The sequence below is a fragment of the Kyrpidia sp. genome, assembly GCF_023512215.1.
Taxonomy (GTDB): domain Bacteria; phylum Bacillota; class Bacilli; order Kyrpidiales; family Kyrpidiaceae; genus Kyrpidia; species Kyrpidia spormannii.
Window position 1 is genome coordinate 1 of sequence record NZ_JAILZZ010000002.1, and the last position, 57,671, is coordinate 57,671.

The following is a 57,671-nucleotide window of genomic DNA, read 5'->3' on the forward strand; positions in this document are numbered from 1 at the left end:
CAGGCTGGACAGGTTATCCACAGCCGTGTTCTTCCACCGGTGCAGCATGGTTGGATGAACCCCGTACTCCGAGGCCAGTTGTGCAATGTCTTCTCTTCCGTAAGAAGTTCCAGAACGACCTGCGCTTTGAATGAAGCCGGGAGGGAGCCGGTTGTGACATGGGATTTGTGTGTTTATAATAGCTTCATGCGAGCGCGAATTCTTTGTCACCGACTGGGCTCATTGGCGGGCGCTTTATTTGCGAGTGGAATCGGGCAGTTCAGTGTGGTCCTGGGAAGCGAGCGTCGACGAGGAATCGCTTCGCGTCTTCAAATCCTGGGCAGACTACCACCGCCCCTTTGGCGGGAGGCGGGCCCTTCCGCAGGTATCACCCGGGACGAAGGCATTCCCACCGGGCGATCGTGAAGCGATACAATCTGTGATCGGGGAGGGATGGACTGTGGCCGTGTATGATGAACTGGAAACGCCTCTTGGGACCCTTCGTGTGGTCATGGATTCGGTCGGCGTGAGCCGGGTGGCGCTGACCGAGGAGGATTGGGGAGAGATCCAGCAGGAGTTTCACGACCTCGTCCGGGATCCGGAGTCCTGTCGAGATGCCGTCCGCCAGCTCGAAGAGTATTTTTCCGGGCGCCGTCGCGCCTTTGACGTGGCCTTGTCGCTCCCCGAGGACAGTTCGTTTCGCCGGCGGGTATGGGCCGCTCTTCGTGAGATCCCCTATGGTCAGGTGCGAAGTTACGGGGAGATCGCCGCGGCCATCGGGAACCCCCGGGCGGTGCGGGCCGTGGGCCAAGCCAATCGGGCCAACCCTTTGCCGATTTTTATCCCGTGTCACCGAGTGGTGGGGAAAAAAGGGGACTTGGTGGGATATGCCGGGTCCCGGACCGATCTGAAAGCCCATTTACTGCGATTGGAAGGGGCGCTGGCGGAATGATTCTGGTCTCGGCGTGTCTGGCGGGTTGTCATTGTCGATACGACGGCTCCAGCCGGGGGTTGTCGTGGATTGAGGAGTGGGTGGCCCAGGGCCGGGCCATCCCCGTCTGCCCGGAGCAGCTCGGCGGTCTTCCCACCCCGAGGCCGCCGGCCCAGATTGTCGGTGGCGAAGGCGGGGATGTGTTGGATGGGCGGGCCAAAGTACTGACCCAAGAGGGCGAGGACGTATCCGAGTCCTTTGTGCGGGGCGCCGAAGAAGCTCTTCACTTCGCCCGTTTGGTCGGTGCATCGGCCGCCGTGTTGAAGCAGAGGAGCCCGTCCTGCGGGTGCGGCGCGATCTATGACGGCACCTTTACCGGAAATATGCGCCCCGGGCGCGGGGTGACGGCTGCTCTCTTGGAGCGCCACGGCATCCCGGTCTACTCGGAAGAAGACGAGCCCGGAGGCGTATTCGGGACGGAGGATTCGTGACCGGGTGGCATCGTATGCAGGGGCGGAATCCGGCCCGAAGGGCATCTTGCAGGCTCGAAAAGATCCGGATGTGTTCCCCGCGGAAGGTCATTGTTCATCGGCGTCGTCCCCCGGCGGATGCAGCAGGGCCACCAGAAAAGCTTGTTCTTCTTGTGTCGGGTCGTTGCCCGGCGGCGTGAAATACCCAAAGGCCATGATCCCCCGCACCCGGGTGACGGTGAATAGCCCCTCGTGATCCTCCACGCGGTATTGGCCCCCCACTCGTACCGTCCCCGCCTCCACCAGGTGGGAGCGGGCGACGTCGTATCTGCGCTTCAGGACTTCCCATTCGTTCCAGCGCCCTTCCTCACGGCACCGTTCCGCCTCTTTCTGCAACCGCTCCATCTCCGCCAACAGTTCTTCTTGGCTCATTTGCCACATCAGTTTATAAATGGCGACTCCCTCCGCACAGTGGTTTTGTATTCATGATACCACGACCCAGTGGCCGTTGGATCAGAGCGAGGGGGTACCAAGTGCGACCGGCCACAGCGTCCAATTTGACCATGGAATCTCCGTCGCGCGTCGCTCTCGCTGCTTGTATCACAAACTTGACCGGGCGGGAAGGCATGTTGTTGCGTCAAATGACTCCCCTGGGCATTTCCCGTATGGGGGCCTGGTGATTTGTCAGATGCAGGAATGCGATCCACCAACCTCCGGGTGCCCAAATGGTTGTTGCCTATGGTACCGTGAATGTGGGCGGGCGACGACCAGGAAAGGGGCGAGAGGAGATGTATCGCAATCGTATTAAAGTGATTGTTGTTGCGGTTCTTTTTGGGACAAGCCTAGTTGCAGGAGTGCCAGGGGTGCTGGCCCAGGATACGGCTCCGGTCAGCGCGCATGTGGCGCATCCGGCCCACTATGCGGATCCGCTGGTGCAAAAGGTGATCGACACGGCGGAGACGCAGATCGGCACTCCATATAAATGGGGAACCAACAAACTTCGCGGCGATTCTACCTTTGACTGCTCGAATTTTACCCAATATGTCTACCAAACGGCGGTGGGATATCGGTTTTCCTCGAGTTCAAAGAAACAGGGGGATCTGAACCAGTATCGGGATTGGGGAGTTTATTACAACATTCGCGACATCAAAGCGGGGGATCTCCTCTTTTTCTCCACTTCGGACTCGGGCGGTAAAGTGGGTCATGTGGGGATCGCGCTGCAAGATGGAACGTTGAAAATCATTCACACATACTCATCAAAGGTGCCCCTGGGTGAGTATGATTACACGAACAACAAATGGTGGACGTCACATTTTCTGTACGCGCGTCGACCATTGAACCACGTGCGGGCAGCCGAGAATCCGGGCGTGCCCTCCACCCCGTCCACGCCGGTGCAAAGCCCGCCGGCAGCTCCGGTGACCGATTCCCCGGGTTCGGCGGTGGCTTCAGCTCCTTCCGGTGCTACGGATCGGGTGACCCCTGTCCAGGGGTGGGTCTCGGTGCGCAGCGCTCCCTCGACTTTGGCGCCGCGGGTCGCCGTGCTTCATCTCGGGGAGTCGGCGGAACGACTGGCCACGGTTAACGATTGGTGGTACAAGGTACGGCTGTCAGACGGCACTGTGGGGTATCTCACGTCGTCTCCCCGCTATGTTCAGACGCAGTAGCGACAGGGGGCGAGCTCGTGGCAGACAAGGATTGGGCCACGGAAGTTGTGGGAGCGGCCGGGGATTCGTCTCCGGTCCGCTCATTTTTTTCGGCCGGGCTCGTTGAGGGTTTTAAACTCGATGGGCCGCCCCTTATCTCTCCACGCACTTCCAGCCGGGTTCGAGCCGGGTGACGTAAAGCTCCCTCCTCCACGCGAATGCGCAAAGCGAGCAGCGGGGCATTGGCCACCGATACAAGTAGGGCCGTCCAATGGGCGTGAAAAGCTAAAGGCAGGCTTACGAGCTCCACCATGACGGCCAAGTAATTGGGGTGTCTCAGCCACCGGTAGGGACCGCGCTGTACCGGTGGATGGCCCGGGATCACGAAAATCCGGGTGTTCCAATAATGGCCGAGGCTGCGCAAAGACCAGTAGCGGAGTCCCTGGCTGGCGGCAAAAAGGGCGAGGGCGGGCCACCACACGGGAAGGCCCGCCAATCCGCGAATCCGGACTTCCGCCACCATACCGGCAAAAAAGGACACGTGCAAAAGAACAATCCAGGGATAGTGTTCCCATCCGACTTCAAAACCACCCCGGGCCCGGATCCAGCGGGCGTTATGACGGGCGAGGCCCAGCTCCGCCAGGCGCTGGGCGATCACCCCACCGATCACCCAGGCGAAAAGCTGTCCTACCTCCATTGGAGCATCACCCGTTCACTGGAGAATCCCGGACCCAGGGCCAAGAGAGCCGTCCGGTCCCCGGACCGGAGAGAACGCCGCTCAGCCAGGTCCTTTAAGACGAACAAAACGGTGGGGGCGGACATGTTGCCATACTGTCTCAACGTCTCATGGGCAGACTCCAGGCTCTCCTGGTTCAAGCCAAGCACCTCTTCATAGGCGGCCAAAACCTTCGCCCCGCCCGGGTGTACCACCCAGTGGTCGATTTTTTCTTCAGCCGGGGCAAAGTGTTCCCGTTTTTGCCGACGAAGGAATTCCGGGATGTCCCGGGAGAACACGACCCGCCACCCGTCGTCCCCCACGTCCCAACCCATCATATCTTCGGTATCCGGCCAGTGGATGCTGTGGGAGCCCTTCCATTCCCATGCTCCGGACGACCTCGGACGCTCTTGGACCCTTTTGCTCCACCGCTCATAGGCCCGATCCCCCAGGATCAATGCCGCGCCCGCTCCGTCGGCAAACAACACCGTGGCGATGAGATTGCTTTTTCGCTGGTCTCTCGCCAAAAAGGTCAGGCTGCACAGTTCCACGACCACGACCAAAACGTGGGCATCGGGATCGGCGGCGGCGCTGGCCAGGCCCCGGCTCAGTCCCACGGCGCCCCCGGCGCATCCCAGCCCCCAGATCGGCGTGCGCCTGATTTTCCCGGATAAGCCAAGGCGCTGGGCGATCCGCATATCCGGACTCGGCGTGGCCAGGCCCGTAGAGGAGACCCACCACAGGTCGGTGATCGCCCGGGGGTTGACGCCGGTTTGGGTCAAGCATGTCCGGGCCGCCTCCGTCCCCAAGGCGACAGCTTCCTCCTGATACACGGCGTTGCGGGCGGAAAAAGGGCGGCCCTGGATATACCATTCCGCCGGCCGGCAAAAATGCCGCCACTCGATACCCGCGGTGTCGAAGGTGCGGAGCAGGCGGTCGATGTCCCGGAAGCTCGTCCGAAACAATTCCCTGGACATCGTCCGGACTTCCTCTTGGCTGTACCGGTGAGGGGGTGTTGTGGTGGCGATGTGGACGAGAAAGGGCACGGGCACCTCTCCTCTCTGTCTGGCGAAAACGAAACCCGTCTCCGTGAGGATCCCCCTCCGGGTATCGTTTCATGCACCGACCGCAGGGAGCTCGGTATGGCCCGGGATCAAAAAGGCTTGGTCACCATCAGGTAGGCGATGATTCCCAAAAGTCCCACCACCGACACAATGGTGCAGACATTTTCAAAACGGAGCTTGCTGACTTCCTCATAAGCGTGCAACTTCTTGGTGGCGGCGACCTTTTTCATCCCGCCCACCACCACGACTTTGATGAGGATAAAAATGATCATGTAGATCAGCATGGAGACGAGCAGCCAGAGCTGAAGCAGATAGCGCCAGGATGTGACGAGGAAAAATCCCGCCCCGGTCAGCCAGAGTACCCAGTCGGTGATCCAGTCCAGTCGGCGATAGGTGGATAGAAACGCCCGAACCTGGCCCACCTCTTTGAGGCGGGGGACATAGAGCAACACTCCCAATTTCACCGCTACCGCAGCCAGATGAAAAGCGAGAATGATATAAAAAGCCGTCATGGGCAACCCTCCGGATACTTATTCTTCCATTGTATCGGATTCTCACACCTATCGTCCCGTGGTAGAATGAAAAAGATCGCAGTTGTGCGGGATTTGTCATGGAGGGACCGATGTGGCACAAGTCGTGACATCATTTGAACGAGATTTGGCGCTCGTGGAGTCCTTGGCGCGACTGATGGAGGAGTGGGGGGATGGGGTCCGGGCGGCCCGGGTTCGGGAAGTGGCTGAAAAATACGCGCGGCGAGAGGTGATCGTCGCGTTTTGCGGACATTTTTCCGCCGGTAAATCCACGTTGATCAACAAGTGGCTCGGGGAGGACGTCCTGCCCAGCGGGCCCGTGCCCACAACGGCGGCGGGGGTTTTGATCCGCCGGGGCGCGCCGGGCCTGCGGATTTGCGATCGACACGGGGTGGTCCGGCAGCTGGAAGCGAAGAATGCGTCTGAAGAACTCTCTCGGTGGTGCACATCCGAAGAGGACGTTCGTCTGGTGGAGGTGGGGAATCCGTCGATCCCCCTTCCCGAAGGAGCGGCTTTCCTGGATACGCCGGGGGTGGATTCGACGGATCCCGCCCATCGGGAGATGACCGAGGCGGTCCTTCACCTGGCGGACGCCGTGGTTTATACGATGGATTACAACCATGTGCAGGCCGAGGCCAATCTGACTTTTTTGCGCCGGCTGACCGATGGTGGCGTTCCCGTTTTCTTGGTGATTAATCAGATCGATAAACACGCCGAGGACGAACTGCCTTTTTTGCAATTTCAATATGAAACCGCACAGATTTTCAAAGCCTTCGGAATACCCGATAAGCGGATCTACTACGTGTCCCTGCGCGATCCGCAACATCCGTATCATCAGTTTCAGGAGTTGCGGGAAGATGTGTCGGAGTTTATGGCCGAAGCACCCCGCTGGTATCGCAGGTCCGTCGGACGGGCCCTCCGGGGCATTGTCGATGATCACCTGAAAGCTTGGCGGGCCGGGCACCGGGAGGAGATCGAAGCAGCTCGGGCGCTGCTTGGCGAGGAACACGCCCGGGAGCGGGTGGAGCGCTTTGATCAACTGTCTGAGGAGGAGCGGCGTTGGCAAGATCCCGAGGGGCATCTGGAGGCGGTACACTGGCCGGAGTTGGTGCGCATGGTGGAGAATGCCCGGATCACCCCTTATGAGATCGGGGAGATGGCCAGGGCTTATCTCGACAGTCTGCGCCCGGGTTTCCGGCCCGGAGGGTGGTTTGGAGGTCGGGGACGGACGGAGAAAGAGCGGGAGGCCCGGGCGGCGGCGCTGTCGGAGGCTTTTGGACGGCGACTTGAGACGGAACTCGATCGCCATGTGCGAAGCTGGGCCCGGGATTTGGCGGCAGCCTGGGGTGTGGCGAATGGGGATTTGTTGGACCGCATAGAAGGGGCGCCCATCTTGCTGTCGACGTCAGAGGTGGCGGCGTTGGTCAAGCCCGGGGCGGTGGTCGAAGCTGGATATGTGCAGACCTATCTCCGGGATCTCGAGACGGCGGGCAAAGAACGATATCGGAAACTGGGCCGCCGTTTGCTGGAGATGATCGAACAGGCTATCCGGGAGAGGCGGGAGGCGGCCCTGGTGGCGATATCCGAGGAGAGGGGGCGTCTGGCCCCGTATGCCAATGCGAGGGATCAGTTGGAGATCCTGCGGGGGGAGGAAGAACGCCGGCGGACGGCCCTGTGGGAGCGGATCCCGTTTCTCGAGGGGGATGGTGAATCGCCGAGTTCCGCCGAGGAGCCTGCGACAGCCCTTGACGTTGCAAAGGAGATGCCCCGGACCAGGGCCGGCCATGCCGGGGATGTCCCGCCGGCTGAGGAGGTTGTAGATGTTGCAGAGATTGCATCAGAAAAAGTTGCAACAGATGATGCGAATGTCGCGGGTGTTTCGGGTTCGGTAGATGTGTCCTCGGGATGGTTGGCCGATGCCGAGGTGGAGGTGGAGGTCGCCGTGGAAGGGGAAAATGGGGTTCCGAGTGTGGGACCGGGCCCAAGGCGAACCGGTGATCCCCGGCTCCTCGCTGCGGCGGAGCAGTTGCGCCAGGCTGCCGAAATTCTGGCGATTCTGCCGGGAACCGCGAAGATGACCTCGGCCCTCCTGGAGAGGGCCGCCCGGCTTGAAGAGCGGGAGTTCACCGTGGCGCTCTTCGGGGCCTTTAGTGCGGGAAAGTCTTCCCTTGCCAACGCCCTGTTGGGATCCGCGGTTCTCCCCTCATCTCCCAATCCGACCACCGCCGCTGTACAACGGGTTCGGGCTCCGGAGGGTGGGCACCCGCATGGCACCGCCGTCCTTCATATCCGCGCCCGTTCGGAGATGGAGAAGGTGCTGGAGGAGCTGGAGTCCCGGGGCGAGGAAGAAGCGTGCACCGCCATTCGGCAGCATTGGAAGGAAATCGAACCCTATTTCGGCCAGGCCTTGCGGGCGCATTGGTCCCGGGTTCGCCAGGTAACCGCGGAAGAACGGTGGGCGGCCTATTTTTCACACTTGGATATTTTTTGGGATTGTCCGTTCACGGCAGGAGGATGGGTGCTGGTGGACACCCCCGGGGTGGATTCGGTCCACGGGCGCCATACCGACACGGCCTTTGAGTCCATTCGCCACAGCGACGCGGTGGTGTTCGTGACCTACTACAATCATGCTTTTTCCCGGGCTGACGAGGCATTCTTGACGCAGCTCGGGAAGATGCAGGAGACCTTTGATTTCGAAAAGGTATTTTTCGTCGTCAATGCCGGTGACCTGGCTGCCAATGAGCAGGAACTTCAGGGCGTCGTGCAACATGTTCGGCGCAATTTGACGAACCTCGGCATAGTGCGCCCCCGGATCTACCCCTTGTCGAGCCGGGGGGCCTTGTTGGCGCGCAAGGCGCAAACCAGTTCGTTATCCCCGGGGGAAGAGGCTTGGCTTCGCACTTGCCTCAAGGTTTCCGCGGGGCCTCTACCCTCCCTCTCCGAAGCACTGGAGGTGACTGGATTCGCGGGATTCTACCGGGATTTTTCTTCCTTACTTCGGCGGGACTGGGCGGAGATGGCTCTGGGGCGGGCCTGGGGGGACCTGAGGCGGGCCGAGGAGCGGCTGCGGCGTTGGGTGATGGAGGCCCGGGCGGAGGGGGTGAAGCGGGAGGAACGCCGCCAGGCGTGGTCCGCCGGGGCGAAGCGGGTGGAAGCTTCGCTGTCCCAGGTGGAGGACGAGCCGCTTTTGCGGGGACTGGAAGGCGAGATTGCGGAGTTGTGCGATCACATTGAGCGCCGCCTGTGGATCCGTTACCAGGATCGTTTTCGGGAGTCCTTCTCTGTGGCGGCTCTTGAGGACGGCCGCCGGGAGGCGGTGGCCGCTTGCGCCGCGGATTTGGCCGAGTGGCTGGAAGACGAATTGAGCCACGAGTGGAAAGCTGTGGCTCTGCGCGCCGAACGCTGGTTCCGGGACCGCCGGACGGAGATTTGGACGGAGAGGGTTTCGGCGGCGTCCGGAGATTTGGCCGGGTGGTCCTGGGAGCCCGAGGCGGTGGAACCGTGGGAGATTCCAGCCCAACTCATTGAAAATGGGGTAGGGGAGACCATTCGGAGTCTCGGGCCAAAGTTATTCCCGGGGATGAAACGATGGCTTGGGCCGGGGATGGATGAGATGCGGGAGGCGTTGTGGGAGGCGGTCCTACCCCAGGTTCGCGGGTTCGTGGATGGGTTGCGAAAGACCATGGGGGATTGGGCCCGGCAGTGCGGCCGGCCGGTATTGGAATCGGACCGGAGGGCGGCCAAGGAATCTGCCCGGGAGTACGCCGCCGGGATGATGGCCGCCCTGGATCACACCTTGCCGCCCGAACGCTTGGAGGAAGCTTTACGCCGCTTACCTCGGCCTTGGTCAACTGTATGAGAGAGGGGGACGTGAGATGAGTACAGGGTCTTTGAACGGTGGGCCTCTGGTGAGCGTCCAGTGGCTAAAAGAGCGGATCGGAAGCCCGGATGTGGCCGTGATAGACTGCCGGTTTACGTTGAACGAGCCGGACGCCGGGGAGGCGCGGTATCGCGAGGGGCACATTCCTGGTGCGGTGTACCTTCACCTGGAGCGCGATCTGTGCGGACCGAAAGGACAGGGTGGGCGCCACCCATTGGCGGACCCGGACCGGCTGGCCCGGGTGTTCAGCAAGGCGGGGATCGGCGCCGGGACTGTAGTTGTGGCCTACGACGACCAAACCGGTGAATTCGCAGCCCGGTTGTGGTGGACGCTTCGCTACCTTGGTCATGAGCAGGTTCGGGTGTTGGATGGCGGCTATGCGGAGTGGCAAAAGGCGGGGTATCCGGTTACCCTGGAGATTCCGACGCCATCCCCGGCGAGTTTCGTCCCCCGGGTGCGACCGGAGATGATGGTGGACGCCGAGTACGTGTCCCGGGTGGTATCTGGGCAAGCCCCTGGGGCCCTCTTGATCGACTCCCGGGCGCCCGAGCGGTACACTGGGGAACAGGAGACCATTGATCCGGTGGGCGGTCATATCCCCGGGGCTGTCAACATCTACTGGAAAGACGGCGTCGACGAGGACGGGCGGTGGAAAAGTCCCGAACAGCAGCGCCGCCGGTTCTCCGGCGTCACTGGAGAGCGGGAACTTATCGTCTATTGCGGTTCTGGGGTAACCGCCTGTGCCAACCTGTTGGCTCTGGAAATCGCCGGGATCTCCGGTGCCCGGGTGTATGTGGGCAGTTGGAGCGAGTGGTGCGCGGACCCCGGCCGCCCGGTGGCTCGGGGCCCCAAGCCTTGACAGTTTCCGCATTCATCCCCGCTCTGGCGTTACACTAGAGGTGTCGGCCGAAAAGAAAGGTTTGCAAAATCGACGGGAGGGATCCGAATGACGACAGTGCGGTCACGGGCGGAAATTCCGGTGGAGGATACGTGGAAACTGGAAGATCTGTATCCCGATGATCAGGCCTGGGAGCGGGAGTTTCAGGATGTGCAGAGCCGCTTAGGGGAAGTGGAGGCTTTTCGCGGGCGGGTCTTGGAATCGGCGGAGACCCTCCTCGCCGTCCTTCGCCTGGAAGACGATCTATCCCTCAAGTTGGAAAGGCTTTATGCCTATTCCCATATGCGCAAAGACGAGGATACCACCAACAGTACATATCTCGCCCTGGCTGACCGGGCCCAGGGGCTCGCCGCCCGCTTGGCAGGGGCCTTCTCCTTTGTCGTGCCCGAGATTCTCGCCGGGGATGCCGGGGTCGTGCAGGGCTACATCGACAGTCACTCGGATTTGGCCCTGTATCGACACAAACTGGACGATATTCTCCGGCGAAAGCCCCATGTGCTCTCAGCGGCAGAAGAGGCCATCCTCGCTCAGGTCAGCGAAATCGCCCAGGGCCCGACGACGATTTTCAGTATGGTGGACGACGCGGACCTGCGTCTGCCGACGATCCGGGACGAGCAGGGCCAGGAGGTGGAATTGACCAAAGGCCGCTACAGTCAGTTCCTGGAGAGCCAGGACCGCCGGGTGCGGCAAGACGCTTTTACCGCTTTTTATGCGGCGTACAAAGAGCGTCTGAACACCCTGTCAGCGACGTATCACGCCAGTGTCAAAAAAGATGTCTTTTACGCCCGGGTGAGGAAATACGGCTCTTCCCTGGAAGCGGCTCTGGACGACGACCGGGTGCCGGTGGAGGTGTACGACAGCTTGATCGCCGCCGTGCACGAGTTTTTGCCGGCCCTTCACCGATACCTGCGCTTGCGCAAAAAAGTGCTGGGCCTAAATGATCTACACATGTACGATCTGTATGTGCCCCTCGTGCCCGAGATCCACCGGGAGGTCTCCTTCGATGAGGCGAAAAAGACGGTGTTGGAAGGGCTTGCGCCCATGGGGGAGGAGTACCTCGGCGTGATGCGGGATGCTTTCGCCTCTCGCTGGGTCGATGTTCACGAGAACCGGGGCAAGCGAGGGGGTGCCTATTCATGGGGGGCGTACGGCACCCATCCTTACGTGCTGTTGAATTGGCAGCCGAACATCGACAACGTGTTCACCCTCGCCCACGAAATGGGCCACGCGATGCACAGCCATTATACGTATGCGCATCAACCGTACGTGTACGGCGGGTACTCCATCTTTGTCGCCGAAGTTGCATCGACCTGCAACGAATCGTTGCTGCTGCATCATCTCTTAAAAAATACTCCGGATGAGGCGATGCGGAGGTATTTGTTGAACCACCACCTCGAGCAATTCCGCACCACGGTGTTTCGCCAGGTGATGTTTGCGGAGTTCGAAAAGCTCACCCACGAGGCGGTGGAAGCGGGCCACGCCCTGACTTCAGACTGGATGTGCGACACGTATCGTCGGCTGAATGAAACCTACTACGGGGCCGAAACGGTGATCGATGAACAGATTGCCTGGGAATGGGCCCGGATTCCGCACTTTTACACAGCATTCTACGTGTACAAATACGCCACGGGCTTCTCGGCGGCCACGGCCTTGTCAAGGCGGATTCTGGAGGAAGGGGAGCCGGCCGTCCGGCGTTATCTCGATTTCCTGTCCGCCGGGAGTTCCGACTATCCCCTGGAGGTCTTGGCGAAGGCCGGGGTGGATATGAGATCCCCTGAACCGGTGCGCCAGGCGCTGCAGGTGTTTGAGGAAACGGTGGCCGAGTTGGAAAAAAGTTTTGCCGGGTCCTGAGGCCGGGAAACCGCACAGATCGCCAGGGCGGTAGAAGGGGATGATCCCGCCCGGTGCGGGACGGCGCGGAGGTGCGAGAATGGGGAATCAAAAGGTGTTCGGGGTGGTCACCCGGTATGCGGATCACGTCGGCCAGTTCCGGCCGGCTTTCTGGGAAGTCAAAGACGTCGGCGGGGCTCACCGGGAGCCGGTGGCGGGATCGATTCCTATGGTGAGTTGTTTTGCCGACAATCGGGTGGCAAAAGCGCATCCCGAGTGGGTCCAGGTGGGTCCGGGAGGACAGCGGGCGACGAGAGACCAGCCATATTTTGACTGGGACTGCCTTTGTCCGAGCCGGCCCGAAGTGGAGGCCCTGGCCCTGGAGTGGGTGAGGGACGCGGCGGCGCAGTCGGGTCCAGAGGGCTTTCGGCTGGACGATGTGACCTTTGCCCGGGAAGGTTACTGTCAGTGCGCGGCCTGCGAGGCCGGACGCCGGAAAGCCGGCCTGGACCTGGAGACCTATCGGATGGCTAGGTTAGCGGATTTTGTCGCCCGGGCGCGGTCGTCGGTGGCCGGGAAGCTGTATTTTACACTGTTTCCCGATCCTTATCCCGGGCATCTGGAGAGGCGATTCGGCATCGACGTGGACCGGATGAAGCAGTGGGTGGACGTGTTTGTGGTGCCCATCTATGATCTGGCTTACACGACGACGTACTGGCTGGAAGTCCTGGCCCAAGGATTCCAAGATCGGCTCGGGGGGCACCCCTGGTATCTGGAGCTCTATGGTCTCGGCGTTGAAGAGGCGAAACTGGTGAAGGCCGCCCGGGTGGGGGCGGCCTATGCGGACGGGGTCCTCATTGCTTATGAGAACGATTTGGACAAATTGCGGCGCATTCAGGAGGCGCTGGTCGGTTGAACGGAGAGGATCGATTGGCCCGCCCGGAAGCCGAGGAGGTGACCGCTTCCGGTACGGTGGAGCGGGTGGTCTTCCGAAATGAAGAGACGGGATTTGCCGTGTTCCGCCTGAAAACCTCCGGGGGCGTGATCAGTTGTACAGGGTATGTATATTTTTCCCAAGGCGAAGGGGAGGCCCTGGAGGTGACGGGGCACTGGACGGAGCATCCGCGCTACGGCCGGCAACTTCAGGTTACGGGATGGAGTAAACCGGTGCCCACCGACCGGGAGGTGGCCATCCAGTTGTTCCGGCGCTTGGAGGGGGTGGGCAGGCGAGTGGCCCGAAGGATCGTCGCCGCCCTCGGCCCCGGGGCGGTGGATGCCATCCTCGATCACGGGGAGGCAGCCTTGGCGGGGATTCAAGGGTTGTCGCCGGAGAAGGCGCAGTCGATCGTCCAGCAGGTCCGGGCCCATCACGGGGTCCAAAAGGTGCTCGGGCAATTGATGGCCCTGGGCATTAGCCCGGGTGCCGCCATGCGGGTATACCGAGTGTTGGGGGAAGGGTGTCTTGAGGATATCCGGCGCAATCCGTACCTCTTGGCGGGGGTGGCCGGCATCGGGTTTGGCCAGGCGGACGGGGTCGCCCGGAGGTTGGGCATCCCGGCCGACAGTCCGTTTCGCCTTCAAAGTGCGCTGTTGCATACCCTGGCGGGCTCAACCACCGAAGGCCACTGTTGGTTAGACCGGGCCTTTTGGCTGGCGAAGACGGCGGAGATGCTGGCCGGCATAGACGGGGATCCGTGGGAGGCCGATCAGTTCGAGGAAGCCGCCGGGACCTTGGCGCGGGAGGGGCAGATCCGGCAAGAAGAGGATCGGGTCTATCTGGCGTCTTTGTGGGAAGCCGAGGAACAGGTGGCCCGGTGGGCGGCGGATCGGCTCCGGGTGGCCGCTCTGCATTCAGCCGGGCTGGATGATTTGATCCAGTCTTATGAGCGGGAGTCCGGGGTGACCCTGTCGTTCACCCAGCGGGAAGCGGTTCGAACCGCCATGGCCAGTCCGCTGTTGATTCTGACCGGAGGGCCGGGAACCGGGAAGACCACGACGGTTCGGGCGATCCTCTGGTGCCGGCAACAATTGAATCCCCAGACCAAGGTGGGCATGGCGGCGCCCACGGGCCGGGCCGCCCGAAGGCTGGAAGAAGTCTCGGGATTTTCGGCTGCTACAGTGCACCGTCTCCTGGGCATGCGGGTGGAGGGAATCGCTCAGTTTGACGAGGAGAATCCCCTCCCCTATGACCTGATTATCGTCGATGAGACGTCCATGATGGATATCCTGTTGGCGGACAAATTGGTCCGGGCCGCCGGGGACGCCGGGGTGATTCTGGTCGGGGATGTGGACCAATTGCCGTCGGTGGGTCCGGGGCATGTGTTGCACGACCTGATTCAGGCCGGAGTACCGAGCGTCCGGCTCGATGTGATTTTCCGACAGGCCAGGGAGAGCAACATCGTGGTCAATGCCCACCGGGTGCTCCAAGGGGAGTTGCCCCGCCAGGGCGGGGACTTTTGGTTTGTCGAGGTATCCGGGGCCACGACGGCTGAAACGAATGCGGCCATCGCCGTTCGTCTGGAGCAGGCGGTGCAAAATCTCCTGGCTGAGGGCTACTCGCCTGCCGACATCCAGGTGCTGAGTCCCACTAAAAAGGGGGAGCTTGGCACCGAGGCGTTGAACATTCGACTGCAGCAGCTGATGAACCCCCGGCAGATGGGCAAAAAGGAAATCCCCTTCGGTCGCAAAGGCGAGCGGGCCTGGCGGGTGGGCGACAAAGTGATACAGATGCGCAACGATTATGAGAAAGAGGTGTTTAACGGCGAAATCGGCGTGATCGAAGACGTGGATCCCGAGGAAGGCGTGTTGCTGATTCGATTCGGCGACGCCCTGCACGAATACGAACGGGATGAGTGGGATCAGTTGCGCCACGCCTATGCGATTACGATTCACAAAAGCCAGGGCGGCGAATATCCCGTGGTGCTGATCCCCATGACCACGAGCCACTACATCCTCTTGTACCGAAATCTCCTCTATACGGGGATCACCCGGGCGAAGAAACTCTGTGGGTTGATCGGCATGCCCCGGGCCCTGGGCCTGGCGGTGCGCAACACTCGGCCGGTGTTGCGCAACACCCGGCTGACCGAGAAGATTCAAGTATACAGCAGGGGGCGAGGGGCAGATCCGGGGGATCCGTGACCACCGTTGAGGGTCTGGTCACATCCCCCTCTCCGCTGCTTTTAGGGGAGAAGCCCCATTCGCTTGGCGATAATCTCTTTCATGATTTCGCTCGTTCCGCCGTAGATCCGGGTTACGCGCATGTCCCGCCAAGCCCGCTGGATCGGATATTCGTTGACGTACCCATATCCGCCGTGAATCTGCAGCGCTTCATCCGCCACTTTGCAGGCCGTTTCCGTGGCGGTGAGCTTGGCCATGGAGGTTTCAGCCACTGCATCCACCCCTTGGGCGAACAGGTCCAGGGCGTGATAGGTCAACTGGCGCGCCTTTTCCACCTCCACCGCCATGTCGACCAACCGGTGGCGAATGACCTGGAACTGGGTGAGGGGACCGCCGAACTGCTGACGGGTTTTCGCGTACTCCACAGCCATATCTAAGGCCGCCTGGGCGGTCCCCAGGGTTTGCAGGGCGATCATCAGCCTTTCCCATTGAAAATTGTGCATCACCAGATAAAATCCTTTATTTTCCTCCCCGAGCTTGCGGTGTGCAGGAATTCGGCACTCATCGAAAAAGAGTTCTGCCGTATCCGAAGCGTGGTTTCCTACTTTTTCTAACTTGCGCTGCACGTGAAATCCTGCGTCATCCCGCTCGACGATAAATAAGGTCACACCCCGATGCCCTGCCTGGGGATCGGTTTTTGCCGCCACCACGTAAAAATCCGCATAGACCCCGTTGGTGATAAAAATTTTGTTTCCGGAAAGGACGTAACTGTCGCCTTCCCGCACCGCCCGGGTGCTGATGGCCGCCACGTCCGATCCCGCCCCGGGTTCGGTGATGGCCAAGGCCCCGATTTTTTCTCCTTGAACCCCGGGGACCACATAGGCTTGTTTTTGTTCTTCGGTGCCGAAGCGATAGACCGGGCGCATGGCGATGCCGATGTGGACGCCCACGGTATTGGCGAATCCCGAGGCGTTGAGCCGGCCGAGTTCTTCATGCAGCACTGCTTCCGCCAAGGGATTTTCCCCACTTCCTCCATACTCTTCCGCAATATTCAAGCCAAAATAGCCGAGTTCGCCCATCTTGCGCAGCACGGTCCGGGGCACCTGCTCCGCCCGCTCCCACTCGTCGACATGGGGGGCGATCTCTTTCTGCAGGAATTGCCGAATGGCACTGCGCAGTTCATCATGCTCGCGGGTGAATGGATGCATGGTGCCGTGTCTCCTTTCGTGTGAATGGGATTGCTCTCCGAGGCTTCGGGGACAGGTTGAGTATATCATCCAAACGGTCGTTTGAGAAGGAGGCCAGCTTGCCGGGCAAGGCGGGAGTCGTTATACTGGGGATGCGGATTCATGTATTGTGCAACGGAGACAGGCCGGGTGCCCTTCGGGGCGTAACGGGGAACCGGGTGAGAATCCCGGGCGGTCCCGCCACTGTAACCGGAGAGTGCGTTTTCAAGATGCCACTCGCCCATCGCGGGGAAGGCGAAAGCGCGCGAAGACCCGGAAGCCAGGAGACCTACCCGGTCGAACTCCCGAGGGGCCTTCGCGGAAAGGCCGGGGGGAGGCGGCGAGGGGAAGGACGTGAAGACCCTGCCGCCCGAACAGTATCGCCCCGGCGAAAGCCGGGTTTTCTTTTTGGGCTTCGGGAATCAGTCAAGAGCCCGGCCGGGCATATCCCGGCCCTGCTTCGGAGACAGCCTTTCCCCGGCCCCTCCCCCGGAGGAGAAGGCACATTCGGAGATGAGGGAGGCTCGGACATGGTCCGAATGGATGGGAAGCGAAAGTTCTGGACGGTCCTCGTTCTTTTCGCGGTGATCTTGATTCTTTCTTCCTGCGGAACTGGGGCGGCTCCTTCCGCGTCGCCCCAAGGAGGGGCGAGTCCGCCGGCAGTCACCCACTATCCGCTCACGATCAAAGATGACAGCGGGACATCGGTGACCATTGCCCGGGAACCCCGGCGGATCGTCTCTTTGATCCCCAGTCATACGGAGATCCTGTTTGCCCTGGGTCTGGATCGGAGGGTGGTGGGCGTCACGACGTGGGACAACTATCCTCCGGGGGTTCAAAAAAAGGTGGAAGCGGTCCTGGACGGATTGAACCCGCCCATCGAGCGGCTGGTGGCCCTTCACCCCGACCTGGTGGTGCTCGGTTCTCACAATGAGAGCATTGTTCAGACGGTGAGAAACGCTGGGCTGACCGCCGTGATGTACGACCCTCAAAGTCTGGAGGCGGTCTATCAGACTATCCAGGCACTGGGCGAGATCACGAACCGTACATCCCAGGCCGCGGCCTTGGTCAATCAAATGAAGGCCAAAGCTTCGGCCATTGCGGCCAAAGTGTCGCAAATCCCACCGGACAAACGGGTGAGGGTCTACGTGGAGGCCGATCCGAACCAATTATATACGGCGGGGAGCCACACGTTTATGGACGAGCTGATCCGTCTGGCCGGAGGCATCAACGTGGCGTCGGATCTAAACGGGTGGCAGCCGATGAACGCCGAAATGCTGATGCAAAAGAATCCCCAGGTGATCGTGGTGACCTACGGATATTACGTGCCGGATGCCGTGGACAAGCCGAAACAGCGGCCCGGATGGCAAGTCGTGGATGCCGTGCGCAATAACCGGGTGTATTCCGTCGACTCGGACTTGGTGAGTCGCCCGGGCCCCCGGATCGTCGACGGAGCGGAAACCCTGGCCAAGCTCTTCTATCCGCAGTTGTTCCAACCCTGAGCCGCAGCCATGAGAAAAGATCGTCGTCGGTCATGGATGTGGGTCGGGGTCTGGTTGGCCGCCGTCGCCGTGTCCCTGGCCGCCAGTGTGGCCATCGGACCGACCGCCACGGATCTGGACAGCCTCTGGCGGGCGATACTGGCGGGACCGGGTGCCAAAGCCCCGGAGGCTGCCGGGGGCTGGGTTCAGGCGGTGGTATGGGAGATCCGCTTCCCCCGGGCGGTTCTGGCCCTTTTGGTCGGGGCGGCTCTCGGGGCCGCGGGCGCGGCTTATCAAGGGGTGTTACGCAACCCCCTGGCGGACCCTTTTATCCTCGGCGTGTCTTCCGGGGCGGCCCTGGGGGCGGTGGCGGGTATTCTGTTCGGGGGACAGGTGGGCCTGTACGGCTTGTTCGCCGTCCCGGGGCTGGCTTTTGTCGGCGGCCTTGTCGGGTTGGCGGCGGTGTTTTGGCTGGGCTCGATCCGGGGGCCGGGTTCCCGGAACAATACGCTGATTCTCGCCGGGGTAGTGGTCCAATCGTTTTTTGGAGCCATCCTCACCGTGTTGATGGTGGCCGCATCAAACCGACTGCCCAATGTGATGCTATGGCTGTTGGGAAGCCTGGCCAATCGGGATCCCCGGCTGATCTGGAGTTTGGTTCCCGCCACTGTCCTGGGGTTGACGATGGTTTGGTGGGAAGCGCGGAACCTGAATGTCCTGACCCTGGGTGAAGAGGAAGCGGCACATCTCGGGGTGGACGTGGGGGCTGCCCGGCTGGTGATTTTGGGGGCGTCCTCCCTCATGACGGCGGCAGCGGTGTCCGTAGCCGGGATCATCGGGTTTGTCGGCTTGGTGGTCCCTCATGTGCTTCGCATCCTGGCTGGACCGGACCACCGTACCTTGCTGCCGCTGTCTGCCCTGGGGGGCGGCGTGTTTTTACTCTGGGCGGATAACGCCGCCCGCACCTTGGTTCCCGGGCAAGAGATCCCCATCGGGGCGATCACCGCTTTTTGCGGGGCGCCATTTTTTGCGTATCTGCTTCACCGGCAGGGGCGGTAGCGAGGGGTCGGCCGGGTCGACGAATTGGGGTGCGGAGAAGGGGGCGCGAGATGGACGGGGCGAGATTAGAAGCGATCGGGCTTTGTAAATCATACGGAGACCGGGAGGTTCTCCGGGATGTTTCGTTTTCCGTGACCCCGGGGACGGTCCTGGCGATAATCGGGCCGAATGGGGCGGGCAAGAGCACCTTGGTCCGCCTGGTGACGGGGATAGAGCCCCCGGATCGCGGCCGGGTGAGTCTGGACGGAGTGCCGGTATCGTCGTATTCCAGAAGGCAGTTGGCCCGGCGGATGGCGGTATTGCCCCAGACCCCCCTGGTGGCCGGCGGGTTTTCGGTGTACGATACGGTCATGATGGGGCGCCATCCGCACTTGAGGCCGTGGCGCGGCGAAACAAACCACGACCGGCAGGTGGTTGAACGAATTTTGTGGGAAACCGGGCTGAATGATCTCGCCGGGGTGACCGTGAACCATCTGAGTGGCGGCCAACGGCAGATCGTGGCTCTGGCGATGGTGTTGGCCCAGGAGCCCGACGTGCTCATCTTGGACGAGCCCACCACTTTCCTCGACATTGGCCACCAAATGCAGATTCTGAACCTCGTATGCGGGGGCACGGCGGGGCGGGGAAGGGAAGGCAGGAGGCCGGCGGTGATTCTCGTGCTTCACGATCTCAATCTCGCTGCACTCTACGCACACAGGACTTTGTTGTTGAGGGCCGGGAGCACCGAGGCCTATGGATCGCCGGCGGAGGTGCTGACCGAAGATCACATCGAGTCGGTGTACGGCATTCGACCCCGGGTCTTGCGCCACCCGGATGCGGGGGTGCCTCAGATCCTGCTGCCGGCCCCGCCCTGGAGCGCTTTGGGTGTCCAGGGGTGGAGCAGTGCAGGCGGACGAGGTGGCGCACAATGGGCGACAACACCGGACGCGATGCCCGGCGGCAATAGAAAGGAACGAATGTCATGCAATTCTTGATTCTTCTATCTGTTTTTCTCGGCCTGACGATCCTTTTTGTCGGGGGGTATATTTGGACCAACCACATTCGCGGCAAGGTGGTGTATTTGCCTGCCGATCAGTGGTCTGAGGAAGCGATTCGACAAACTATCGCTGACTGGGAAGCCCAGGGGTGGGTGTGGGAACGGACCAACGAAAAAGCGAGGAGCATCCGGTTTAAGCGGGGGTGAGGTGCACCCGCCGCCATGCCTTCAAATCGGTGTCAAACGGATGCGCCCCGGGAATCAGGGTAACCGGGCGCATCATTTGGGTAAGGGGTGATAGGGCGCCCAGCCGATTCAGGTCAAAAATGGGGTGATGCAGATCCCGGAATCCCCGGGTATCGGAGACCTCCGGAAAGATGAGTGGGCGATCATTTCTAATGGAAAAAATGCGCCGCGGCCTTCATCAAGAGGGTGCGGCGCGTTTTTGTACAACGATGCACAAGCACGTGCAAAATGCCCCCGGGGAAAATCCCCCTATTGTATAGGAGGTGCGGCGGCCAGTACGGCGGCCGGTACCCCATCCATCTTGCGGATGTTCTCCCGGAAATGCCGTGCCAACTCCCGGGCTTTCGCGTCATAGGCCTCGGGGTCTGCCCACGTGTTTTTGGGCAACAGAATCTCCGAGGGCACATCCGGACAGGTCTTGGGCACCGACAGGCCGAAATAGGGTTCCTGGACGTATTCCACCCGGTCCAAGGCGCCCGAAAGCGCCGCGCGCACCATTGCCCGGGTGTAGGCTAGCTTCATCCGGGATCCCACCCCGTAAGGACCGCCGGTCCAACCGGTGTTGACTAAGAACACCCGCACCCCGTGCCGGTCGATTTTCTGCCCCAACATCTCGGCGTACACCGAGGGGCGCAGGGGCAGGAAGGGGGCGCCGAAACAGGTGGAGAAGGTGGCTTCCGGTTCGGTGACTCCGCGTTCGGTCCCGGCCAATTTGCTCGTGTAGCCGGATAAGAAATGAAACATCGCCTGTTCCCGGTTCAACCGGGAGATGGGGGGCAGAACCCCGTAGGCGTCGGCGGTGAGGAAGATCACCGTTTGCGGGTGACCTGCGGTACCCGGGATCCGGGCGTTGGCGATATGGTGCACCGGATACGCGGCCCGGGTGTTCTCGGTGAGATCCCGCCGGTCGTACAACTCCTCCCGGGTGGCGGGATCGAGGACCACGTTCTCCAACACTGCACCGTACCGGATCGCTCCCCAGATCTGGGGCTCCAACTCCCTGGACAAGTCGATGCATTTGGCGTAACAACCGCCCTCGATGTTGAACACGCCGTCCTCGGACCAGCCGTGTTCGTCGTCTCCGATCAACTCTCTCTCCGGATCGGCGGACAAGGTGGTTTTCCCCGTGCCCGAAAGGCCAAAAAAGAGCGCCGTGTCCCCTTCTTGACCGACGTTGGCCGAACAGTGCATGGACAGGACGCCCCGGCGGGGCAAAAGATAATTCATCACGCTAAAAATCGACTTTTTGATCTCGCCGGCGTACTCGGTGCCACAGATGAGGACCAGGCGGTGTTCAAAACTGATGATGATTGCCGCCTCGGAGCGAGTGCCGTCCCGCTCGGGTACCGCTTGAAAGCCCGGAGCGGAAATTACGGTGAACTCCGGTTGATGTCCACTGAGTTCCTCGTTGGAAGGGCGAATAAACAGTTGGTGGGCGAACAGGTTGTGCCACGCCCGCTCGGTGATTACCCGAATGGGCAGGCGGTAGCGCGGGTCCGCGCCCGCGAATCCGTCGAACACATACCGGTTTTTGTCAGTCAAATAATCGGTCACCCGATCGACCAGCTCCTCAAAACGGTCGCGATCGAAGGGCTGGTTGACAGTGCCCCAGTGGATATGGGTTTCACTGCCGGGCTCTCTTACGATAAACTTGTCTTTGGGGGAACGCCCGGTATATTTCCCGGTGGTCGCCGCCAAGGCGCCGGAAGCGGTGAGGACGGCCTCCCCATTTCGCAGGGCTGCCTCGATCAGTTGGGGCACGGCAAGCTGGTGTTGTGCCCCCGGACCTTGGACCAGGCGAAGGAGATTCTTTTCCAGCGTATCCGTTTTCATAGCGCATCCTTTCCCGGAACCAAATGTTGTTCTTATTGTACCGAGGTGGGGATTGGGGCGCAATACTTTTCCCGGATCTTGATATAAGTGACATACGAATTCGACAAAATGTAACATCCTATTTGTCCGTTGGTGGAGATGAGCGCGGTGATGGCTAAGGGGATCCGGGGCCGGTTTGCCCCGAGTCCGACAGGTTTTCTGCACCTGGGCCACGCCTGGGTGGCCCTGCTCAGTTGGCTGCAGGTTCGCGGGTCCGGCGGGAGTTGGGTTCTGCGGGTGGAGGATTTGGATCCCGATCGCAGCCGGGATGTGTACGCGGAGGCGTTGAGGGAGGATCTCACGTGGCTGGGACTCGATCCGGATGAGGGTTTCGGAGTTGGGGGGCTCTATGCTCCTTATCGGCAGAGCGAGCGGGTGGATCGGTATGAAGCTGCGTTTCGGGCGCTGCGGGAACGAGGAGAGGTGTACCCCTGTTTTTGCACCCGCAGTCGCGTCCGGGAAGCGGAGCGGGGGGCAGCCCTGGCGCCCCACGGCCCCCTTAAAGGATGTCCGGGCCGGTGTGCGGAGCGCCCAGAGAGAGAGCGACGGCGCCTCGTGGCGGAGGGGGAGCGGCCCCATTGGCGGTACCGGGTCCGGCGGAGCCGGGATGAGTGGGAGGATGGCTGCCGCGGACATCAGAGCTGGGAGAGGGGCGAGGGAAATTGGGATCCCATCCTTCGCCGGCGGGATGGAACGTTTGGGTATATGCTGGCGGTGGTGGTGGATGACGGGGAAATGCAGATCACCGACGTGCTGCGGGGTGATGACCTGTTGACCGCCACCCCGATCCAGCGGGATCTGTTCGAGACCCTGGGCCTTCCAGTGCCCCGGTACGCCCATGTCCCCCTGCTGGTGGACTCGGCGGGCCGGCGTCTTTCCAAGCGGCACGGGGCGCTGGCCTTGCGGGAGTTGCGCCGTAGCGGGGTGAAGCCGGAGGCGGTGATCGGGCGCTTGGCAGCCTGGGCGGGATGTGTCGAACGGCCGGAGCCCTGTCGACCGGGGGAACTGATCGGCCTGCTGAATTTGGCCAAGGTGGGCCGGCGGTGGCCGGGGAGGATTGTGGTGCAGGAGCGATAGATGAATAGATAGAAGAGAGGGATGGCCGATGCGGGTTGCGGATCTATGGGTCGAACAATGGGCTGCGGCGGGAATCGAGATCGCCTTCGGGATTCCCGGTGTCCACAACATGGCGCTCTTCGATGCACTGAAAAGGGATGGGAGGATCCGCACGGTAATCGCCCGGCACGAACTGGGCGCGGCGTACATGGCAGACGGGTACTATCGGACCACTGGTAAATACGCCCTGGTGCTCCCGATCACGGGCCCCGGGCTGACCAATGCGTTGACCGGCATTGCCGAAGCCGAGGGGGGCTCTTCGGGGATGATCGTCGTGGCCACTTTGCCGCGCTCCCGAGACGTGGGGCAAGGCCGGGGAGCTCTTCACGAGTTGCCCGACCAGAGTGCTCTGGTCGAAGGGTTAGTGAAGTTCTCCCTCACGGTGCCCCGTCCCGAGGAGGCCGCCCGAATGATGCAAGAGGTCCTCGACACGCGATTTGTCGGGCGTGCTGCGCCGCTGTATATCGATATTCCTTATGACTTGCTCGACGCGGAGGTCTCCGAAATCGCCCCGCCAGCCGGGGAGACCGGTGTACCTCGGGCCGGTGTCTCGCCTGAGCCCGATGTTCCGTCTGAAACGGGGAGTGCCGGACCGGACGATCCGCTGTCCCGTGACAATCGCGCAGGAGAGCCTTCCTTTCCCTGGCCCGTCTACTTCGCGGGCGACGGGAACCCGTCCCCTTGGCTGGGACTTCTGGAAGGGAAAGTCCGCTCTTGGAAGCGCCCGGCGGTGGTGGTGGGTCCCGAGGCCGCAGCCGTTGCCCCGCTCTGTCGGGAATTGGTCAGCCGGTGGGGGGTACCGGCTTTGACCACCGTTGCGGCAAAGGGGGTCATCTCCGGAAGTGATCCGTGGTTCGCGGGTACCACTTGGACGCCAGGAGTTGAGAAACTTCTTGCCGGCTGCGATGGGCTCCTGGCCATCGGCACCCGATGGTCCCTGCGGGACTGGCACCGGGAGCAAAGGCCCGGAGCGGAAACGGTGCTGATTACCCCCGATCCCCGGGCAGTGCGACCGGATGCCGCGCTGTCCGCGGTGGTGGCGGGTCCACTCGATGCCGTGCTCCGGAGCCTGCTCGAAGACTTGCCCTGGGAGGAAGCGGCGGCCAGGGACGGCACCCAAGCTCACCGCGCCCATCTGGCCCGGACCGCGGCCGCCGCAGAGGCGGAGCGAGTGGTCCCGGAGTTTGATCTGTGGCTTCGGGCCGTGCGCCACGCCCTCCCTATCGACGCCCTGCTGGCCGTAGACAGTTGTCTGGTGGGTATCGCCATGGCCCGGTATCTGCCTGTGTTAAACCCGGGCGGGTTTCTGTACCCGATGCAGTATTGCTCCCTGGGCTTCGCCGTACCCGTGGCAATAGGGGCGGCGCTGGGCGGCGCGGGGCAGGCGGTAGCGCTCACCGGGGACGGGAGTTTGATGTTCACGCTCCCGGAGTTGGCCACCGCCGTTCAGGAAGACGTTCCCCTACTGGTGGTGGTTTTCAACAACCGGGCTTACGGCTCCGTCAGGGATAATCAGCGAAAGGCCTACGGGCGCACGGCCTATGTGGAACTGCCTGGCCCAAACATGGAACAACTGGCCGGTGCTTTCGGTTTTGCGTATCAAAAAGTGGCGTGGCAAGATCTCCCGGCAAATCTCTGGCGGGCCTTTCCCCTGAGGGATCGCCAGTTGTGGGAGGTGGACGACAGCCCGGTGGATACGTATTGAAGAAGCGGCACGTGCGCTATTTTCCACTCCGGTCCCCGGCGCCGCCCCCCAGGGCGGCATCGCGGTCCCGGGCCCATCAACGGTAAAATTTTCGAAAATCCGGTTTGCGTTTTTCGAGGAAAGCGTTGCGCCCTTCCATCGATTCTTCCGTATCGTAATAAAGTGCCAGGGCACCCATGGCCAATTCGTCGATGCCCTTGATATGGGCGGTGTCGGCATTAAAGGAGGCTTTGAGGATGCGGAGGGCGTAGGGGCTGCGCTCCAGAAGTTCCTGGGCCCAGCGGTCGACCTCTGTCATCAGTTCTTCCTTAGGGACCACTTTGTTGACGAGCCCCATCTGGTAGGCCTCTTGGGCGGAGTAGCGGCGACACAGGTACCAGATCTCCCGGGCCCGCTTTTCCCCGACCACCCGGGCGAGATAGGCCGAGCCGTAGCCCGCGTCAAAGCTTCCCACTTTGGGGCCGACCTGGCCGAAAACTGCGTGTTCCGCGGCGATGGTCAGATCGCAGAGCACGTGGAGGACATGGCCGCCCCCGATGGCATACCCGTTCACCGCGGCGATCACCGGTTTGGGAATATTCCGCATGATCTCGTGCAATCCCATCACATCCAGGCCGATCCCCATGTCCCGGCCCCGGGTGCCGCCGTACCCGCCCTTCTCCCGCACCTTTTGATCTCCTCCCACGCAGAACGCCCGATCCCCGGCCCCGGTGAGGACCACAACCCCCACCTCCTGATCATCCCAAGCATCTTCAAAAGCGGCGATCATTTCCCTCACGGTCACATCGCGAAAGGCGTTGAGTACTTCCGGTCGATTGATCGTAATCTTGGCAACACCTTGGTGTTTTTCGTAGAGAATGTCTTGGAATTCCACGGGATGCCCCACCTTTCTAGAAATGTGAGAAAAGGCTTGTCAAACCGGACAGTTCCATTATAATATGAACTTGTAGATTTCACAATAGAACCACTGTTTCACCCGCGAAACGATTGTCAACAAGAATGCTGGAAGGGATTGTGAGGAGTGGATTATCGGGTACCGTCGGTGGACGCGGGAATGAAGATTCTGCATCTGTTGAGTCGGTACAAGCACCGCAACAGCACCCTTGCGCACATCACCCAGGAGCTTGGAATCAGCAAAGCGACGGTCTTTCGCATCCTTAAAACGTTTCAGTCGTGGCAGGTGGTGCGTTACGACGACAAGACCAAAACCTATTCACTCGGTATTCAAATGGTGTTGCTCGGGGAGCGGGCCAAGGAGTTTCTCGACTATTTGACCGTCGCCCGGACATTTCTCCGCCGGGCGGCAGAAGATACGGGGTTTACCTGCGTCCTGGTTCAACGCGTGAAGCCGGATACTCTGGCCTACGTGGCAAAAGAGGAAGCGCCGGGAAATTTTCGCGTCACCGTGTCCCTGGGAAGGCGGTTTCCCATCACCAGTGCGGCTTTCGGAAAGTGTTTTCTCAGCCACATTCCGTGGGAGGAGGTGGAGGATCTTGTCCATCGGTACGGGATCGAGCGGTTTACCGAACGCACGGTCACCGACCTCGCCTCCCTGCGGGGGCAATTGGATCAATTCCGCGCCCAAGGCTACGCAGTCAGTTATGGCGAGCACACCCCTGGTTTCCACAGCGTGGCCGCTCCGGTATTCGTTGGCAAAGGCACCATCGCCTTTGTCCTGGCCGTGATCGGGAATTCGGTGGCGCTGCCCGATGACGTGATGAAGGAGGTGGGGAGGCGGCTCCGGGCCATTTCCGCGGACCTCAGCGAGGCGTTGGACAAACTTGGGGTACCGGTGTCCTTGTTTGCAGTTTCGGAGGATGAGGGAGCGGGATCGCAACCCCGCAGGTCGGAACAAAGTGTGGAGGTGCGGGAATGAAAAGGCTGGAACAAAAAGTGGCCATTGTCACCGGGTCCGCCCGGGGAATCGGCCGGGGAATCGTAGAAAAATTCGCATCTGAAGGAGCCCGGGTGGTGGTGGCGGACATCCTGGAGGACGCAGCCCGGGAGACGGCTGAAGCCCTCAAGGTACGGGGAGCCGAGGCCATCGCGGTTCCTGTGGACGTCACATCCAAAGAGTCTGTGGACGAGATGGTGGAGCAAACGGTGAGGCATTTTAGTCGGGTGGACATTCTCGTGAACAACGCGGGATGGGATAAGGTGGAGCCGTTTATCGACAATGACGTCGCCGTATGGGACCGCATCATCCGGATCAACCTGTACGGGACGCTTTTTGGCTGCAAAGCGGTCCTGCCGCACATGATTGAACAGGGGTATGGAAAGATCGTCAACATCGGTTCGGACGCCGGGCGGGTGGGCTCCACCGGGGAAGCGGTGTATTCCGCCACCAAAGGCGGCGTGATCGCTTTTACGAAGACGTTGGCCCGGGAGATGGCCCGACACCATATCAATGTGAACTGCGTGAGTCCGGGTCCGGCGGATACACCGCTTTTTGCCGAAGTGGGGTCGTACAATCCAAAAATCCGGGACGCCTTGATCCGGGCGATTCCTTTCCGCCGACTGGCTCTTCCCGAGGATCTGGCCAATGCCGTGGCGTTTCTGGCATCGGACGAAGCGGCCTATATCACCGGTCAGACCCTCAGCGTCAGTGGTGGACTGACCATGTGTTAGGGGGCGATGGGGATGGGGTTCGAAACGCTGTTGACCCGGGAACAGATTGAACGGTACACCCGGGAAGGGTACTGGGGAAGCAAAGTGATCACCGATTTCCTGGATGAGGCGGCGGAGAAGACGCCGGACAAGCTTGCGGCGGTGGATGGGCGGTCCCGGTACACGTACCGGGAGCTGCGCCAACTGGTCGACCGGTGCGCCCTGGGGTTCTTGGAACTCGGGGTGCGCCCGGGAGACGTGGTGTCATTTCAATTGCCCAATTGGAACGAATGGGTCATCGCGCATTTTGCGGCGACCCGGATCGGCGCGATTAGCAACCCCCTCGTGCCGATCTACCGGGACCGGGAAATCCGCTTTATGTTGGGGTTGGCTGAACCGAAAATCATGGTGATCCCCGATAGATTTCGAAATTTTTCATATCCGGAAATGATGGAGCGCCTCCGGCCGTCCATGCCGTTCCTTCGGCACATCTTGGTGGTCGGGGACGAGGTGCCGCTGGGCCAAGAGTCGTGGAAAACCTTTATGGAGACGAAATGGGAGAAAATCCGAGATCCCGGGGAGTTGGCAGCCTTGCGCCCGGACGCCAACGAGGTGACGGAACTGATCTTTACGTCCGGAACAACAGGGGAGCCCAAAGGGGTGTTGCACACCCATAATACGGTCATTTCCACAGACGTTCTCACGGCCAGATTGCTGAATTTTGACGCAGACACCGTGATCCACATGGCCTCGACCTTCGCCCACCAGACCGGTTTTCTGTATGGTCCCCGACTTGTGACCTACCTGGGGAGCACGGGGATCTACCAAGATATTTGGAATGTGGAGAGATTTGTAGAAATGGTCGAGGAGTTTGGGATTCACATGACCATGGGGGCGACGCCCTTTCTTCATGATCTGGTCAGGGCCCCCAATCTCGATCAACATGACCTGAGTTCCTTGCGGGTTTTCATCTGCGCGGGTGCGCCGATCCCCCGGCCCCTCTTGCGCGAGGCGCGCAAGCGATTGCCTGGAGTGGCGGTGCTCGGCGGTTGGGGGCAGACGGAAGACGCCTTGGTGACGTTGAGCCGGATGGGCGACTCCGAGGAAAAGATTACTTCCACCGACGGCCTCCCCGTTCCGGGGATGGAGGTGCGGGTGGTGGACGGGTCCGGACGCCTTCTGCCGCCTGGGCAACCGGGGCGGCTCCAATGCAAAGGACCCTTTCTGTTCGTGGGTTATGCGAAACGCCTGGAAATGACCCGGGCCAGCTTTGATGGGGAATGGTTTGACACCGGGGATTTTGCGGTCATCGATGAGGAGGGTTATGTGAGCATCGAGGGGCGGGCCAAAGATATTATCATCCGGGGCGGGGAGAATATCCCGGTAACTTATGTGGAAAATGTGCTTCACGAGCACCCGGATATTGAGCAGGTGGCCATTGTGGCGATGCCCGATCCCCACCTCCAGGAGCGGGCTTGTGCCTTTGTGATTCTTAAGTCCGGGGCGACCTTGACCTTGGCAGATCTGCAGCAGTTTTTGCAGGAGAAAGGGGTGGCCAAGCCCTATTGGCCCGAACGGGTGGAGGTGGTAGATGAATTCCCCAGGACAGCCAGCGGGAAGATCCAAAAATTCAAGCTCCGAGAGGAAATCGCCCGACAATTACAACGTGAAGGAGAACAATGATGCTCGACTTTTCCTTTTCGACTGAACAGGAGACGATGCGGCGGTTGTTTCGGGATTTTGCCGAATCGGTGTTGTTGCCCCGGTACCGGGAATGGGATGCCAAAGAGGAATTCCCCTGGGAGCAGTGGAATCGAATGGCCGAGATTGGTTTAACGGGGATGACGATCTCTGAACAATACGGCGGGGCCGGGATGGGGTACGTGGAAGCCGGCATTGCGGCGGAGGAGGTGGGGCGGGGGGATTTTAACTGTGCCTACGCGGTGATCCTGAACGGGCTTGTGGGGGAGATCCTCGAGCGCCACGGAGGGGACCGGGTAAAGAAGGAATTTCTCCTGCCCATGGCCAAGGGGGAAAAACTCATCGCCCTTGCCCTTACAGAACCCGGAGCGGGCTCGGATGCCGCCGCCATCAAGACCACGGCGGTACGGAAAGGAGATCATTATATCATCGCCGGGGAAAAGTCCGGGATCAGTTTGGCGACGGTGGCCCACGCGGCCGTAGTCTTTGCCAAGACCGATCCGGAACAGCGCTCCAGGGGTGTGACCGCCTTCCTGGTCCCCTTGGACGCGCCGGGCGTGGCCCGTTCGGCTTACCAGGATATGGGTAACCGACCCATCGGCCGGGGATCGCTTTTTTTCGATCGGGTCGAAATCCCGCTGGAGTACCGGGTGGGGGATGAAGGCCAGGGGTTTTATGGGGTGATGAACGGATTCGACTTCAGTCGAGTGCTCATTGCTCTGCAGTGTATCGGAGCGGCGGAGAAGACCCTGGAAGAAACGGTGGAGTACGTCAGACAACGACAAGCTTTCGGAAAGCCGTTGGCCGCCTTTGAGGGTGTATCATTCCCCATCGCCGAGCACCACGCCAAGCTGGAGATGGCCCGCTGGTACGGTTATAGGGCCCTGTGGCTTCGGGACCAGAACATGCCGCACACCACCGAGGCGGCGGCATGCAAGTGGCTCGGCCCCAAGCTTGCGGCGGAGGCCATCCACGATTGTCTGTTGCTTCACGGACATTACGGTTACACCCGGGATCTGCCTATTGAGCAGCGCCTCCGGGATGTGATCGGTTTGGAGATCGGCGATGGCACCGCTCACACCCAGAAGATCGTGATCGGCCGGGGGGTGATCGGCCGGGAGTTCCGGCCGTACTGAGGATCAACGAGGCCATCGGGCCCCCGGTGTCCGGGTCCGGTGTTGGACCCTCGTCGTTAAGCCTTCCATCGTGTACAATCAAATCGATGGTCAACTCAGGAATGCGGAGTGGAGCCCATTGCACCTTTTCCAAGTGGTCTTGTCGGTGGTCACCGGGGCGTTTATCGGTCTGGTGACCAATGGTTTGGCGATTGCGATGTTGTTTCGTCCGTGGCACCCGTGGCGAATCGGAAGATGGCGGGTGCCGCTGACTCCCGGACTGATTCCCCGGCGTCGGGAGGAGATCGCCCATCGGTTGGGCGAGATTGTCCAAGAACATCTTCTTCCGGTGGACAGCGTGCAAAAGGCCTTGCGGACGATGGATATGGAAGGTGCGTTTCGCAAGGCGTTGGATCACCTGGCCGCATGGGTAGAGGCGGAGGGGCTGGTCCGACTGGCGAATGGGGTCGCGGATTGGGCGGAGGGGTGCCGATCCGTCGGCCGTCGGGACGCCCCGGAGGAATCGGAAACGAGACAAGCCGTATTCCCGGGTGTGGAACGGGGCGGGGTTTCCCGGGACTTATTCGCCCGTTTTGTCCCCGGCCTTGTCCGGCGGTTGGCGGACAGTGTAGAAGGGGCGGAGCTGATCCGGGAACTCATCGGCCGGGGTCTCGAGTTCGCCGCGGCTGCCACTCAGGAGCTCAAAGTGCGCCGGGGGCTTGCGGAGGAAATCCAGCGCTGGTTGCAGCACCAAGGGTGGCTCGGCCGTTTGGCCGGCGCCCTGAGTGCCGAGGATCGGGTGGCCGAAGAGTTGCTCCGGGCTTTGCGGGATTGGCTGACCGCTCCGGGTACCGCCGGGGCTGTGGAAGGCTGGGTCGTGAAGGAGTTGTTGCCGGGTGTGGCAGGTCTTTTGGAACAGCGGCCGAGTGGCGCGGCCCCCCGTTTGATCCGGGAAGTCGTCTGTGAGCAGTTGGCCGACCGAGAGTGGGTGGAAGCCCAGCTGGGCGAGGTGTGGCGGTGGGTTGACAAGAGGCGCGATCGGTGGGAACCCCGGCTGCGCACCTGGATTTTGACACGCGTGGATATCCTCCTTCCCCACCTGTGGCGCCGTGTCCCCCTGGCGCGAATGGTTGAAGAGCAGGTGAATCGATTCCCCCTCCCCGAACTCGAGCGGCTCATCCTGGATGTGGCCCGGAAGGAACTCGCGATGATCACATGGATGGGGGCGGTGCTGGGCGGCCTCGTTGGCTTTGCTCAGGCAGCGGTGGCTACCCTTGGATGATCGAAGAGACCGGACACCGCATGGAATATTGAGGATTCCCATAAAAAATATGGGCGGTTGCCCACTCAGTTCCTGAAGCTAGCATTCTCTCACCCTGGTAGGATGAAAGAGTCAGGGGGTGAGAAAATGTGAGGGAGAAGGTGAGGCGCATCGCCCTGGAGCTGGCGGCGGTGGTGCTGGCCGTTGCGGCGATTTTCACAGGCGGTGCTGTGGCTCCGGCTTCGGCGGGCCCCGGCAGCCCGGTGTCTCTCGTGTATCTGTCGGGCTTCAGTCGAGAGGCGCGACTGGGGCTTCTGGACCGGATCGCCGGGAACGCGGATGTGGTGTCTCCAGATTTCTTCCAAATTCAACCGGACGGAAGTTTGGGGAATTACGTGGACGATGGGCTGGTGCAAGCGGCCCATGATCGCGGACTTGAAGTGGTGCCTTTTATCGGAAACGATTGGAACCGGGAGGCCGGGCGAAAAGCTTTGGCGAACGGGCCCGCCCTGGCGGCCCAAATCGCCGGGATTGTGAGCGGGCGGAACCTAGATGGGGTCATCGTCGATCTGGAGAATCTGACGGTTGCAGACCGGGGTGCCTTGACAGCCTTTGTTCAGGCCCTTCGCAACGATCTCCCCCCGTCAAAACAATTGGCGGCAACGGTGCCGGCCATTCAGGGGCCGGTCCAGTCCGGATGGGTCGCAGCCTATGACAACCAAGCGCTTGCAGCTTTATGTGACTACATCACCGTCATGACCTACGACGAGAGGGTTCAGGGCGATCCCCCGGGTCCCGTGGCCGGTGATCCTTGGGTGGAACAGTCGATCCAATACATGTTGACCCAGATTCCCAGGGACAAATTCCTGCTCGGAGTTCCCCTGTACGGTAGGCGGTGGGTGAATGGCTGGGGCGGCGATTCGATTTCTTATCCTGCCATCTCCCGGTTGGTCTCCCAGATCGGGGGCGAACCCAATTACGATCCGGTGCAGAAAACCATGCATTACGGGTATTCTTCCGGTGCAGGGTGGGTGGACATTTATTACGACAATCGAACGACCATCGCCGCCAAATTGTCTTTGGTGGCGAAATACGGCCTCAGAGGCGGATTTGCCTGGAGCTTGGGCCAAGAAGACCCTTCGGTATGGGGGATTTTCAGGCGCGCCATGAGCGGAGGGCCATTTCCCGATATTTTCAATATTGATGCTGAACCTGCGATTCTAAAATTGTGGGAAAAAGGTTGGGTTCATGGTGATTCGGACGGCTTGTTCCATCCGAACCGTGCGGTGAGCCGAGCGGAAGCCACAGCCATGTTGGTCAACGCCCTGCGCCCGGCCCCGGCGTGGTTCGCCGGGTTTTCAGATGTTCCCCGGGGCCACTGGGCCTATGATGTGATCGGCAGAGCTCAGGCAGCGGGTTGGGTACACGGCGTTGGGGGCGGGAGGTTTGAACCGGATCGAGCGGTGACCCGGGCGGAGGGCGCGGCCATGATCGCCAAGACCCTGGGGCTATCTGCGTCCGGTGAAAGCGGGTTTCCCGACCTGAAGGGATCCTGGGCCGAGGGTTCCGTGGCTGCCCTTCGAGCGAAAGGCATTATCGCCGGTTTTCCGGACGGTCTGTTTCATCCAGATCAACCCTTAACCCGGGGCGACATGGCGGTGATGGTGGCGCGGGCGATGGGACTTCTTTAAAAAATCGCGTTATAATGAAGAAGGGTCTCGATTCCCGCCTACATACATCCGCCGGCAGGGCGAAGTCCGGCGGGCCAAGAGGGGTGATCCGATGAAACTGGTCTATCACGGGCATGCGTGTTTTGAGGTGGAGGCCGACGGAAAGCGGGTGATCATCGACCCATTCCTTTCCGGCAGCCCGGTCAGCAAGATCAAGCCTGAAGATGTACAGGTCGATGCGGTGCTGTTGACCCACGGACACGGGGATCATCTCGGGGACGCCATCGCCATCGCGAAACGATTGAATATCCCGATCATCGCTCCCTTTGAACTGGCGGCGTATTGTGCAAAAAAAGGCGCCCAAGTCCACGGGATGCATTTGGGCGGATCCCACCAGTTCGACTTTGGAAAAGTGAAGCTAACCCTGGCATTTCATGGGGCTGGCATTGAAGACGAGGATGGCGTGCACGAAGGCGGCAACCCTTGCGGTTATTTGGTGACGATGGGCGGAAGAACGTTTTATCACGCCGGGGATACGGCGCTGTTCGGAGATATGAAGCTGATCGGGGATCGCCACACCATCGACGCGGCGGCTTTGCCCATTGGCGACAATTTTACAATGGGCCCCGAAGACGCATTATACGCTGTGGAACTGCTCCGCCCCCGGACGGTGATCCCCATGCATTACAATACTTTCCCCCTCATCGCCCAGGATGTGCAGGCTTTTGCCTCGGCGGTGCGAGGGAAAGGGTTTACCTGCCAGGTGCTCGAGGTGGAAGGCAGCCTCGAAATCTGACGGCAGGTACAAACAGCGGTCAGGCCCGAGATCTGGCGGAAGGCCCTTCACCCCGCGGTGAAGGGCCTTTCAACCTCTCGGTCATGCATTGTCAGCTTTTGTTGACCAAGTTGACCATGATCCGGGCAAGCGCCTGTTGGTCCTGCTCGGAACTCACTTTCCACATCTCCTGCAGAAGGCGCTCCTGTTTGTTTTGGGGATCCACCTGCCGAGCCAGGAAGTCCCCCATTCGATAAGCGATCTGCTGGATCTGCTCGGTGCTCATCCCGGCCGCCTGCGCTTGATCAACCCGGTCGCCGAGGAAGTTCTTCCACTGCTCAAAGTTCTCGAGAACGTGCACGTGTCTGCGCCCCCTTCGGCGTAAGGTTGGGTGTTTGCCCAGCGTTATTGTGGCCGCGGTGGGGCCCCTCTATGCGGCCCCCATTTTACCCGGCCCATCGGTTGCGCCCGCCAGTGGTGCTCCGGGCGGACCGGTGGCTTTTCGCATATCGGATTGGACGGGTGCATAGCCTTGTACCAAAAGGAGGGGTCAACGTGCGGCCGAAAACCTTCTTTTGGACCTTTGTGGGTCTGGTTTGTGCAGGGGTACTTTTGATCTACGGTCTGCCCCGGTTGCCCCAGCCGGATTCTCCCCAGGCGGCCACTTTTGCCGCCGCGTGGATGGCCCTTGCCCTCGTGGCCTTGGGCAGTTTTTTGTACCGATTGATGGAGGTGGACCGGGAGCGAAGGGCGCCGGACCGAGTGCCCTTGGCCGTTCGCCGGGCGGCGTCTCGGCAGATCACCCAGCTTTCCCGGCGGGATCCTGCGGACCCCCGGAAGATTCACCGGGATTATATGTAGGAAAGTACCGGGCGAGTTCGTCGGGAAGCGGGCGGGATCGCCGGGTGGCGACGTCTATGCAAACGCTGGTGACTTCGGCATCGGCTGCCACTTCTCCCCGTTCATTGAGGATCTCCTGCTTCAGGACGAAGCTCGTTCGTCCCCGGCGCAATGGTTTGGTCCAAATCGTCAGGTGGTCACCTTGACGACATTCCCGGCGATAGTTAATGTTGATGTTCACCGTTACCGTTTGGATCCCCATGGCCAAAAATCGGTCGTAGGGAAGATCAGCTCGTTCGTACCATTCCTCCCGCCCCCACTCCATATACTCGAGATATTTGGCATTGTTGACATGCCCATTCACATCGATCTCCGTCGAGCGGACGATGATTTCTAGAGAAACTTGCACCTTTGTCGTCTCCTTTCCCTGTTGGAGGTTGTCGTGTTCACGATCCATACTGGTCAGCAACGCCCGTTTCACAGTATAATACGCTTAGAAATGGCCGGTCACGGAGGCGGGTTATGGCGACCAAACACGAACTCATTTTACAACATATTGAGGATTTGGCCGTGGGAAGTAAGATCTCCGTCCGGCAGATTGCCAAGATGATGGACGTCAGTGAAGGAACGGCGTATCGGGCGATCAAAGAGGCGGAGATGCGGGGGATCGTCAGCACCATCGAGCGCGTGGGCACGGTCCGGATCGAAAAGCAGCAAAAGAAGAATATCGAGCGCTTGACCTTTGCGGAAGTGGTCAATATCGTGGATGGTACGGTCCTCGCGGGCCGCGGTGGGCTGCACAAAACGCTGACGAAGTTTGTCATTGGCGCCATGGAGATCGACGCGATGCTGCGCTATATCGACAAGGATTGCCTGCTCATCGTCGGCAACCGGGAAGAAGCGCACCGGGCTTCCCTGGAGCACGGGGCGGCGGTGTTGATTACCGGAGGATTCGATACCAACGACGAGGTGAAGGAGCTGGCGGATCGGCGGGAATTGCCGCTGATCTCTTCGGCCTACGATACCTTCACCATTGCGACGTTGATCAATCGCGCCATTTATGACCGGCTGATCAAGAAAGAGATCGTCCTGGTTGAAGATCTGATCGGGGATACCAAGCCGGTCAGCATCTCCCTGTCCGCCCGGGCCGGGGACTATCGGGCTTTGGTGAACCTGACGGGGCACAGCCGATTTCCGGTGGTGGATCCGCAGTTCCGGGTCGTGGGGATGCTCACGTCCAAAGACGTTACCGGGGAGCCAGACGAAGCCCCGGTGGAACGGTTGATGTCGAAGAATCCCATCACGGTGACACCCAAGACGTCGGTGGCCTCGGCGGCTCATATCATGGTGTGGGAAGGTATCGAGCTGTTGCCCGTGGTTGAAAATCGCCGGCTGATGGGAGTGATCAGCCGTCAAGATGTGATCAAGGCGCTGCAGTACATGCAAAAGCAGCCCCAGGTCGGCCAGACCATCGAGGATATCATCCTCAGCCAATTTAAAGAAGAAAAAGGCCCTGATCGCACCGTATGGTTGGTCGGGGATATTACCCCCCAGATGAGCAATCGGCTCGGCGGTGTGTCCACAGGGGTGTTGATGACCCTCATCGCCGAAGCCGGGTCCAGTGCCATCCGCCGTAGTCGGCACTCGGACATGGTGGTCGAGAATGTCTCCATCTATTTCCTCAAACCGATCCAGATTGACAGCACCTTGTCGGTGAAGGCCGCGGCGATTGACATGGGCCGGAAATTTGGCAAAGCCGACGTAGAGCTCTATCATAATGGGGAATTGGTCGGAAAGGCCTTGTTTACCGCCCAGGTGCTGGAACGGTAAAGCGGGGTACGCCGCCGGTGGCTGAGGCGGCCTTTTTTGTCCCCGAGGCTTGGAGGTGTAGGGATACGGGTCAAGAAGGCACCTTTGTGCATCTTCATGTTCATAGCGCGTATTCTTTGCTTCGGGGTGTTTGCCGCCTGGAAGCCTTGATCCAACGGGTCGTGGCAGAAGGGATGCCTGGGGTCGCCATCACCGATTGGGCGAATTTGTACGCGGCGATTCGGTTCGTTCGATTGGCCAAGGAGGCGGGGATCCGGCCGATCCTGGGAGCCCAGATTCCCCTGGTGGAAGAAAGCCCTCAGAGGCCGTCGAGAGGGGATCCGCCGGCCGTGGTTCTTTTGGCCGAGTCGGAAGAGGGTTTTCGAGGGCTGATTCGCCTGGTGAGCCTGGCTCATGACGGACCGGAGGTGGGGGTGTCCTGGGAGGCGGTGAAAGCGCACGCCCCCGGTCTGTTTTTGCTTTCCGGCGGCGCAGAGGGCCCGGTGGATGCGGCTTTGGCCCGGGGCGATACGGAAAGGGCCCGGGACTGGCTGCGGCGGTTTGTCGAAGTGTTCGGGCCAAACCGGGCGTGGCTGGAAGTGCAGGACGACGGAAGTGAAAGGGGGCGTTTGAGCCACTACCGGTTGGTTTCTCTCGGGGAAGAGTACGGACTCCTGCCGGTCGCCACGGCGGACGTGCATTACATCGACCCCGAGGACGCGCCCCTGGCCCGGGTGGTGCAAGCCCTCCGGCAAGGGGATGACGGGGCCCCGCCACCCTCCCCTTCCCCTCGGTGGTTTGCCTCTTCCGCCGAGATGCGGGCACGGTTTGCACACCTCCCCCAGGCCGTGAACGCCGCTTTGGAGATTGCAGAGCGGTGCCGGGTGGAGTTGCCTCTGGGCCGGGTGTTGCTGCCTTCTTTTGACGTGCCGGGAGGGGAGAGCCCGGATGGATACCTCCGGCGGTTATGTCAGGAGGGCCTCCGACAGCGGGTGGGCGATCCCATACCCACTTCGTACCGGGACCGATTGGAGCACGAGCTCAGCGTCATCGCCCGGATGGGATTTGCGAGCTATTTTCTGATCGTGTGGGATTTTATTCGGTACAGTCGGGAACGCGGCATTGCCACCGGCCCCGGGCGGGGATCGGCAGCGGGAAGTTTGGTGGCGTACGCCCTGGGGATTACCGGGGTGGATCCCGTGCGCCACCACCTGTTGTTCGAGCGCTTCTTGAACCCGGAGCGGGTGAGCATGCCCGATATCGACATCGATTTTGAAGATGAACGCCGTTTTGAAGTCATTGATTACGTGGCCCAAAAATACGGCCAGGATCGGGTCGCCCAGATTATTACCTTCGGAACCATGGCGGCCCGGGCGGCCATTCGGGACGCCGGTCGGGTGACCGGTCTCCCACCGGCTTTGGTGGACCGGGTGGCGAAACTCGTGCCGGCTTCCTTGGGAATCACGTTGGACCAAGCTTTGGTGGAGGAACCCCGACTTCGGGCGTTGAAGGATGAGAATGAGCAGGTCCGGACGTTGCTGACGGTGGCTAAGGGACTGGAAGGGTTGCCCCGTCACACGTCGACCCACGCCGCCGGGGTTGTGATTGCCCCTTCGGCCTTGACCGATATCGTCCCGGTGCAGCGCACCCCGGAGGGAGGGTTGATTACCCAGTACGACATGGCTTCCCTTGAAGCCGTGGGGTTATTGAAAATGGATTTCCTGGGGTTGCGCACCCTTTCGATCATTGAGCACACCCGGGAGTTGGCGGGGGAGCGCCTGGGGCATGCTGTGGAAATCGACGAGGAGTACACCGATCCGAAAACCTATGAACTTCTGGGCCGGGGCGATACGGACGGGTGTTTTCAGCTCGAGTCTTCCGGGGTGAAACATGTTTTGCGGGACTTGCAGCCGAACTGTTTTGAAGACATCGTGGCGGTGATCTCCTTGTACCGCCCGGGGCCGATGGAAAATATCAGCCGATACATCGACGCCAAGCACGGTCGGGTGCCGATCCACTATCCCCACCCGGATTTGGAACCGATTCTCCGAGATACCTACGGAATTGTGGTGTATCAGGAGCAGATCATGCAGATCGCCTCGCGGATGGCGGGATTCACGCTCGGCCAGGCCGATGTTCTCCGCCGGGCGGTGGGCAAGAAGAAAAGAGAGGTTTTAGAACAACAGCGCGCGGCTTTTGTGGCCGGATGCCTTAGGCAGGGACATCCCAGGGATTTGGCCGAGGAACTGTACGACCTCATCGTGCGTTTTGCCGATTATGGGTTCAACCGCTCCCACGCGGTTGCATACGCTGTGTTATCCTGGCGCACCGCGTATCTCAAGGCGCACTACCCCGCGGAGTTTTTCGCTTCCCTGCTGTCCGCTGCCATGGCTTCGGCCGATAAGGTGGCCCAATACGTGGAAGAGGCTTTTCAGCGGGGCATCGAGGTATTGCCCCCTTCGGTGCAAACCAGCGGGGCGGGGTTTACGGTGAGGGAAGATGGCAAGATCCGTTTCGCCTTGGGAGCGATTAAACATGTGGGCCAAGCTGCGGTCCAGGCGGTGCTGGGCGCCCGGAGGGCGGGGCCGTTTCACTCTTTCGAGGATTTTCTGTCCCGGGTGGATCACCGGGCGTGCCATCGACGGACGGTGGAGGCGCTGATTCGAGCCGGTGCTTTCGATGAACTGGGTGAGAACCGGGATGAATTGCTCGGCCGCTTAGAGCGGGAGAGTCACTGGGGCGGGGGCGGTGCCCAGTTGACGTTTTTTGGCGAGGAGAGCCCCGGACGCCGGGCGAGTTCGGAGAATGAACAGGAGAAAATTCGGCATGAAAAAGAGTTGATGGGGCTGACGTTCACCGGAGCCCGGGTCTACATCCGAGTGAAGCGGGGTGGGCCGGAGACGCTGAAGCAACTGGGGCAGGTGTTGGCCCGGCATCCCGGGAGCTGGCGGGTTCGCCTGGTTCGTTCCAGCCGGGACGTCCGGGAACTCGGAGACAGGTGGCGGGTGCAACCCGGTCCCGGACTGACATCGGATGTGGAAGCGTTGCTGGGAGAGAGTTCCATCGTGTATCATTTGACCTAGTTGGGAGGAGGGGCGTTTATGGCGCCTTCAATGGTGGAATTGTTGGCTCGGCGGGGGGTACAAATCCAAGATATCGCCGAGATCGTGCTCATGCTTCAAAAACCGTTTCACCCGAAGTTGACTTTGGAAGAGTGCGTGGAAAGTGTGCTCACGGTGTTGGAGAAGCGGGAGGTGCAGCACGCCCTTTACACGGGAATTGCTTTGGACGAATTGGCGGAGAAGAAGCTGCTGCCAGAGCCTTTGCAGTCGATTATGGAAAGAGATGAGCCCCTGTACGGCGTGGATGAGATTATGGCATTAGCCATTACCAACGTTTACGGGTCGATCGGATTGACCAGCTTCGGGTACCTTGATAAAGAGAAAACGGGCATTCTGGCGAAATTAAACGAAAAGGGCCCGGCGATTCATACGTTTCTCGATGATCTGGTGGCCGGCCTGGCGGCGGCGGCCTCGGCGCGAATCGCCCACGATAAGGCTCCGGCGGATTATTGGGAATCCGGGTCGGTCCAATAAACGGCATTGCTTCACCCGATCTTCACAAAAAATGCATGACCGGATGATTTCAATTTGGTATAATGCGAACAATAAGCTATTTTTCCGATAGCGGCTAAGAAAGGGAGGACTACGGATGGCGCTGCGAGAGGACGCGCTAAAACTGCACCGGGATCATCATGGGAAGCTGGCGGTGGTTTCGAAGGTGGCGTTAAAGACGACCCGGGATCTGAGTCTGGCGTATTCTCCGGGCGTCGCGGAACCGTGCAAGGAGATCCAGGTGCGGCCCGAGGCTGTATACGAGTACACCAACCGGGGAAACCTGGTGGCGGTAGTGAGCAACGGGACAGCTGTGCTGGGCCTCGGGGACATCGGTCCCCTTGCGGCGTTGCCGGTGATGGAGGGAAAGGCGGTATTGTTCAAGACCTTCGCCGGGGTGGACGCCGTGCCGATCTGTCTGGATACATCGGACGTGGACGAGGTCGTGGAGACGGTGAAACGGCTGACGCCGTCTTTCGGCGGGGTAAACCTGGAAGACATCGCGGCGCCGGAGTGTTTCGCCATCGAAGAGCGATTGCGGCAAGAGGTTAATATTCCGATTTTTCATGACGACCAACACGGGACCGCGATTGTGACCTTGGCGGCGGTGCTCAATGCCCTTCGAGTGGTGGGGAAAGACATTCACCAGATCCGGGTGGTGGTCAACGGCGCAGGAGCGGCTGGGGTGGCGATCGTCAAGCTGTTGCGGTCCAGGGGCGTCCAAGAAGTGGTCCTGTGTGACCGCATTGGCGCCATTTATCCTGGGCGCCGGGAGCGGATGAATGCGGCCAAAGAAGAGATTGCGAAGATCACCAACCCTTCCGGGATTCGGGGAGATTTGGCTGAAGCGGTACGAGGGGCGGATGTGTTTATCGGCGTATCCACCGAGGGGGCGCTGACTCCGGAGATGGTGCGGACGATGGCGAAAGATCCCATTATTTTGGCCATGGCGAACCCGAATCCGGAAATCTGGCCGGAGGATGCCTACGCGGCTGGGGCGGCGGTGGTGGGGACCGGGCGGTCGGATTTTCCGAACCAGGTCAACAATGTCCTGGCGTTTCCCGGCGTGTTCCGCGGTGCCCTGGATGTCCGGGCGAGGGAGATCAACGAGGCGATGAAACAAGCGGCGGCCGATGCCATCGCCGAATTGGTGAGTGACGATGAACTCGGGCCCCGTTCTGTGATCCCCCGGCCCTTTGACCCGCGGGTAGCGCCGGCGGTGGCCAAAGCGGTGGCTAAAGCGGCCATTGAGACCGGGGTAGCGGGTCTGTCCCGGGATCCAGAAGAGATCGCCGAGCGAACCCGGCGAATGGCCGGAATTCCTTGATAGGTCCTGGGCTCCTGGGGGCTGACAGCGGTTGCAGGCCCGGGGGGCCTGTGGTATCATGACCTCAAACTTGGATTGTATTCCCGATGGCGGGAAGGGGTATCGTCATGTGGACGGTCATCTATATCGCACCGAGCGAGAGGGTGGCGGAATCGATCCGATCGAGGCTGGAGACCGAAGGGTTTTTGGCTAAGGTTCGGCCCACCAGCGTCTCCAAACAACAGTACGAGATTCTGGTGCCGGAGAGTGAACTTGACGAGGTGCGGGATGTGCTGAGCGACATCCTCCACTCTTCTCACCCATAGGGGGCCAGGGGTGACATTGTGCTAAAGGACTGGTTTCAGAAAAAACCGCGGTACGCGACCCTCACCCCTCCGGTCACGGCTCCGGAGGAGCGCCGGGAGGCGATTCCCGAGGGGCTGATGAACAAGTGCAAGGGTTGTGGCGATATATTGTTGGCCAAGGAATTGGAAAAGCATGTCAAGACATGCCCCCGGTGCGGTTATCATTTTCCGCTCTCGGCTGCCGAGCGGATTGAGATCACCCTCGACGAGGGCCGTTTTTTTGAGTATGACGCCGATCTGGCCACGGTGGATCCCCTCGGATTTCCCGGCTATCCCGAGAAGATCGCAAAAGCCCGGGAGGCCACCGGATTGCGGGAGGCGGTGGTGACGGGGGAGGGAACGATCGACGGGATGCCCGTGGCACTGGTGGTGATGGACTCTCGGTTCATGATGGGAAGCATGGGCTCGGTGGTGGGGGAGAAGATCACCCGAGCCGCCGAACGGGCCAGGGAGGCTCGTCGGCCGGTGGTTTTGTTTGCGGCATCGGGGGGCGCCCGGATGCAAGAGGGGATTTTGTCGCTCATGCAGATGGCCAAAACTTCCGCCGCCTTTGCCCGGCTTCGGGAGGCCGGGGTCTTGTACATATCGGTGATGACCCATCCCACCACGGGCGGGGTGACGGCGAGTTTTGCCAGTCAGGGAGACATCATTCTCGCTGAACCCGGAGCGCTGATCGGTTTCGCGGGGCGGCGTATTATTGAACAGACGATTCACCAGAAACTTCCAGATGATTTTCAGACGGCGGAATTTCTTTTGAAGCATGGCATGATTGACCGCATTGTCCATCGGAAAGATTTACGTGCGGAGCTCTCGTTGATCCTTCGCATTCACGGGGAGGGGGCGCGCCATGGCGGGCGAGTTGCCCTTTGAGAAGCCCCTGTTGGAGTTGGAGCGAAAGATCGAAGAGCTCAAGCGTTTCACCGAAACTCAGCAGATCGATTTGGGCGAGGAAGTCACTCGGCTTGAGGAACGGGCGAAGCAACTGGCCGAGGAGATCTACGGTCATCTGACGCCATATCAGAAGGTCCAGATCGCCCGCCACCCGGATCGACCGACAACCCTGGATTATATCCACGGTTGTCTTGATGCGTTTTTGGAATTACATGGCGATCGGTTGTTCGGGGACGATCAGGCGATAGTGGGCGGAATCGGGTTATTGCAAGGGCGGCCGGTGACGGTGGTGGGGCACCAGCGGGGGCGGGACACCAAGGAGAATCTCGCGAGAAATTTCGGCATGCCCCATCCCGAAGGCTTTCGGAAGGCTCTGCGCCTGATGAAAGAAGCCGAGCGGTTTCATCGGCCCGTCCTGTGTTTTATTGACACCAGCGGGGCTTATCCCGGGATCACCTCTGAGGAGCGGGGGATCGGGATGGCCATCGCGGATAACTTGATTGAGATGGCAACCCTTTCTACTCCGCTTTTGTGCGTGGTCACCGGGGAAGGAGGGAGCGGCGGCGCCTTGGCTCTGGGTATGGGGGACCGGGTGTACATGTTGGAACACGCCGTCTACTCGGTGATCTCTGTGGAAGGGGCGGCGGCTCTGTTGTGGAAAGATGCCGGTCAGGCGCCGAGGGCCGCCGAGTCAATGCGCATTACAGCCCAGGATTTACTGCGGCTCGGCGTGATCGACGACGTGATTGAAGAGCCCTTGGGGGGAGCGCACAAAGATCCTCCTATGATGGTGGAACGGGTCAAGGCCGCCATCATCCGGGGCTTGAACGAGTTGACCGACGTGCCCGGGGACGAGTTGGTCCGTCGGCGATATGACCGGTTCCGGGCGATGGGGAGATTCGAGGAAGGATGAGGGACATCCCTCCTCTTCTTCCGGGTCTGGTTGGGACGAAAAATGTCCATGTGGGACACCCAAAGTCTATATCGGGAGGGAACCGAGGTGCAGACCATCGGAGTACTGACCAGTGGTGGGGATGCTCCTGGGATGAACGCGGCCATCCGGGCGGTGGTTCGGATGGGTATTTACCGGGGACTGAAGGTGGTGGGAATCCGGAAAGGGTACAGTGGGCTGTTGGCGGGGGATTTTGTGGACATGGACCTGGGGTCGGTGGCGGACATCATTCACCGGGGGGGAACAATTCTACAGACGGCCCGGTGTGATGCGTTCAAAACTGAGGAAGGCCAACGTCAGGCTGTAGAGAGACTTGCCACCCGGGGAATTGAAGGAGTGGTGGTGATTGGGGGTGATGGGTCTTTTAGGGGAGCCGTGGAACTGGCGAAAAGGGGAATCGCCACGGTGGGCGTTCCGGGAACCATCGACAACGACATCGCAGGAACGGACACGACCATCGGTTTTGACACGGCGGTGAACACGGTGATCGAAGCGGTGGACAAAATCCGCGATACCGCCACGTCACACGAGAGAACCTTTCTCGTGGAAGTCATGGGCCGTCGGGCCGGCGATATCGCACTCAGCGCCGGGCTCGCCTGCGGGGCGGAGACGATTCTCATTCCCGAAGAAGAGTATTCGATCGATGAAATCGTGGAGCGCCTCAAGCGCAGTTTTAATCGAGGAAAGCGGCACAGTATCCTGGTGGTGGCGGAAGGCGTGGGGAGCGCTATGGATATCGCCGATAAAATCCGGGAGCGAATCGGTTGGGAGATGCGGGTGACCGTCCTTGGACACATTCAACGGGGCGGGTCCCCCACAGCGGCGGACCGGGTGTTGGCCAGCCGGATGGGAGCCATGGCGGTGGAACTTCTCTTGCAAGGCCACAGCGCCAAAATGGTGGGCATCCAAAACCGCCGCCTGGTGGCGATAGACATGGAAGAAGCGGTGGCGCGTCCTCATCGGCCGGACCTCGGCCTCTTCGACCTCGCCCGCATACTCGCGATCTAAGGAGGGTTTTCTGTGCGCCGCACAAAGATCGTTTGCACTGTCGGCCCAGCCAGTGAGTCGCCCGAAGTGCTCGAGGCTTTGATCCAGGCGGGCCTCGATGTGGCCCGGCTGAATTTTTCTCATGGCACCCACGAAGAACACGCCTTGAGGATTGCCCGCATCCGGGAGGCATCGGCCAAAGTCGGCAAACGCGTTGCCCTGATGTTGGACATCAAAGGCCCCAAAATCCGCACCGGTCGCGTACGGGGGGGACAAGTGGAGCTCAAGGACGGGGCCGAGCTGATCCTCACCACCGAACCGGTGGAGGGGACGGCCGAGCGGATTTCTGTCAGCTATACCGGCCTCCCCGAGGACGTTTCCCCGGGGTCGATCATTCGCATCGACGATGGGCTGATCGGGTTGAAAGTGATCGAAGTGCATGGCGGAGAGATCCGCTGCCGGGTGACCAACGGCGGGATTCTTCGAGATCATAAAGGGATTAACGCCCCAGGGGTGAAACTTCGGCTGCCAGGGGTGACCGAGAAAGATGTGGCAGATATCCGTTTCGGTATCGCCCAGGGGGTGGACATGATCGCGGCCTCTTTCGTGCGAAAAGCCGGGGATGTATTGGAGATCCGCCGTCTGCTGGAAGAAGCCGGGGTTCACATGGACATCATTGCAAAAATCGAGGCCCAGGAAGCCCTCGACTCCCTGGAAGAGATTCTGGGGGTCTCGGACGGCCTTATGGTGGCCCGGGGGGACTTGGGGGTGGAAATCGCCACGGAAGAGGTGCCCCTGTGGCAAAAGCGGATGATTGAATTGTGTAACCGGGCGGGCAAGCCTGTGATCACGGCCACTCAGATGCTGGATTCGATGCAGCGCAATCCCCGGCCCACCCGGGCTGAAGCCAGCGACGTCGCCAACGCCATTTTTGACGGCACCGATGCGATTATGCTCTCCGGCGAGACCGCCGCGGGCAAATATCCAGTGGAATCGGTGAAAACCATGGCCCGAATCGCCGAGCGGGCCGAAGAGGCGTTGTGGGCGTTTCGAAGGACCGAAGTCCACAAACCCCAGGGAACGGTTACCGATGCCATTAGTTATGCCGTTGCCGCGTTGGCGGACGACCTCAAGGCGGCGGCAGTCCTGACATCCACCCAGTCGGGACTCACGGCCCGCCGGGTATCGAAATACCGCCCCCGGTGTCCGATCGTAGCGGTGACTCCCCGGGAGGACGTCGCCCGGCGCCTGGCGCTGTGCTGGGGCGTATACCCTACGGTGGCCCGGACGACGAAAAGTACCGACGAAATGTTGGAAGTGGCCATTGATGCCGCCCTGGAAACGGGAATTGTGAAACACGGGGATCTCGTGGTGATCACCGCTGGCGTCCCCGTGGGTCAGCCAGGAACCACCAATCTACTAAAAGTACATACCATCGGTGACGTGGCAGCCCGTGGGCAGGGGATTGGCCGAGGAGCGGTCACCGGACGGGCGGTGGTGGTGCGGCGGGTGGAGGATGCCGCCCGGGTGAAGGCCGGAGATGTGGTGGTGACGGTGGCCACCGATGCGGACCTCATGAGCGCTTTGGAGAGGGCGGCGGCCGTCATTGCGGAGGAAGGGGGTCTGACCTCTCACGCCGCAGTGGTGGGGTTGTCCTTGGGTATCCCGGTGGTGGTGGGGGTGGAGCGAGCGACCGAAACGCTCCGGGATGGCGAAGTGGTGACGGTGGATGCCGAACTCGGTTTGATCTATCGCGGCCGGGCGAGAGTTTTGTAAGTCCGAAGTTTTGTTTCGTTCTGTGAAACCGAGGTTCAATAGATGAGAAGAAAAGTTGTTGCAGCGATTCTCCCTGTGCTATCATGAGAATGGTTTTGTGCTTCCGCGCTGTCGTCCGGCCTTGCGCCGGCTTTTTTGCCGTCAACACGGCTGGAGGACGCAGGGGAGTCAGTTGTCGAGGGAGGGATTGCTGCATGGCAAAGTTTGAAAAACTGACACCGCCCGGCGAAGGTGAGCGGATCGTCGTGCGGGAGGGGTCATTGTCCGTTCCCGACCGCCCGATCATCCCCTTTATTGAGGGCGATGGGACAGGGCCGGACATTTGGAGGGCCTCCCAGCGCGTGTTCGACGCGGCGGTGGACAAGGCCTACGGAGGCAAGCGGAAGATCGTTTGGTTTGAAGTGTACGCCGGTGAAAAGGCCTATCACACTTTCGGGGAGTGGCTCCCCCCGGACACCCTGACCGCCTTTCGCGAATACATCGTGGGGATCAAAGGGCCTCTGACAACACCCGTGGGCGGTGGGATTCGCTCATTGAATGTCGCCCTCCGGCAGGAGTTGGACTTATATGTGTGCCAGCGGCCGGTTCGGTATTTTGATGGCGTCCCCTCCCCGGTGAAGCGCCCAGAGTTGGTGGACATGGTCATTTTCCGGGAAAATTCCGAGGATATTTACGCGGGGATCGAATGGGAGGAAGGGACTCCGGAGGTCCGCACGGTCATCGAGTTTCTGCAGAATCAGATGGGCGTGAAAAAGATTCGATTCCCCGAGACCTCGGGCATCGGCATCAAGCCGGTATCCAGGCAGGGAACTGAGCGGCTGGTTCGGGCAGCCATCGACTACGCCCTGAAAAATGGCCGTCGGAGCGTGACGTTAGTCCACAAGGGAAATATTATGAAATTCACCGAAGGCGCTTTTAAGAATTGGGGCTACGAGTTGGCCGAGCGGGAGTACGGGGATCGGGTGTTTACCTGGGCGCAGTATGACCGGATCAAGGCCCAGAGCGGCGTGGAAGAGGCGAGCCGGGTTCAGGCCGAAGCGGAAGCGGCCGGCAAGTTGGTGGTTAAGGACGTGATCGCCGACGCCTTCCTGCAGCAGATTCTGACTCGGCCTGCGGAGTACGACGTGATCGCCACCTTGAATCTCAACGGGGATTACATTTCTGACGCTTTAGCGGCCCAGGTCGGGGGCATAGGCATCGCCCCGGGGGCCAACATCAACTACGAAACCGGACACGCTGTATTTGAGGCGACCCATGGCACGGCGCCGAAATATGCCGGTCTGGACAAGGTCAACCCCGGATCGGTGATCCTCTCCGGCGTCATGATGTTAGAGTATATGGGCTGGAAGGAAGCGGCCGCCCTTATCGTCAAGGCCATGGAGAAGACCATTCGGGAACGGGTGGTCACCTATGATTTCGCCCGGTTGATGACCGGGGCGAAAGAGGTCAAAACCTCGGAGTTCGCCACCGCCCTGATTGGCAATATGCAATAACAGCAGGAGGGATCCATTGATGATTCGCCGGAAAAAGATCACCATTGTCGGCGCCGGTTTCACCGGAGCCACCACCGCATTGTTGGCTGCAACCAAAGAGCTGGGCGATATCGTCCTGGTGGACATTCCGAAGCTTGAGAACCCGACCAAGGGCAAGGCCCTGGACATGATGGAGGCCAGCCCGGTCGAAGGCTTTGACGCCAACATCGTCGGGACCAGCAATTACGAGGATACGAAGGACTCCGATCTGGTGATCATCACCGCCGGCGTCGCCCGGAAGCCGGGAATGAGCCGGGACGACCTGGTTACCACCAATGCCGGGATTGTGAAATCTGTCACCGAGCAGGTCGTCAAGTACTCCCCGAACTGCGTCATCATCGTCCTGTCGAACCCGGTGGATGCCATGACCTATGTGGCGTACAAAACTTCCGGGTTTCCGAAAGAGCGGGTGATCGGCCAGTCGGGTGTGCTCGATACCGCCCGTTTCCGGACCTTTGTGGCGATGGAGTTAGGGGTGTCCGTGGAAGATGTCACCGGGTTCGTACTGGGCGGACACGGGGATGACATGGTGCCCTTGGTCCGTTACTCGTACGCCGGCGGCATTCCCATCGAGACGCTGATTCCCAAGGATAGGATCGAGGCCATCGTCGAGCGGACCCGCAAAGGAGGCGGGGAGATCGTGAACCTTCTCGGTAACGGAAGTGCTTATTACGCTCCCGCTGCTTCTTTGGTCCAAATGGCCGAGGCGGTATTGAAAGACAAGAAGCGGATTCTGCCGGCCATCGCTTACTTGGAAGGAGAGTACGGATATCGGGATCTGTATTTAGGCGTGCCGGTGCTCCTCGGGGGCAAGGGAATCGAGAAGGTCTTTGAGATTGACCTGACCCCCGAGGAAAAGGCCGCCCTTGATAAATCTGCCGCTTCCGTTCAAAAAGTCATGGGGGTTCTGGGCAGCCTCGTCTGAACGGCTTTCTGATGTCACCCTGTTTGCACGATTGTGTCGCCGCCGGGATTCCGGCGGTTTTTTTATGGCTCATGGCTCGTCTCCCCCCGTCATACATATGGGACAAGGAATCTTGTCCACGGGGGGTGGCAGTTATGAGAAACCTTTGGCCGAATCTGTGGCGATGGTGGTCGATAGGGGTTCACAGGTGGCGAAAAAGATGGCTCGTCACCTTGGCGGGTCTGGCCGCAATTGGGGGGACCGGAGCCGGGCTATGGAGCTGGCACTTGGGAACACCACCCGATCCGGATCAGAAGCTCGTGATGTGGCTGGGGGACGAGCCGGCGCCCTTGGATCCCGGGTCCACCGGCGACCAGTGGGCGATGGATTTGTTGGGGGCAGTGGAAGAAGGACTCATGCGTCAGGGGAAAGGGGCCACTCTCGACCCCGGGCTGGCGGAGCGGGTGGAGGTTTCGCCGGATCACACGCGGTTTGTGTTTCACCTGCGGCCCGCTGCGTGGAGCGACGGTGTGCCCCTTCGGGCCGAAGATTTTCGCTACGCTTGGTTGCGGGTTTTGGACCCGGCGACCCATTCGCCCTGGGCCAGACTGTTGTATCCTGTCCAAGGGGCCAAAGCCTATGCCGAGGGAAAGGGCCCGGCCGGGCAGGTGGCGGTAAAAGCCTTGGGTGACCGTATCCTGGAGGTGAAAACCACCCGGCCGACACCCTATTTTCCTTCCTTGACAGCAGAACCCGCCCTCTATCCCGTGCGGAAAGACGTTGTAGAAAAATACGGAAAGGAGTTCGGGACAGGCCCCGGGAAGATGGTGTTCATCGGACCGTTCCGGATCTCTTCCTGGGAGCGCGACCGCCAGGTCACACTGGCCAAAAATCCGATGTACTGGGATGCCCGGCATGTCCACTTGACCTCAGTGACCTTTAAGATCGTGAAAGAACTCGGGCAGCGAATCTCTCTGTACGAAACCGGGGGACTCGATCAAACCGGAGTGGCGGGATCGTGGCTCGACCAGTGGAAAGGGAAGCCGGACCCGGTGGCGGTACCCGAGGACAGTGTATTTTTCCTGGTTTTCAATCCGGAGCGATACCCGGCTTTTGCCAACAAAAACATCCGGTTGGCGTTGTCCTACGCCCTGGACCGCAGGGATTACGTGCGTCGCTTGTGGAGCGGAGCGGCAGAGCCGGCTTACGGCCTGGTTCCCCCGTCGATTCCCGGACGTACAAAATCTTTCCGGCAGGAAAACGGCGACCTTTTTGTGGACAATCGTCCGGATGCGGCCCGGGCGTTGCTTCGCAACGGTCTTGAGGAGTTGCATCTGAACGCTCTGCCCCCGCTTACCTTTCTCTCCGACAACTCTGCCCCCTCGGTGGCGGCGGCCAAGTGGTTGCGGGACCAGTGGAAGACAAAGTTGGGGATTGATGTGCGGATCGATGAAGTGCCTGCGGCCGAGCGGTTGCATCGACAGAGAACCGGGGATTATCAAGTCGCCGTGGCCGGTTGGGGGGCGGATTATAACGACGCTTCGGCATTTCTCAACCTTTGGGTAAGTGATTGCCCGGATAATCTCGTTCATTATCACAACCCGGATTATGACCGCCTTATCACCGCGGCTGAGGCCTCGACAGATCCCGCAGGCCGGGCCGGGGAGCTGGAACAGGCCGAGCGAATTCTGTTCCAGGACATGCCCGTAGCCCCGCTCTTTTTTCGCGAACGGGTGTGGTTGCAAAAACCTTTTGTGAAACATATCGTGTATCCCTCGGTGGGGCTGGACTGGGATCTGAAAGGAGCCTATGTGGAAAAGCGTCCATAACCCGGCGAGGAGCCCAGGACCCGGGGCGAACGCCGTTTCGATGTGGTAGAATAGGTTCGTCAAGATCGGAATGAGGTGACCCCGTTGCCGGAATCTGGTGTGAAACTTTTACTGATCGACGGGAATAGCGTTTTGTACCGAGCTTTTTTTGCCCTCCCTCTCCTTTCCAACGCCGAAGGGAAACATACCAACGCCGTGTACGGTTTTGTGATGATGTTACTCCGGCTGTTGCAGGAAGAGCGGCCCACCCATGTGGCGGTGGCTTTCGACGTCGGCAAGGAGACATTCCGGCACGAGTTCTACGCGGATTACAAAGGCACCCGGGAGAAGACCCCGGATGAGTTGTCCGAGCAGTTTCCCATGGCCCGGGAGATGCTCGGGGCCATGGGTATTCCCGTACTTGAGGCGGAAGGGTACGAAGCGGACGACCTGATCGGAACGATGAGCCGGGAGGCGGAGGCGGACGGGGTCCAGGTGGTGGTCCTCACCGGGGACAAAGATCTGCTGCAACTGGTCTCTTCCCACGTCACTGCCGTTTTAACCCGTCGAGGGATCCGAGAGGTGGAGCGTTACCACCCCGCCGATGTGGAGAAGCGGTTCGGACTTCGCCCGGAGCAGATCGTCGACCTGAAAGGTCTGATGGGGGATACTTCGGACAATATCCCGGGGGTGCCAGGCGTCGGTGAGCGGACGGCGGCGAAACTGTTACAGGCCTACGGGAATGTGGAGGGTGTCTACCAACACCTGAACGAGGTTTCCGGGAAGTTACAGGGGCGTTTGGCCGAACATCGGGATCAAGCGTTTTTGTCCAAGCGCTTGGCCCGGATTCATCGGGAGGTGCCCCTGGAGCGCCGGTGGGAGGATCTGCGCTGGGTACCCGCCCCGGCCCGGGAGGTGCGGACGGCTTTTCAAAAGCTGGGGTTTCGATCTCTTCTGGAGCGAATCGGCGAAGTGTTCCCAGAGGATGCGGACGGGGCAGAAGGGACGCCAGATCACGCCTTCGGAACCGGGGTGGGTGTGGGCGGAACTTTGGACCCCGGGCGGGTTCAGATTGAAGAGTGGGGGGACGCTCCCACAACTGGGCAGGTGGGTGTCCGGGGGCTGTTTCTTGATCTGGAAGGCGGGTACCAATTCGGCACCCCCCGGGGGATCGGAGTGGCGGAGGGGGAGCGGGTTCGATACCTGCTTTGTGGAGAGGACAGTGGCTGGGCCGAGGGATTGACCCAGATGCTCAGGGAGCCGGGGCTGACCGTCTTTTACGATATCAAGTCGTGGAAAGTGCTGGCTGACCGGCTGGGCTTCACTTTGCCCGGGGACGCCTTCGATGTGCTTTTGGCGGCTTACCTCATCAACCCCCAAGACGGTCACCCGGACTTAACCGAAGTGTTCGGACGATATCTCGGCGTGTCGGTTCCCCCCCTGGACGGCCGGGGAGCTCCCCAAGGAGAAGAGCGACAAAGATGGTGCGCTCTTTACGCGGCCGCTTTGGCTCAAGTCTACCCAGCGTTGAAACGGGACCTAGAGATCCGGGGATTGTGGCCGCTATATCACGATCTGGAACTGCCGCTCAGTTTTGTTCTCGCCAAGATGGAGCGAACCGGCGTACGGGTGGACGCGGATCGGCTGCGGAGTCTGGGTGAGACCTTTTCCGCCGAGATCGCCCGGTTAGAAGAGGAGATTTACAAACTGGCCGGGACGTCCTTCAACTTGAACAGCCCGAAACAACTGGCGGAGATCCTTTTTGATAAACTCGGCCTCCCTCCACAAAAAAAGACGAAAACGGGGTATTCCACCGGGGCGGATGTCCTCGAAAAGCTCGCCCCGTATCACGAAATTGTCCAGAGGATCTTGGATTGGCGCCAGTTGATCAAGCTGCAGTCCACTTATATCGAAGGCCTGCTCAAAGTCATCCGACCGGAGACCGGCAAGATCCACACCTGCTTTCAACAGGCGGTAACCGCCACCGGGCGGCTGTCCAGCACCGATCCAAACCTTCAGAACATCCCCGTTCGCGTCGAGGAGGGAAGGCGTTTACGCCAGGCCTTCATACCCTCCGAGCCGGGATGGAAAATTTTATCTGCTGATTACTCTCAGATCGAGTTGAGGGTGTTGGCTCACTTTTCGAAGGATCCGGCCCTCGTCCAGGCTTTCCGGGATGATTTGGACATCCATGCCCGGACGGCTGCCGAGGTCTTCGAAGTGCCTCAGGAACAGGTCACCCCCGGGATGCGCCGCCAGGCGAAGGCGGTGAATTTTGGAATCGTGTATGGGATCAGTGACTACGGGTTGTCCCAGAATTTAGGCATCCCTCGAAAAGAAGCGGCGGAATTCATCGCCCGGTATTTTGCCAAGTTTCCCCGGGTGAAATCCTACATGGAAGAAACGGTGGCCGCCGCCCGGAGGAACGGTTTTGTGACGACCTTGCTGGGGCGCCGCAGGTACCTGCCGGATATCCACTCCTCGAACTATAACCTGCGAAGCTTTGCCGAACGGACGGCGATGAACACCCCGATCCAGGGCAGTGCCGCGGATATCATCAAGCGGGCGATGGTGGAGGTGGATCGGCGGCTGACCGAAAGGGATTTTCGCGCGAAGATGTTGTTGCAAGTCCATGATGAGCTCGTGTTTGAAGTGCCTCCGGAGGAGGTTGAGGCCCTCCAGGATATGGTGAAACGAGCGATGGAATCGGCCGTGTCGCTGGATGTCCCCCTCAAGGTGGACATTCACGCGGGAGACAACTGGTATGAGGCAAAGTGACCGCGGCGAAGAACGCCTGGACAGATATCGGACAGGCCAAAGAAAAACCCGGGACCTTGCGGCCCCGGGATCTTAACCCCGTTTAATCATCTGGCCGGACACGAACAGTTCGCCGTTGCGGACGTCATACGTGTAGAGGTCCAGGGGCCGGGTCGCCGGAGAGTCCGGGCTCTGGACGCCGTACTTGTCGAACAAACTGTTGTGGCAGGGGCAGTGAAAATACCATTTGCCGCCCTGGCTCCATTGGGGAGTCGCTTTGCTGACCAGACAGCCCAGATGGGTACAAATCGGAGACATCACCAGCAGCTTGTCGCCTTGTTGAATCACGTACGCTTGCTTTTGGACGTCCTTGGAGTTCCACCCGTCGTTGACGTGGAGCTTAAAAGAGATAAGTTTGGGGTCTTGGCCGTTAAATTCGCTGACCTTGTGCCCGGTGCCTACCATGTTCGAAGAACCGGAGGTCTTGAGGGGCGCCAGACCGAAAGTCAACAACGGCGCACCGATGGCGGCGGCCATAAACGCCCCGGTGCCGCCGAGGGCGTAACTCAAGAATTGGCGGCGGGTAAGTTCGTTTTTCCCTTCGGGCGTCGCCATGTGTTTCTGATCGTTTTTCTCCAAAACGTCTCACTCCTTGCCGAAGGATACGGCGATATCGGACTGCCGTTTAAAGTCCCTCTTTTGATGGTACAACGGATCCGCAAAGTACGGAGGAATGGGACATGACGGTTTTGGTACAGTTTTGTGAACAGGAGGGCAAACTGGATGCCGGAATGGCCCGAGGTGGAGCAGATTCGGCGGGAACTGGTTGTTTTGGAAGGGCGTCGAATCGCCGGCGTGACGGTGCTGTGCGAACGCACGATCCGCACACCGGCGGATCCGGAGGAATTTGCCGCCCGCCTTGCCGGAGAGACCTGGCAGGAAATCGGCCGGCGGGGAAAGTATTTATTGTTTCATGGGCTGAGATGGACGCTGATTTCGCACCTTCGGATGGAGGGGCGGTATCGACTGGTGGAGGCCAAAACGCCGGTGGATGAGTATACCCGGGTCATTTTTCATCTGGAGGACGGCAGGGATCTTCGCTACCGGGATGTTCGCAAATTCGGGACGATGGACGCGGTGGAGCACCGGCAGTGGGAAGTGTTTCCACCCATTGCTTCCCTGGGTCCCGAACCCTTCGATCCGCAGCTGACTCCGGAGGTTTTGCGCCGGCGCTTGTCCGGAAAGGGGCGCATCAAGGGGCTTTTGCTCAACCAGAGAGTGATCGCGGGGCTCGGAAATATCTATGTGGACGAGGTGTTGTTTCGGACGGGTATTCACCCGGAACGCCCGGGACGGTCTTTGACCCCGGACGAGGCCGAAAGATTGCTCGCCCAGATGCGCGCTTTGCTTCAGGAGGCCCTGGCGGCGGGCGGGGCAACAGTGCGCTCCTATGTGCGCAGCGACGGCAGGCCGGGGTTGATGCAAGAGCACCTGTTCGTGTACGGGCGGACCGGGCAGCCCTGCCGGGTATGCGGCCATTCCATTGAGCGGAGGGTGGTGGCCGGGCGGGGCACGCATATTTGCCCCGTCTGCCAGCCTGAGGGCGGGATTGAAGCGGATGGGACGGGACGGGAGGTAGGAGGCCCGGGGTGGTGATAAACGGGCACCAAGGGGGATGGGCGCGTGATTGCGGGCTTGACGGGCGGGATCGCCAGTGGCAAAAGTACGGTGTCGAGAATGTTTGTGGCGCTGGGAGCGCGCCTGGTGGATGCGGACCAAGTGGCCCGGGAGGTGGTGGAACCGGGAACCGAAGGTCTGGAAGAGTTGACGGCTGCCTTTGGAAAGGATATTCTCCAGGCTGATGGCCAATTGGATCGGAAGAAGCTCGGAGCCCGGGTGTTTGGGCGGCCGGATCAATTGGCGAAGCTGAATGCCATCGTCCATCCCCGGGTGCGGGCCCGGATGGCGGAATTGACTCGGGAAATCTTGGAGGGCGACCCCAGGGCGGTGGTGTTATGGGACGTGCCACTGCTTATTGAGGGCGGGTTGGTTGAATGGGTGGATGTGTGCATCTTGGTATGGGTTCCCGAAAAGGTCCAGTTACGCCGTCTCATGTCCCGGAATGGGCTCTCCGCGGAAGAAGCGATGGCGCGGATTCGCTCTCAGATGCCTTTGGACGAGAAACGACGGTATGCCGATTACGTGATCGACAATAGCGGTGACTTGGATTGGACGAGGCAGCAGGTAGAAAGGGTGTGGCAGGCGTTGTGCGATCGGCGGACGGGCGCATGAAGGGAGCTTTTTCCGGGCGTCGCCGATGGTGGATGGTGCTTTTGCTGGTGCTGCTCATAGCTGTTTTTGCGATCATGCAAACCAAATGGGTGGCCCGGTGGATGTACCCTTTGTATTACTATGACGACATCCGTGCCGAGGCCGGCCAATATGATCTCGACCCGCTGTTGGTGGCTGCCGTGGTCCGGGTCGAAAGTTCTTTTGCTGAAGATCGGGTGTCGAAGGTTGGCGCGGTCGGGCTGATGCAACTGATGCCCGACACGGCCAGATGGATCGTCCAACAGCCAGGGGCTCCCCGGGTTTCCCCGGATGATCTGAAAAACCCGAAAGTGAGTCTGGCTATGGGGACGTGGTATTTAAACTACCTGATCCACCGCTTTCAAGGGAATGAAGTTGCGGCGGTGGCGGCTTACAATGCGGGACCAAACCGGGTTCAGGAATGGCTTCAGGCGGGTAAATGGGACGGTACCTTGGACGGGGCGGATCGGATCCCGGTGGGAGAAACGAGACATTTTGTGCAGCGCGTGTTTTTCATGTTTGATCGGTATAAAGAGATTTACTGACGTCGCCGGTCGCTGTGGCCGAGTCGAAAGTTGGAGGGGGTTCCGGGGGTGCACCGGAATGTGCGGGAGTTTCTAGAAGTTCTTCGCCGGGAGGGCGAACTGCTTGAGATTGAGGAGCCGGTGGATCCCTACCTGGAAGCGGCGGAGATCCACCGCCAAGTGATCGCCCAGGGAGGGCGGGCATTGTATTTTCATCGCGTCAAAGGCAGTCCTTTTCCTCTGGTAACGAACCTTTTCGGGACAGCCCGGAGGGTGGAACTTGCCTTTGGTAGCCGGCCGGAGCGGCTCGTTCGCGAGATGGCCTCGGCGGCGGAAGAACTGCTCCCCCCGCGGTGGAGCGCATTGTGGGGGCGCCGGGGACTTCTGAAGGAGGTGGCCCGGGCAGGAGTGAGGCGATCCCGGGACCTTCCCGTGGCCCAAGTGGTGGAGTCCCCGCCCGGGCTCACGAAGTTACCGGCCTTGACCTGTTGGCCCGAGGACGGTGGCCCCTTTCTCACGCAACCGTTGGTGTATACGGAGCACCCGGATACCGGGCGGCACAATCTGGGGATGTACCGGGTTCAGATTTTCGATGATGACACGGCAGGTATGCACTGGCAGATTCACAAAGGTGGGGGCTTTCATTACCATGTGGCCGAGTCCCGGGGTGAGGCTTTGCCTGTGACGGTATTCCTGGGAGGCCCTCCGGCCCTGACGGCTGCTGCGGTGGCCCCTCTACCCGAGGTTGTGCCCGAATTGTTGCTGGCCTCGTTAATTCTCGGGGACAAGATCCCCCTGGGGCGATGGCCGGGGTGGGACCACCCGTTGATCGCCGAGGCGGAGTTTGCCATGATTGGCCGGGTACCTGCCGGGGTTCGGCGGTTGGAGGGGCCTTTTGGCGATCATTATGGATATTATTCCTTGGCTCATCCTTTCCCGGTGTTTCAGGTCGAGGCGGTTTTGCACCGCCGGGACGCCTTGTTTCCGGGGACAGTGGTGGGAAAACCTAAACAAGAAGATTATTTTCTCGGCGAGTTTTTGCAGCGGCTGTTGGCTCCTTTGTTTCCGTTGGCGATGCCCGGTGTAAAGGATCTCTGGACTTTCGCGGAGACGGGATTTCACCCCTTGTGTGCCGCTGTTGTGCGGGATAGTTACGAGGGAGAAGCATTGGTCCACGGTTTCCGGATTCTCGGCGAGGGACAACTCTCGTTGACAAAATGCTTGTTTTTGACCGATCAGGCGGTGGATGTCCGGGATTATCGCCAAGTATTCCAGGCGGTGCTGGAGAGGATGGATCCGGCCAGAGATCTTTACGTAATTCCAGATACGCCGATGGATACTTTGGATTATACCGGGGGGCGCCTGAATCACGGCAGTAAATCTCTCTGGATTGGCACGGGAAAACCTCGCAGAGTTCTGCCCGGTTCCC

Annotated in this window: 49 protein-coding genes, 1 pseudogene and 1 riboswitch (1 of these 51 running past the window's edge); of the genes and pseudogenes, 39 read left to right on the forward strand and 11 right to left on the reverse strand. The window is 60.6% G+C overall.

The window, feature by feature from the left end:
- Positions 1 to 439 precede the first annotated feature (439 nt).
- Both K6T64_RS01510 and K6T64_RS01515 read left to right on the forward strand, forming a co-directional pair.
- Positions 440 to 931 carry a methylated-DNA--[protein]-cysteine S-methyltransferase gene (locus K6T64_RS01510; RefSeq protein WP_288008288.1) on the forward strand — a complete coding sequence of 164 codons (492 nt, stop codon included), beginning with the start codon at positions 440 to 442 and terminating at the stop codon, positions 929 to 931.
- Positions 928 to 1,401, forward strand: a complete 474-nt coding sequence (locus K6T64_RS01515; protein WP_100668380.1) for a 2-thiouracil desulfurase family protein — start codon at positions 928 to 930, stop codon at positions 1,399 to 1,401. Before K6T64_RS01510 ends, K6T64_RS01515 begins: the two co-directional genes overlap by 4 nt.
- A 13-nt stretch (positions 1,402 to 1,414) precedes the next feature.
- Here K6T64_RS01515 and K6T64_RS16820 read toward each other — a convergent pair.
- A pseudogene (locus K6T64_RS16820) lies at positions 1,415 to 1,492 on the reverse strand (hypothetical protein); the annotation flags it as partial.
- A complete protein-coding gene (locus K6T64_RS01520; protein ID WP_288008289.1) occupies positions 1,489 to 1,812 on the reverse strand; it encodes a YfhH family protein in 324 nt (107 codons plus the stop codon). The pseudogene K6T64_RS16820 and the gene K6T64_RS01520, both read right to left, overlap by 4 nt.
- Before the next feature lie 356 nt (positions 1,813 to 2,168).
- Here K6T64_RS01520 and K6T64_RS01525 point away from each other — a divergent pair, with 356 nt between their 5' ends.
- Positions 2,169 to 3,044, forward strand: a complete 876-nt coding sequence (locus K6T64_RS01525; RefSeq protein ID WP_288008290.1) for an NlpC/P60 family protein — start codon at positions 2,169 to 2,171, stop codon at positions 3,042 to 3,044.
- Here the strand turns inward: K6T64_RS01525 and K6T64_RS01530 are convergent.
- The 3 genes from K6T64_RS01530 to K6T64_RS01540 all read right to left on the reverse strand — a co-directional run bounded on the left by K6T64_RS01530 (position 3,010) and on the right by K6T64_RS01540 (position 5,314).
- Complete coding sequence (locus K6T64_RS01530) at positions 3,010 to 3,720, reverse strand: isoprenylcysteine carboxyl methyltransferase family protein (protein ID WP_288008291.1); 711 nt, start codon at positions 3,718 to 3,720, stop codon at positions 3,010 to 3,012. The two genes, K6T64_RS01525 and K6T64_RS01530, sit on opposite strands and share 35 nt — an antisense overlap.
- On the reverse strand, positions 3,711 to 4,784 hold the full coding sequence (locus K6T64_RS01535) for a type III polyketide synthase (protein ID WP_288008292.1): 1,074 nt from the start codon (positions 4,782 to 4,784) through the stop codon (positions 3,711 to 3,713). The genes K6T64_RS01530 and K6T64_RS01535 overlap by 10 nt, the downstream gene beginning before the upstream one ends.
- 107 nt (positions 4,785 to 4,891) lie before the next feature.
- Complete coding sequence (locus K6T64_RS01540) at positions 4,892 to 5,314, reverse strand: hypothetical protein (protein ID WP_013076403.1); 423 nt, start codon at positions 5,312 to 5,314, stop codon at positions 4,892 to 4,894.
- A gap of 112 nt (positions 5,315 to 5,426) precedes the next feature.
- Here K6T64_RS01540 and K6T64_RS01545 point away from each other — a divergent pair, with 112 nt between their 5' ends.
- The 5 genes from K6T64_RS01545 (at position 5,427) to recD2 (ending at position 15,078) form a co-directional block, all read left to right on the forward strand.
- Complete coding sequence (locus tag K6T64_RS01545; RefSeq protein WP_288008293.1) at positions 5,427 to 9,191, forward strand: dynamin family protein; 3,765 nt, start codon at positions 5,427 to 5,429, stop codon at positions 9,189 to 9,191.
- A gap of 16 nt (positions 9,192 to 9,207) precedes the next feature.
- The gene (locus K6T64_RS01550; RefSeq protein WP_288008294.1) at positions 9,208 to 10,071 is read left to right on the forward strand and encodes a sulfurtransferase; all 864 of its coding nucleotides are present in this window, start codon (positions 9,208 to 9,210) and stop codon (positions 10,069 to 10,071) included.
- A gap of 87 nt (positions 10,072 to 10,158) precedes the next feature.
- Entirely contained in the window at positions 10,159 to 11,961 is a 1,803-nt protein-coding gene (gene pepF, locus K6T64_RS01555) for an oligoendopeptidase F (protein WP_288008295.1), read from the forward strand.
- Positions 11,962 to 12,040: 79 nt separating this feature from the next.
- Positions 12,041 to 12,856 (forward strand): alpha-galactosidase, encoded by an 816-nt coding sequence (locus tag K6T64_RS01560; RefSeq protein ID WP_288008296.1) that lies wholly within the window; start codon positions 12,041 to 12,043, stop codon positions 12,854 to 12,856.
- Complete coding sequence (gene recD2 / locus K6T64_RS01565) at positions 12,853 to 15,078, forward strand: SF1B family DNA helicase RecD2 (protein ID WP_157935508.1); 2,226 nt, start codon at positions 12,853 to 12,855, stop codon at positions 15,076 to 15,078. The genes K6T64_RS01560 and recD2 overlap by 4 nt, the downstream gene beginning before the upstream one ends.
- Positions 15,079 to 15,119: 41 nt before the next feature.
- On the opposite strand, the gene K6T64_RS01570 is transcribed toward recD2, so the two are convergent.
- Entirely contained in the window at positions 15,120 to 16,265 is a 1,146-nt protein-coding gene (locus tag K6T64_RS01570) for an acyl-CoA dehydrogenase family protein (RefSeq protein WP_288008297.1), read from the reverse strand.
- Between the two features lie 149 nt (positions 16,266 to 16,414).
- Positions 16,415 to 16,594: riboswitch (cobalamin riboswitch) on the forward strand.
- Between the two features lie 219 nt (positions 16,595 to 16,813).
- Here K6T64_RS01570 and K6T64_RS01575 point away from each other — a divergent pair.
- From K6T64_RS01575 to K6T64_RS01590, 4 genes are read left to right on the forward strand one after another with little or no spacing between them, the layout of a single operon-like run.
- Positions 16,814 to 17,785, forward strand: coding sequence for an ABC transporter substrate-binding protein (locus tag K6T64_RS01575; RefSeq protein WP_288008298.1), 972 nt, complete (start codon positions 16,814 to 16,816; stop codon positions 17,783 to 17,785).
- 9 nt (positions 17,786 to 17,794) lie between these two features.
- Positions 17,795 to 18,823 (forward strand): FecCD family ABC transporter permease, encoded by a 1,029-nt coding sequence (locus K6T64_RS01580; RefSeq protein ID WP_170086141.1) that lies wholly within the window; start codon positions 17,795 to 17,797, stop codon positions 18,821 to 18,823.
- A 50-nt stretch (positions 18,824 to 18,873) separates the two neighbouring features.
- Complete coding sequence (locus K6T64_RS01585) at positions 18,874 to 19,797, forward strand: ABC transporter ATP-binding protein (protein ID WP_288008299.1); 924 nt, start codon at positions 18,874 to 18,876, stop codon at positions 19,795 to 19,797.
- The gene (locus K6T64_RS01590; protein ID WP_100668367.1) at positions 19,785 to 20,006 is read left to right on the forward strand and encodes a hypothetical protein; all 222 of its coding nucleotides are present in this window, start codon (positions 19,785 to 19,787) and stop codon (positions 20,004 to 20,006) included. The genes K6T64_RS01585 and K6T64_RS01590 overlap by 13 nt, the downstream gene beginning before the upstream one ends.
- Positions 20,007 to 20,294: 288 nt before the next feature.
- Here the strand turns inward: K6T64_RS01590 and pckA are convergent, their stop codons facing one another.
- Positions 20,295 to 21,878, reverse strand: coding sequence for a phosphoenolpyruvate carboxykinase (ATP) (gene pckA, locus K6T64_RS01595; protein ID WP_288008300.1), 1,584 nt, complete (start codon positions 21,876 to 21,878; stop codon positions 20,295 to 20,297).
- A gap of 150 nt (positions 21,879 to 22,028) precedes the next feature.
- Between pckA and gluQRS the strand changes: the two genes are divergently transcribed.
- On the forward strand, positions 22,029 to 22,994 hold the full coding sequence (gene gluQRS, locus K6T64_RS01600) for a tRNA glutamyl-Q(34) synthetase GluQRS (protein WP_288008368.1): 966 nt from the start codon (positions 22,029 to 22,031) through the stop codon (positions 22,992 to 22,994).
- Between the two features lie 28 nt (positions 22,995 to 23,022).
- Positions 23,023 to 24,738 (forward strand): thiamine pyrophosphate-binding protein, encoded by a 1,716-nt coding sequence (locus tag K6T64_RS01605; RefSeq protein WP_288008301.1) that lies wholly within the window; start codon positions 23,023 to 23,025, stop codon positions 24,736 to 24,738.
- Positions 24,739 to 24,814: 76 nt separating this feature from the next.
- On the opposite strand, the gene menB is transcribed toward K6T64_RS01605, so the two are convergent.
- Complete coding sequence (menB, locus tag K6T64_RS01610) at positions 24,815 to 25,612, reverse strand: 1,4-dihydroxy-2-naphthoyl-CoA synthase (RefSeq protein WP_288008302.1); 798 nt, start codon at positions 25,610 to 25,612, stop codon at positions 24,815 to 24,817.
- A 147-nt stretch (positions 25,613 to 25,759) separates the two neighbouring features.
- Here menB and K6T64_RS01615 point away from each other — a divergent pair, with 147 nt between their 5' ends.
- The 7 genes from K6T64_RS01615 to K6T64_RS01645 all read left to right on the forward strand — a co-directional run bounded on the left by K6T64_RS01615 (position 25,760) and on the right by K6T64_RS01645 (position 33,888).
- On the forward strand, positions 25,760 to 26,614 hold the full coding sequence (locus tag K6T64_RS01615; RefSeq protein ID WP_288008303.1) for an IclR family transcriptional regulator: 855 nt from the start codon (positions 25,760 to 25,762) through the stop codon (positions 26,612 to 26,614).
- Positions 26,611 to 27,366 (forward strand): SDR family NAD(P)-dependent oxidoreductase, encoded by a 756-nt coding sequence (locus K6T64_RS01620; protein ID WP_288008304.1) that lies wholly within the window; start codon positions 26,611 to 26,613, stop codon positions 27,364 to 27,366. The genes K6T64_RS01615 and K6T64_RS01620 overlap by 4 nt, the downstream gene beginning before the upstream one ends.
- Positions 27,367 to 27,378: 12 nt before the next feature.
- On the forward strand, positions 27,379 to 29,028 hold the full coding sequence (locus K6T64_RS01625; RefSeq protein ID WP_170086133.1) for an AMP-binding protein: 1,650 nt from the start codon (positions 27,379 to 27,381) through the stop codon (positions 29,026 to 29,028).
- Positions 29,028 to 30,182, forward strand: a complete 1,155-nt coding sequence (locus K6T64_RS01630) for an acyl-CoA dehydrogenase family protein (protein ID WP_288008305.1) — start codon at positions 29,028 to 29,030, stop codon at positions 30,180 to 30,182. Before K6T64_RS01625 ends, K6T64_RS01630 begins: the two co-directional genes overlap by 1 nt.
- A 118-nt stretch (positions 30,183 to 30,300) precedes the next feature.
- Positions 30,301 to 31,443 (forward strand): DUF445 domain-containing protein, encoded by a 1,143-nt coding sequence (locus tag K6T64_RS01635; protein ID WP_288008306.1) that lies wholly within the window; start codon positions 30,301 to 30,303, stop codon positions 31,441 to 31,443.
- Between the two features lie 128 nt (positions 31,444 to 31,571).
- Positions 31,572 to 33,113 carry an S-layer homology domain-containing protein gene (locus tag K6T64_RS01640; protein WP_288008307.1) on the forward strand — a complete coding sequence of 514 codons (1,542 nt, stop codon included), beginning with the start codon at positions 31,572 to 31,574 and terminating at the stop codon, positions 33,111 to 33,113.
- A 91-nt stretch (positions 33,114 to 33,204) separates the two neighbouring features.
- The gene (locus tag K6T64_RS01645) at positions 33,205 to 33,888 is read left to right on the forward strand and encodes a metal-dependent hydrolase (RefSeq protein WP_288008308.1); all 684 of its coding nucleotides are present in this window, start codon (positions 33,205 to 33,207) and stop codon (positions 33,886 to 33,888) included.
- Positions 33,889 to 33,979: 91 nt separating this feature from the next.
- On the opposite strand, the gene K6T64_RS01650 is transcribed toward K6T64_RS01645, so the two are convergent.
- On the reverse strand, positions 33,980 to 34,228 hold the full coding sequence (locus tag K6T64_RS01650; protein WP_100668356.1) for a DUF3243 domain-containing protein: 249 nt from the start codon (positions 34,226 to 34,228) through the stop codon (positions 33,980 to 33,982).
- 194 nt (positions 34,229 to 34,422) lie between these two features.
- Between K6T64_RS01650 and K6T64_RS01655 the strand changes: the two genes are divergently transcribed.
- Positions 34,423 to 34,728 (forward strand): hypothetical protein, encoded by a 306-nt coding sequence (locus tag K6T64_RS01655; protein ID WP_288008309.1) that lies wholly within the window; start codon positions 34,423 to 34,425, stop codon positions 34,726 to 34,728.
- On the opposite strand, the gene K6T64_RS01660 is transcribed toward K6T64_RS01655, so the two are convergent.
- Positions 34,667 to 35,116, reverse strand: coding sequence for an acyl-CoA thioesterase (locus tag K6T64_RS01660; protein ID WP_353737779.1), 450 nt, complete (start codon positions 35,114 to 35,116; stop codon positions 34,667 to 34,669). The genes K6T64_RS01655 and K6T64_RS01660 overlap by 62 nt on opposite strands.
- Positions 35,117 to 35,229: 113 nt before the next feature.
- On the opposite strand from K6T64_RS01660, the gene K6T64_RS01665 reads away from it, so the two are divergent.
- The 13 genes from K6T64_RS01665 to polA all read left to right on the forward strand — a co-directional run bounded on the left by K6T64_RS01665 (position 35,230) and on the right by polA (position 53,429).
- A complete protein-coding gene (locus K6T64_RS01665; RefSeq protein WP_100668353.1) occupies positions 35,230 to 36,537 on the forward strand; it encodes a DRTGG domain-containing protein in 1,308 nt (435 codons plus the stop codon).
- Between the two features lie 86 nt (positions 36,538 to 36,623).
- Entirely contained in the window at positions 36,624 to 39,599 is a 2,976-nt protein-coding gene (gene dnaE, locus K6T64_RS01670) for a DNA polymerase III subunit alpha (protein ID WP_288008310.1), read from the forward strand.
- A gap of 18 nt (positions 39,600 to 39,617) precedes the next feature.
- A complete protein-coding gene (locus K6T64_RS01675; RefSeq protein WP_100668352.1) occupies positions 39,618 to 40,112 on the forward strand; it encodes a phosphatidylglycerophosphatase A family protein in 495 nt (164 codons plus the stop codon).
- A gap of 115 nt (positions 40,113 to 40,227) precedes the next feature.
- Positions 40,228 to 41,457 carry an NAD(P)-dependent malic enzyme gene (locus K6T64_RS01680; RefSeq protein ID WP_100668351.1) on the forward strand — a complete coding sequence of 410 codons (1,230 nt, stop codon included), beginning with the start codon at positions 40,228 to 40,230 and terminating at the stop codon, positions 41,455 to 41,457.
- A gap of 107 nt (positions 41,458 to 41,564) precedes the next feature.
- Positions 41,565 to 41,762, forward strand: coding sequence for a glutamate decarboxylase (locus tag K6T64_RS01685; RefSeq protein ID WP_100668350.1), 198 nt, complete (start codon positions 41,565 to 41,567; stop codon positions 41,760 to 41,762).
- 18 nt (positions 41,763 to 41,780) lie between these two features.
- Entirely contained in the window at positions 41,781 to 42,671 is an 891-nt protein-coding gene (gene accD / locus K6T64_RS01690; RefSeq protein WP_197945620.1) for an acetyl-CoA carboxylase, carboxyltransferase subunit beta, read from the forward strand.
- Entirely contained in the window at positions 42,649 to 43,605 is a 957-nt protein-coding gene (locus K6T64_RS01695; protein ID WP_100668348.1) for an acetyl-CoA carboxylase carboxyltransferase subunit alpha, read from the forward strand. The genes accD and K6T64_RS01695 overlap by 23 nt, the downstream gene beginning before the upstream one ends.
- A gap of 87 nt (positions 43,606 to 43,692) precedes the next feature.
- The gene (gene pfkA, locus K6T64_RS01700; RefSeq protein ID WP_100668347.1) at positions 43,693 to 44,652 is read left to right on the forward strand and encodes a 6-phosphofructokinase; all 960 of its coding nucleotides are present in this window, start codon (positions 43,693 to 43,695) and stop codon (positions 44,650 to 44,652) included.
- A 12-nt stretch (positions 44,653 to 44,664) separates the two neighbouring features.
- Positions 44,665 to 46,407 carry a pyruvate kinase gene (gene pyk, locus K6T64_RS01705; protein WP_288008311.1) on the forward strand — a complete coding sequence of 581 codons (1,743 nt, stop codon included), beginning with the start codon at positions 44,665 to 44,667 and terminating at the stop codon, positions 46,405 to 46,407.
- A gap of 194 nt (positions 46,408 to 46,601) precedes the next feature.
- Positions 46,602 to 47,900: an NADP-dependent isocitrate dehydrogenase gene (gene icd, locus K6T64_RS01710; protein WP_170086124.1), complete on the forward strand. Its 1,299-nt coding sequence runs from the start codon at positions 46,602 to 46,604 to the stop codon at positions 47,898 to 47,900.
- Positions 47,901 to 47,916: 16 nt separating this feature from the next.
- A complete protein-coding gene (gene mdh, locus K6T64_RS01715; RefSeq protein ID WP_100668344.1) occupies positions 47,917 to 48,864 on the forward strand; it encodes a malate dehydrogenase in 948 nt (315 codons plus the stop codon).
- 134 nt (positions 48,865 to 48,998) lie between these two features.
- Positions 48,999 to 50,672, forward strand: a complete 1,674-nt coding sequence (locus tag K6T64_RS01720; RefSeq protein WP_288008312.1) for a peptide ABC transporter substrate-binding protein — start codon at positions 48,999 to 49,001, stop codon at positions 50,670 to 50,672.
- Between the two features lie 84 nt (positions 50,673 to 50,756).
- Positions 50,757 to 53,429 carry a DNA polymerase I gene (gene polA / locus K6T64_RS01725; protein WP_288008313.1) on the forward strand — a complete coding sequence of 891 codons (2,673 nt, stop codon included), beginning with the start codon at positions 50,757 to 50,759 and terminating at the stop codon, positions 53,427 to 53,429.
- Positions 53,430 to 53,501: 72 nt separating this feature from the next.
- Here the strand turns inward: polA and K6T64_RS01730 are convergent, their stop codons facing one another.
- Positions 53,502 to 54,047 (reverse strand): Rieske (2Fe-2S) protein, encoded by a 546-nt coding sequence (locus tag K6T64_RS01730; protein WP_288008314.1) that lies wholly within the window; start codon positions 54,045 to 54,047, stop codon positions 53,502 to 53,504.
- 144 nt (positions 54,048 to 54,191) lie between these two features.
- Between K6T64_RS01730 and mutM the strand changes: the two genes are divergently transcribed.
- The 4 genes in view from mutM to K6T64_RS01750 are tightly spaced (at most 48 nt apart) and all read left to right on the forward strand, a layout consistent with a single transcriptional unit that may run on beyond the window.
- Positions 54,192 to 55,064 (forward strand): bifunctional DNA-formamidopyrimidine glycosylase/DNA-(apurinic or apyrimidinic site) lyase, encoded by an 873-nt coding sequence (gene mutM, locus K6T64_RS01735; protein ID WP_288008315.1) that lies wholly within the window; start codon positions 54,192 to 54,194, stop codon positions 55,062 to 55,064.
- 27 nt (positions 55,065 to 55,091) lie between these two features.
- Positions 55,092 to 55,700, forward strand: a complete 609-nt coding sequence (gene coaE / locus K6T64_RS01740) for a dephospho-CoA kinase (protein WP_288008316.1) — start codon at positions 55,092 to 55,094, stop codon at positions 55,698 to 55,700.
- Complete coding sequence (locus K6T64_RS01745) at positions 55,664 to 56,263, forward strand: lytic transglycosylase domain-containing protein (RefSeq protein WP_232070106.1); 600 nt, start codon at positions 55,664 to 55,666, stop codon at positions 56,261 to 56,263. Before coaE ends, K6T64_RS01745 begins: the two co-directional genes overlap by 37 nt.
- Before the next feature lie 48 nt (positions 56,264 to 56,311).
- A protein-coding gene (locus K6T64_RS01750; protein ID WP_288008317.1) for a UbiD family decarboxylase crosses the window boundary here: on the forward strand, positions 56,312 to 57,671 show its 5' portion. It continues 401 nt past the right edge of the window; the window shows 1,360 of its 1,761 coding nt (coding positions 1-1,360); it begins with the start codon at positions 56,312 to 56,314; its stop codon lies off the right edge, out of view.

Bases quoted from the DNA above. Each gene is read 5' to 3' on its own strand.
- K6T64_RS01625 (WP_170086133.1), top strand. From the start codon at position 27,379: ATGGGGTTCGAAACGCTGTTGACCCGGGAACAGATTGAACGGTACACC.
- gluQRS (WP_288008368.1), top strand. From the start codon at position 22,029: ATGGCTAAGGGGATCCGGGGCCGGTTTGCCCCGAGTCCGACAGGTTTT.
- pckA (WP_288008300.1), bottom strand. From the start codon at position 21,878: ATGAAAACGGATACGCTGGAAAAGAATCTCCTTCGCCTGGTCCAAGGT.
- K6T64_RS01560 (WP_288008296.1), top strand. From the start codon at position 12,041: ATGGGGAATCAAAAGGTGTTCGGGGTGGTCACCCGGTATGCGGATCAC.
- K6T64_RS01645 (WP_288008308.1), top strand. From the start codon at position 33,205: ATGAAACTGGTCTATCACGGGCATGCGTGTTTTGAGGTGGAGGCCGAC.
- K6T64_RS01530 (WP_288008291.1), bottom strand. From the start codon at position 3,720: ATGGAGGTAGGACAGCTTTTCGCCTGGGTGATCGGTGGGGTGATCGCC.
- K6T64_RS01680 (WP_100668351.1), top strand. From the start codon at position 40,228: ATGGCGCTGCGAGAGGACGCGCTAAAACTGCACCGGGATCATCATGGG.
- mutM (WP_288008315.1), top strand. From the start codon at position 54,192: ATGCCGGAATGGCCCGAGGTGGAGCAGATTCGGCGGGAACTGGTTGTT.
- K6T64_RS01605 (WP_288008301.1), top strand. From the start codon at position 23,023: ATGCGGGTTGCGGATCTATGGGTCGAACAATGGGCTGCGGCGGGAATC.
- K6T64_RS01685 (WP_100668350.1), top strand. From the start codon at position 41,565: ATGTGGACGGTCATCTATATCGCACCGAGCGAGAGGGTGGCGGAATCG.
- K6T64_RS01695 (WP_100668348.1), top strand. From the start codon at position 42,649: ATGGCGGGCGAGTTGCCCTTTGAGAAGCCCCTGTTGGAGTTGGAGCGA.
- K6T64_RS01585 (WP_288008299.1), top strand. From the start codon at position 18,874: ATGGACGGGGCGAGATTAGAAGCGATCGGGCTTTGTAAATCATACGGA.
- K6T64_RS01525 (WP_288008290.1), top strand. From the start codon at position 2,169: ATGTATCGCAATCGTATTAAAGTGATTGTTGTTGCGGTTCTTTTTGGG.
- K6T64_RS01665 (WP_100668353.1), top strand. From the start codon at position 35,230: ATGGCGACCAAACACGAACTCATTTTACAACATATTGAGGATTTGGCC.
- K6T64_RS01570 (WP_288008297.1), bottom strand. From the start codon at position 16,265: ATGCATCCATTCACCCGCGAGCATGATGAACTGCGCAGTGCCATTCGG.
- pepF (WP_288008295.1), top strand. From the start codon at position 10,159: ATGACGACAGTGCGGTCACGGGCGGAAATTCCGGTGGAGGATACGTGG.
- K6T64_RS01720 (WP_288008312.1), top strand. From the start codon at position 48,999: ATGAGAAACCTTTGGCCGAATCTGTGGCGATGGTGGTCGATAGGGGTT.
- K6T64_RS01580 (WP_170086141.1), top strand. From the start codon at position 17,795: ATGAGAAAAGATCGTCGTCGGTCATGGATGTGGGTCGGGGTCTGGTTG.
- K6T64_RS01630 (WP_288008305.1), top strand. From the start codon at position 29,028: ATGCTCGACTTTTCCTTTTCGACTGAACAGGAGACGATGCGGCGGTTG.
- K6T64_RS01575 (WP_288008298.1), top strand. From the start codon at position 16,814: ATGGTCCGAATGGATGGGAAGCGAAAGTTCTGGACGGTCCTCGTTCTT.
- K6T64_RS01550 (WP_288008294.1), top strand. From the start codon at position 9,208: ATGAGTACAGGGTCTTTGAACGGTGGGCCTCTGGTGAGCGTCCAGTGG.
- K6T64_RS01520 (WP_288008289.1), bottom strand. From the start codon at position 1,812: ATGAGCCAAGAAGAACTGTTGGCGGAGATGGAGCGGTTGCAGAAAGAG.
- K6T64_RS01590 (WP_100668367.1), top strand. From the start codon at position 19,785: ATGCAATTCTTGATTCTTCTATCTGTTTTTCTCGGCCTGACGATCCTT.
- K6T64_RS01620 (WP_288008304.1), top strand. From the start codon at position 26,611: ATGAAAAGGCTGGAACAAAAAGTGGCCATTGTCACCGGGTCCGCCCGG.
- icd (WP_170086124.1), top strand. From the start codon at position 46,602: ATGGCAAAGTTTGAAAAACTGACACCGCCCGGCGAAGGTGAGCGGATC.
- K6T64_RS01515 (WP_100668380.1), top strand. From the start codon at position 928: ATGATTCTGGTCTCGGCGTGTCTGGCGGGTTGTCATTGTCGATACGAC.
- K6T64_RS01675 (WP_100668352.1), top strand. From the start codon at position 39,618: ATGGCGCCTTCAATGGTGGAATTGTTGGCTCGGCGGGGGGTACAAATC.
- K6T64_RS01540 (WP_013076403.1), bottom strand. From the start codon at position 5,314: ATGACGGCTTTTTATATCATTCTCGCTTTTCATCTGGCTGCGGTAGCG.